The organism is Burkholderia anthinoferrum, assembly GCF_002925705.1.
GTDB lineage: Bacteria > Pseudomonadota > Gammaproteobacteria > Burkholderiales > Burkholderiaceae > Burkholderia > Burkholderia semiarida.
Genome location: NZ_LFZP01000001.1, coordinates 226,173 through 269,106, shown reverse-complemented (window position 1 = coordinate 269,106; position 42,934 = coordinate 226,173). Strand labels below are relative to the sequence as shown.

General features: G+C 67.6%; 40 protein-coding genes and 1 tRNA gene (1 of these 41 running past the window's edge). 29 read left to right on the top strand and 12 right to left on the bottom strand.

Features of this window, described 5'->3' with window-relative positions:
* Positions 1-529 precede the first annotated feature (529 nt).
* Entirely contained in the window at positions 530-1,795 is a 1,266-nt protein-coding gene (locus C5F75_RS01270) for an SGNH/GDSL hydrolase family protein (protein WP_060008757.1), read from the bottom strand.
* A 200-nt stretch (positions 1,796-1,995) separates the two neighbouring features.
* On the opposite strand from C5F75_RS01270, the gene paaA reads away from it, so the two are divergent.
* From paaA to C5F75_RS36635, 11 genes are all read left to right on the top strand, one after another.
* Positions 1,996-2,994 carry a 1,2-phenylacetyl-CoA epoxidase subunit PaaA gene (gene paaA, locus C5F75_RS01265; RefSeq protein ID WP_059578252.1) on the top strand — a complete coding sequence of 333 codons (999 nt, stop codon included), beginning with the start codon at positions 1,996-1,998 and terminating at the stop codon, positions 2,992-2,994.
* 36 nt (positions 2,995-3,030) lie between these two features.
* Entirely contained in the window at positions 3,031-3,315 is a 285-nt protein-coding gene (gene paaB / locus C5F75_RS01260; protein WP_006482881.1) for a 1,2-phenylacetyl-CoA epoxidase subunit PaaB, read from the top strand.
* A 10-nt stretch (positions 3,316-3,325) separates the two neighbouring features.
* Positions 3,326-4,129 carry a 1,2-phenylacetyl-CoA epoxidase subunit PaaC gene (gene paaC / locus C5F75_RS01255; RefSeq protein WP_059578249.1) on the top strand — a complete coding sequence of 268 codons (804 nt, stop codon included), beginning with the start codon at positions 3,326-3,328 and terminating at the stop codon, positions 4,127-4,129.
* 25 nt (positions 4,130-4,154) lie between these two features.
* Positions 4,155-4,718 carry a 1,2-phenylacetyl-CoA epoxidase subunit PaaD gene (gene paaD, locus C5F75_RS01250; protein WP_059578246.1) on the top strand — a complete coding sequence of 188 codons (564 nt, stop codon included), beginning with the start codon at positions 4,155-4,157 and terminating at the stop codon, positions 4,716-4,718.
* Positions 4,719-4,720: 2 nt separating this feature from the next.
* A complete protein-coding gene (paaE, locus tag C5F75_RS01245) occupies positions 4,721-5,809 on the top strand; it encodes a 1,2-phenylacetyl-CoA epoxidase subunit PaaE (protein WP_059578243.1) in 1,089 nt (362 codons plus the stop codon).
* A gap of 413 nt (positions 5,810-6,222) precedes the next feature.
* A complete protein-coding gene (locus tag C5F75_RS01240) occupies positions 6,223-7,044 on the top strand; it encodes a DUF1835 domain-containing protein (RefSeq protein ID WP_060008760.1) in 822 nt (273 codons plus the stop codon).
* A 16-nt stretch (positions 7,045-7,060) separates the two neighbouring features.
* Entirely contained in the window at positions 7,061-7,666 is a 606-nt protein-coding gene (locus tag C5F75_RS01235) for a TetR/AcrR family transcriptional regulator (RefSeq protein WP_059578238.1), read from the top strand.
* Between the two features lie 233 nt (positions 7,667-7,899).
* The gene (locus C5F75_RS01230; RefSeq protein ID WP_059578237.1) at positions 7,900-8,535 is read left to right on the top strand and encodes a GNAT family N-acetyltransferase; all 636 of its coding nucleotides are present in this window, start codon (positions 7,900-7,902) and stop codon (positions 8,533-8,535) included.
* A gap of 431 nt (positions 8,536-8,966) precedes the next feature.
* Entirely contained in the window at positions 8,967-9,554 is a 588-nt protein-coding gene (locus tag C5F75_RS01225) for a hypothetical protein (RefSeq protein ID WP_099315978.1), read from the top strand.
* Between the two features lie 18 nt (positions 9,555-9,572).
* Positions 9,573-10,061, top strand: coding sequence for a hypothetical protein (locus C5F75_RS36640; RefSeq protein ID WP_181035345.1), 489 nt, complete (start codon positions 9,573-9,575; stop codon positions 10,059-10,061).
* 2 nt (positions 10,062-10,063) lie between these two features.
* Entirely contained in the window at positions 10,064-10,450 is a 387-nt protein-coding gene (locus C5F75_RS36635) for a DUF805 domain-containing protein (protein WP_059578232.1), read from the top strand.
* 56 nt (positions 10,451-10,506) lie between these two features.
* Here the strand turns inward: C5F75_RS36635 and C5F75_RS01215 are convergent, their stop codons facing one another.
* Positions 10,507-11,022 (bottom strand): Lrp/AsnC family transcriptional regulator, encoded by a 516-nt coding sequence (locus C5F75_RS01215; RefSeq protein ID WP_059578229.1) that lies wholly within the window; start codon positions 11,020-11,022, stop codon positions 10,507-10,509.
* Between the two features lie 214 nt (positions 11,023-11,236).
* Here C5F75_RS01215 and hppD point away from each other — a divergent pair, with 214 nt between their 5' ends.
* The gene (gene hppD / locus C5F75_RS01210; RefSeq protein ID WP_059578227.1) at positions 11,237-12,334 is read left to right on the top strand and encodes a 4-hydroxyphenylpyruvate dioxygenase; all 1,098 of its coding nucleotides are present in this window, start codon (positions 11,237-11,239) and stop codon (positions 12,332-12,334) included.
* Positions 12,335-12,470: 136 nt separating this feature from the next.
* Here hppD and C5F75_RS01205 read toward each other — a convergent pair whose 3' ends face one another.
* Positions 12,471-12,665 (bottom strand): hypothetical protein, encoded by a 195-nt coding sequence (locus C5F75_RS01205; protein ID WP_059578224.1) that lies wholly within the window; start codon positions 12,663-12,665, stop codon positions 12,471-12,473.
* Positions 12,666-12,995: 330 nt separating this feature from the next.
* Here C5F75_RS01205 and C5F75_RS01200 point away from each other — a divergent pair, with 330 nt between their 5' ends.
* Positions 12,996-16,586, top strand: coding sequence for an indolepyruvate ferredoxin oxidoreductase family protein (locus C5F75_RS01200; protein ID WP_059578221.1), 3,591 nt, complete (start codon positions 12,996-12,998; stop codon positions 16,584-16,586).
* Between the two features lie 144 nt (positions 16,587-16,730).
* Here the strand turns inward: C5F75_RS01200 and C5F75_RS01190 are convergent, their stop codons facing one another.
* On the bottom strand, positions 16,731-19,001 hold the full coding sequence (locus C5F75_RS01190; protein WP_059578218.1) for an NADP-dependent malic enzyme: 2,271 nt from the start codon (positions 18,999-19,001) through the stop codon (positions 16,731-16,733).
* 459 nt (positions 19,002-19,460) lie between these two features.
* On the opposite strand from C5F75_RS01190, the gene C5F75_RS01185 reads away from it, so the two are divergent.
* The 7 genes from C5F75_RS01185 (at position 19,461) to C5F75_RS01155 (ending at position 26,988) form a co-directional block, all read left to right on the top strand.
* Complete coding sequence (locus C5F75_RS01185) at positions 19,461-20,147, top strand: orotate phosphoribosyltransferase (RefSeq protein ID WP_059578215.1); 687 nt, start codon at positions 19,461-19,463, stop codon at positions 20,145-20,147.
* A 240-nt stretch (positions 20,148-20,387) separates the two neighbouring features.
* Entirely contained in the window at positions 20,388-20,984 is a 597-nt protein-coding gene (locus C5F75_RS01180; protein ID WP_104011779.1) for a YbhB/YbcL family Raf kinase inhibitor-like protein, read from the top strand.
* 218 nt (positions 20,985-21,202) lie between these two features.
* The gene (locus tag C5F75_RS01175; protein WP_011546661.1) at positions 21,203-21,775 is read left to right on the top strand and encodes a flavodoxin family protein; all 573 of its coding nucleotides are present in this window, start codon (positions 21,203-21,205) and stop codon (positions 21,773-21,775) included.
* A gap of 165 nt (positions 21,776-21,940) precedes the next feature.
* Positions 21,941-22,891 (top strand): N-acetyl-gamma-glutamyl-phosphate reductase, encoded by a 951-nt coding sequence (gene argC / locus C5F75_RS01170; RefSeq protein WP_059578210.1) that lies wholly within the window; start codon positions 21,941-21,943, stop codon positions 22,889-22,891.
* A 434-nt stretch (positions 22,892-23,325) separates the two neighbouring features.
* Positions 23,326-24,747 carry a DUF2957 domain-containing protein gene (locus C5F75_RS01165; protein ID WP_059578207.1) on the top strand — a complete coding sequence of 474 codons (1,422 nt, stop codon included), beginning with the start codon at positions 23,326-23,328 and terminating at the stop codon, positions 24,745-24,747.
* Between the two features lie 147 nt (positions 24,748-24,894).
* Positions 24,895-26,136 carry a DUF2957 domain-containing protein gene (locus C5F75_RS01160; RefSeq protein ID WP_059578205.1) on the top strand — a complete coding sequence of 414 codons (1,242 nt, stop codon included), beginning with the start codon at positions 24,895-24,897 and terminating at the stop codon, positions 26,134-26,136.
* An 18-nt stretch (positions 26,137-26,154) separates the two neighbouring features.
* The gene (locus C5F75_RS01155; protein WP_059578203.1) at positions 26,155-26,988 is read left to right on the top strand and encodes an OmpW/AlkL family protein; all 834 of its coding nucleotides are present in this window, start codon (positions 26,155-26,157) and stop codon (positions 26,986-26,988) included.
* A gap of 186 nt (positions 26,989-27,174) precedes the next feature.
* Here C5F75_RS01155 and C5F75_RS01150 read toward each other — a convergent pair whose 3' ends face one another.
* A complete protein-coding gene (locus C5F75_RS01150) occupies positions 27,175-28,104 on the bottom strand; it encodes a LysR family transcriptional regulator (RefSeq protein WP_104011778.1) in 930 nt (309 codons plus the stop codon).
* A 97-nt stretch (positions 28,105-28,201) separates the two neighbouring features.
* Here C5F75_RS01150 and C5F75_RS01145 point away from each other — a divergent pair, with 97 nt between their 5' ends.
* Positions 28,202-29,485 carry an MFS transporter gene (locus C5F75_RS01145; RefSeq protein ID WP_104011777.1) on the top strand — a complete coding sequence of 428 codons (1,284 nt, stop codon included), beginning with the start codon at positions 28,202-28,204 and terminating at the stop codon, positions 29,483-29,485.
* A gap of 89 nt (positions 29,486-29,574) precedes the next feature.
* On the opposite strand, the gene C5F75_RS01140 is transcribed toward C5F75_RS01145, so the two are convergent.
* Together C5F75_RS01140 and C5F75_RS01135 are read right to left on the bottom strand one after the other, a co-directional pair.
* Entirely contained in the window at positions 29,575-30,210 is a 636-nt protein-coding gene (locus tag C5F75_RS01140) for a LysE family translocator (RefSeq protein WP_059643694.1), read from the bottom strand.
* A 72-nt stretch (positions 30,211-30,282) separates the two neighbouring features.
* Positions 30,283-31,191, bottom strand: a complete 909-nt coding sequence (locus C5F75_RS01135) for an NAD(P)-dependent oxidoreductase (RefSeq protein ID WP_226094309.1) — start codon at positions 31,189-31,191, stop codon at positions 30,283-30,285.
* Positions 31,192-31,258: 67 nt separating this feature from the next.
* Here C5F75_RS01135 and C5F75_RS01130 point away from each other — a divergent pair, with 67 nt between their 5' ends.
* On the top strand, positions 31,259-32,047 hold the full coding sequence (locus C5F75_RS01130; protein WP_104011776.1) for a Mut7-C RNAse domain-containing protein: 789 nt from the start codon (positions 31,259-31,261) through the stop codon (positions 32,045-32,047).
* A gap of 78 nt (positions 32,048-32,125) precedes the next feature.
* Here the strand turns inward: C5F75_RS01130 and C5F75_RS01125 are convergent, their stop codons facing one another.
* Positions 32,126-32,359 carry a hypothetical protein gene (locus C5F75_RS01125; protein WP_023477920.1) on the bottom strand — a complete coding sequence of 78 codons (234 nt, stop codon included), beginning with the start codon at positions 32,357-32,359 and terminating at the stop codon, positions 32,126-32,128.
* A gap of 359 nt (positions 32,360-32,718) precedes the next feature.
* Between C5F75_RS01125 and C5F75_RS01120 the strand changes: the two genes are divergently transcribed.
* Genes C5F75_RS01120 through C5F75_RS01105 form a run of 4 tightly spaced genes read left to right on the top strand, consistent with a single transcriptional unit; the run spans position 32,719 to position 36,979 of the window.
* Positions 32,719-33,924, top strand: a complete 1,206-nt coding sequence (locus tag C5F75_RS01120) for an efflux RND transporter periplasmic adaptor subunit (protein WP_104011775.1) — start codon at positions 32,719-32,721, stop codon at positions 33,922-33,924.
* A 5-nt stretch (positions 33,925-33,929) separates the two neighbouring features.
* Positions 33,930-34,628, top strand: a complete 699-nt coding sequence (locus C5F75_RS01115) for an ABC transporter ATP-binding protein (RefSeq protein ID WP_059578184.1) — start codon at positions 33,930-33,932, stop codon at positions 34,626-34,628.
* A 21-nt stretch (positions 34,629-34,649) separates the two neighbouring features.
* On the top strand, positions 34,650-35,804 hold the full coding sequence (locus C5F75_RS01110; RefSeq protein ID WP_060008773.1) for an ABC transporter permease: 1,155 nt from the start codon (positions 34,650-34,652) through the stop codon (positions 35,802-35,804).
* Positions 35,805-35,812: 8 nt separating this feature from the next.
* A complete protein-coding gene (locus C5F75_RS01105; RefSeq protein ID WP_059643682.1) occupies positions 35,813-36,979 on the top strand; it encodes an ABC transporter permease in 1,167 nt (388 codons plus the stop codon).
* A 19-nt stretch (positions 36,980-36,998) separates the two neighbouring features.
* On the opposite strand, the gene C5F75_RS01100 is transcribed toward C5F75_RS01105, so the two are convergent.
* Both C5F75_RS01100 and C5F75_RS01095 read right to left on the bottom strand, forming a co-directional pair.
* On the bottom strand, positions 36,999-38,330 hold the full coding sequence (locus C5F75_RS01100) for a carotenoid oxygenase family protein (protein ID WP_104011774.1): 1,332 nt from the start codon (positions 38,328-38,330) through the stop codon (positions 36,999-37,001).
* 15 nt (positions 38,331-38,345) lie between these two features.
* The gene (locus C5F75_RS01095) at positions 38,346-38,987 is read right to left on the bottom strand and encodes a DUF2239 family protein (protein ID WP_104011773.1); all 642 of its coding nucleotides are present in this window, start codon (positions 38,985-38,987) and stop codon (positions 38,346-38,348) included.
* 331 nt (positions 38,988-39,318) lie between these two features.
* Between C5F75_RS01095 and C5F75_RS01085 the strand changes: the two genes are divergently transcribed.
* From C5F75_RS01085 to C5F75_RS01075, 3 genes are all read left to right on the top strand, one after another.
* Complete coding sequence (locus C5F75_RS01085; RefSeq protein WP_059578171.1) at positions 39,319-40,659, top strand: MFS transporter; 1,341 nt, start codon at positions 39,319-39,321, stop codon at positions 40,657-40,659.
* Positions 40,660-40,721: 62 nt separating this feature from the next.
* A complete protein-coding gene (locus C5F75_RS01080) occupies positions 40,722-42,119 on the top strand; it encodes an enolase C-terminal domain-like protein (protein WP_060008895.1) in 1,398 nt (465 codons plus the stop codon).
* Between the two features lie 125 nt (positions 42,120-42,244).
* A complete protein-coding gene (locus tag C5F75_RS01075; protein ID WP_060008786.1) occupies positions 42,245-42,556 on the top strand; it encodes a hypothetical protein in 312 nt (103 codons plus the stop codon).
* Between the two features lie 68 nt (positions 42,557-42,624).
* Here the strand turns inward: C5F75_RS01075 and C5F75_RS01070 are convergent.
* Positions 42,625-42,700: transfer RNA gene (locus tag C5F75_RS01070), tRNA-Ala, on the bottom strand.
* Between the two features lie 66 nt (positions 42,701-42,766).
* Positions 42,767-42,934, bottom strand: partial view of a c-type cytochrome gene (locus C5F75_RS01065; RefSeq protein WP_059578167.1) — the 3' portion only. Its footprint extends 195 nt past the window's final position; the window shows 168 of its 363 coding nt (coding positions 196-363); its start codon lies beyond the right edge, outside the window; the stop codon is at positions 42,767-42,769.

The following is a 42,934-nucleotide window of genomic DNA, read 5'->3' as shown; positions in this document are numbered from 1 at the left end:
TCGCTCACTCAAAGCTGACAGGAATATGAATCACTTCATAAACCTGACTTACTTTAGTGTGAGACTCTTGATACTTTCGCTATCTGATCCGAGGATCAGCTCGCTTTCATCAAGCGCCCACACTTATCGGCTGTTAATTTTTAAAGAGCATGTCTGCGAGAAACTCCGCGTTTCCCAGCAGCGCTGCGTTTTCAGCAGCAGAGAAGCGAGATTATGAACCGTGTTTCGCAGCTCGTCAACAACTTTCTGAACGACTTCGTTGCGACTGCGGGGCCCATCTTCCTGCGCCGCCGAGGCTCGTTACCACCGAACCCCAACAGCACCGCTTCCCCTCCCCCCGCGCCGCGTTTCCGGTAGCGCGAAAGAGGCGTGATTCTAAGCACCCGCCCCCATCCACGCAAGCTCTTTGTGAAGAAAGCTTGAAAAAGCCTCCGTGCGCTGTCGCGCACGGAGGCTGGGGGCTCGACGAACGATGTAGCGCTGTCCGCCGACAGGCCGTCTGCAATATTCCTCTCTATATAGAGGGGCGTCACTTGCCGCCCACGGCAGCCTGCAATTGCTCGAGCGGCACCGCATCGGCCATCGCCGTGTAACCGGCATCGCTCGGATGGATTCCATCGCCGCTATCGTATCGGCGCTGCAACACGCTCGCACGCGCCGGATCGCGCAGCACCGCGTCAAAGTCCACCACGCCGTCGAACCCGCCGCCGCTCCGGATCCACCGGTTCACCTCGAGCCGGATCGCCTCGCGCCCGGCCGGCAACGCCGCCGGCGTGAGCGTCGCGCCGAAGACCTTCACGCCCTGGCGATGCGCCGCGTCGATCAGCCGGCGATAGCCGTCGATCAGCGATGCGGCCGTTACCTGCGTATGCGGGTGATCGCAATCGAGCCCGGCGCGCGGCGGCATCGCCGCGAAGTTGATGTCGTTGATCCCGATCAGCACGATCGCCGCCTTCACGCCGGAGCGCGACAGCGCATCATGCTCGAATCGCGACGCCAGCGAGGTGCCGTAGCACGCGGAGTCGCTGAGCAGCCGGTTCCCGCTAATGCCGAGATTCACGACACCGACCGAATCGGCGCCCGACGCGGCCAGCCTGCGCGCGAGTGCGTCCGGCCAACGGCGGTTCCGGTTGACGGTGGAGCGCAGCCCGTCGGTGATCGAATCGCCGATCGCGGCGACGCTGGCGCGCGCGGCGCCGGACTCGACAGCCAACTCGGTCACCCACGCATATTGGGTAAAACGGGTGCGGAACGCGTCGGCGCCCGGGTCGCCCACGTGATCGCCCGGCGCGGACACATAATTGAACTGGTTCGACACGCGGTGCCAGACCGTCATCCGCTCGTTCGGCCCCATCTGGAGACTGATCGCATACGGGCGCGCGGCCGTCACGTCGATCGTCACCGGATCGCTTTCGATCTCGTGACCAGGCGCGAGCGTCACCGACGCCTTGCCGCCAAACCGGACCGGCACCGCCGCGCCGCCGGCGAGCGCGGCACCTTCGCCGGCACGCGCGAGGCTCGCGGCCTCGACGACCAGCGGCGCGCGACCGTATGCGTTGCTCACGCGAATCCGCGCGGCCCGCCCCGACACGGTCGGATAGACGACCTGGCGCACGGTTCGGCCGGCCACGTCGGGCGCGCGGTAAAGCGGCGGCGGCGCGGCGAGGTCGGGAATCGGCTGCAGTGCGGTCGCCCACGCGGCGACCCATCCGGCCGGCGCGGCCGACGCCTCGAGCGGCGACACGAAAACGGCCGCCCCCAGCACGGCCGCGGCGAAACTGCTTCGAAATGACATCGGCAAGATCCTCATCGGAAAGCGGGCATTGTGCCGCAGAAGACGCCGGACCCTCGCGCGAAGCCGCACTTGCGCCATTCGATCGCGCCCCGATGTCCCTCGTTTACCCCAGTCCCGCCGCAAATCCGCAAGAAATTTATTAACCGACCGGTCGGTTGGTTTATACTTCGCACACATTCAACCGGACGAGAGCCTCCGCCATGTACACGCAATCCCTCGACATCCCCGGCAACGTCGCGCCGCTCGACGCCGCAGCCGAGTCGCCCGAGCAGGCGCGGTTCGATGCGGTGATGGCCGCGGACGGCAAGATCGAACCGCAGGACTGGATGCCCGACGCCTATCGCAAGACGCTGATCCGCCAGATCTCGCAGCATGCGCACTCGGAAGTCGTCGGCATGCTGCCGGAAGGCAACTGGATCTCGCGCGCGCCGAGCCTGAAGCGCAAGGCGATCCTGCTCGCGAAGGTGCAGGACGAAGCCGGCCATGGCCTCTATCTTTACAGCGCGGCCGAAACGCTCGGCGTATCGCGCGATTCGCTGGTCGACGCGCTGCACGCGGGCAAGGCCAAATACTCGAGCATCTTCAACTACCCGACGCCGACCTGGGCCGACGTCGGCGTGATCGGCTGGCTCGTCGACGGCGCCGCGATCATGAACCAGATCCCGCTGTGCCGCTGCACGTACGGCCCCTACGCGCGCGCGATGATCCGCGTGTGCAAGGAAGAGTCGTTCCATCAGCGCCAGGGTTTCGACGCGCTGCTGTCGATGATGAAGGGCACCGACGCGCAGCGTGCGATGGTCCAGCAGGCCGTCGACCGCTGGTGGTGGCCGGTGCTGATGATGTTCGGCCCGAGCGATGCGGATTCGGTCCACAGCAATCAGTCCGCGAAATGGGGCATCAAGCGGATCTCGAACGACGATCTGCGCCAAAAATTCGTCGACGCGACCGTCGATCAGGCGAAGGTGCTCGGCGTGACGCTGCCCGACCCCGACCTGAAATGGAACGAGGCGCGCGGTCACTACGACTACGGCGCGATCGACTGGGACGAATTCTGGCGCGTGGTCAACGGCGACGGCCCGTGCAACAAGGAACGCCTCGCCACTCGCGTGAAGGCGCACGAGGACGGCGCCTGGGTGCGCGAAGCCGCGCTCGCGCACGAAGCGAAGCGCCGCGCCCGCGCCGAACAGCACGCCGCCTGAGCGGCACCCCTCGAATTCATGAATCAGGAGAAGGTAATGAACAAGGAATGGCCGATCTGGGAAGTATTCGTGCGCAGCAAGCAGGGCCTCGACCACAAGCACTGCGGCAGCCTGCACGCCGCCGATGCGACGATGGCGCTGCGCATGGCGCGCGACGTCTACACGCGTCGCCAGGAAGGCGTGAGCATCTGGGTGGTGCCGTCGTCGGCGATCACGGCGTCGGATCCGAGCGAGAAGGCCGAACTGTTCGAGCCGGCGGGCGACAAGATCTACCGTCACCCGACGTTCTACACGCTGCCCGACGAAGTCAACCACATGTAACGCCCGCGCCATGACGATCACGCCCGAACACCTCTCCTACGTGCTGCGCCTCGCGGACAATGCGCTGATCCTCGGTCAGCGCAACGCCGAATGGTGCGGCCACGGCCCGATCCTCGAGGAAGACATCGCGCTCACCAACATGAGCCTCGACCTGATCGGCCAGGCGCGCATGCTGTACACGCACGCGGCCGAGCTCGAGCGCCAGCTCACCGGCGCGACGAAGACCGAGGACGATTACGCGTACTTCCGCACCGAGCGCGAATTCGCGAACTTCACGCTCGCCGAGCTGCCGCACTATGGCCCGCTCTCCGGTACCGCGCACGCCGACAAGGACTACGCGGTGACGATCGTGCGCAACTTCCTGTACGCGGCGCTGATGCTGCACGTGTGGAGCGCGCTGGAAACGTCGACCGACACGCAACTCGCCGCGATCGCCGCGAAATCGGTGAAGGAAACCCGCTATCACGTCCAGCATGCGCGCGAATGGCTCGTGCGCCTCGGCGACGGCACCGACGAATCGCACCGCCGCGCGCAGGCCGCGCTCGATTACCTGATGCCGTACACGCGCGAATTCTTCACCGCCGATGCGATCGACGACGCGATCGTCGCACCGGGCATCGGCCCGGCGCCGGCCGCGATCGAGGCCGCGTGGCGCGCGGACGTGGACGACGCGCTCGCCGAGGCCACGCTCACGCCGCCGACTCCGGTGAAGCATGTAACGACCGGCAAGCAGGGCGAGCACTCGGAGCACATGGGCTACCTGCTCGCCGAAATGCAGAGCCTCGCGCGTCAGCATCCCGGCGCGAGCTGGTAACCGCCCCACGCCACGGAGCCCGACGATGTCCGCCCAGACCGCCGCCCCTACCCACGGCGCTCCCGCCGCGCACCGCGACGATCCGCTGCTCGCCCGCGCATGGGACGTGCTGGAAGCCGTGCCCGATCCGGAGATTCCGGTCGTGTCGATCCGCGAGCTCGGCATCCTGCGCGACGTCCGCCGCGCGGACGACGGCCGGCTCGAAGTCGTGATCACGCCGACCTACTCGGGCTGCCCGGCGATGTCGCAGATCGCCGAGGACATCGCCGCCGCGCTGCAGGCCGCCGATCTGCCGCCGCACCGGATCGAGACGGTGCTCGCCCCCGCGTGGACGACCGACTGGATCACGCAGGAAGCGCGCGACAAGCTGCGGGCCTACGGCATCGCGCCGCCGGTCGGCCAGTGCGGCAGCACCGCGCCGCGGGAGAACGTCGTGCGCTTCGTGCCGCGGCCGGTCGCGGCGCCCACCTGCCCGCGCTGCGGCTCCGCGCGCACCGAACGTCTCGCGCAATTCGCGTCCACGGCCTGCAAGGCGCTGTATCGCTGCGTCGACTGCCGCGAACCCTTCGACTACTTCAAACCCTACTGAATATGGCGACCCCGCAATTTCACCCGCTGCGCATCCGCGACGTGCGGCCCGAGACCGCCGATGCCGTCACCGTCTCGTTCGACGTGCCGCCCGAACTGCGCGACGCGTACCGCTTCACGCAGGGCCAGTTCGTCACGCTGAAGACCCACATCGACGGCGAGGAGACGCGCCGCTCGTATTCGATCTGCGTCGGCACGACGGACTACGATCGCGACGGCGAATTGCGCATCGGCATCAAGCGCGTGCGCGGCGGCCGCTTCTCGAACTTCGCGTTCGACACGCTGAAGCCCGGCCACACGATCGACGTGATGACGCCGGACGGCCGCTTCTTCACGCACCTGAACGCCGACCACGGCAAGCAGTACGTCGCGTTTTCCGGCGGCTCGGGGATCACGCCGGTGCTCGCGATCGTGAAGACGACGCTCGAGCTCGAGCCGCGCAGCACGTTCACGCTGATCTATGGGAACCGCAGCGTCGACGCGATCATGTTCGCGGAGGAGCTGGAGGACCTGAAGAACCGCTACATGAACCGCTTCGTCCTCTATCACGTGCTGTCGGACGACCTGCAGGACGTCGAGCTGTTCAACGGCGTGCTCGATCAGGCGAAATGCGCGGAATTCCTCGCGACGCTGACGCCGGCCGACGCGATCGACGAGGCGTTCATCTGCGGCCCGGCGCCGATGATGGACGCCGCCGAAGCGGCGCTGAAGGCGGCCGGCGTGCCGCAGGCGAAGGTGCACGTCGAGCGCTTCGGCACACCGCTGCCGCAGGCCGGCGCACCGGTCGTCGAGATCACCGCGCAGACGCCTGCCGCCGACCTCGAAATCGTGCTCGACGGCAAGAAGCGCAAGCTGCGCTTGCCGTACGAAGGCGTGAGCCTGCTCGACGTGGGCCTGCGCGCGGGCCTCGCGCTGCCGTACGCATGCAAGGGCGGCGTGTGCTGCACGTGCCGCGCGAAGGTGATCGAAGGCGAAGTGCGGATGGAGAAGAACTACACGCTCGAGGAGCACGAAGTGAAGGACGGTTTCGTGCTCACGTGCCAGTGCCACCCGATCAGCGACAAGGTCGTAGTGAGCTTCGACGAACGTTGAGCGGCGTCGCGTCGCGGCGCCGGGCGGTTTCTCGCCGTCACACATCTCGCTTACACTAGGGTCTGTTTACATATGGAACGCGCATGCGTTGCCACGAGAACGGCCGCTCGCGAGGCGTGCGACGCCGCGAATACTGACGTATTCGCAAGGAGCACAACGCGGCGAGCGGCCGTTCTCGTGGCAACCCCAAATTAAAAAAATCATGTCAGGGGAATGCCCGAAATCGCCCGTATGGCGGCGTCGCTCGTCGCTTGTTTGGCGCGGCCAAACGGCGCTTCTCACTCCTTGCCCTACGAGCGATTTCGGGCATTCGCATGTGCGTTCCATATGTAAACAGACCCTAGGGGCCGCCGGCCGGCTGGACATCGCAACGTCCGCCCGGCCGGCGGTTTTCTTTTGTTGACGACAGGCCGATGAGTACCATTCATGTGATTCAGGGCGGCACCGCCGCCGCGTCGCTGCGCGAGGCCCTTGCGCTAGCCGGACGCGACGAGCGCGTCGTCGGGTTGCTCGACGATCTCGGCGTCGGGCCGCTGAAGGGCGTCGACGAGACGCCCGACACACGCGCCGCGTTCTGGCAGCACGTGCTCGGCGACCAGATTCCCGACTGGAACGCGGAAATCGAGGCCGAATTCGCGCGCCTCGACCAGCTTGCGATGGATGCCGGCCAGGTCGTCGTGTGGCACGCGCCGAGCGTCGGCGACAAGCTGCTGCTGCGCCGGGTCGCCTATCACCTGCGCAACGTGCCGCAGCGCCTGAACGAGGTGCGGCTGTCGGCCGCCGACCTCGACGCCGCGCAGCGCGCAGCGCTGTCGCGCACCGACCAGGCGTGCGCGACCGGAATGTTCTCGCCCGCGGAACTGGCGCGCAAGCGGCCGGCGGCCGCGCCGGTCTCGGTCCTGCGCATCGGCCGCCTCGCGCTCGAATGGCAGGAGGCGAAGCACCTGAACGCCGAACTGCGTTATTGGGTCAGCAACACGATCAAGAGCGGCCACTACGCCGATCTCGACGCGCTGATCGTCGCGCGCGCGGAAGCCGACTGGCAGCCCGCGCAGCGCCTCGTCGGCAGCATCATGGCCGCGGCCGACCGCGGCGGGCTGTTCGTCAGCGACTCGATCGCCTGGTGGCGCTGCCGCGACCTCGCGGCAGCCGGCCGGCTCGAACTGCAGGACGATGCGCCCGCAGCCCTCTCTTCCACGCACGTGCGCGCAGCCGCCGCGGCGGCGCACCGCTAATCTTCCGTATTCGACCATGGCCCGAACCCGAGCGCCCGACCACGAATCCCAGCGCGAGCAGATCCTCGACCTGGCCGCCGAGAAATTCGCGCAGACGAGCTACCCGAGCACGTCGATGTCCGATCTCGCGACCGCGAGCGGTACGTCGAAGGCGCGGCTCTATCACTATTACGAGAGCAAGGAAGCGATCCTGTTCGACCTGCTCGACCGCTACACGAAGCGGCTGATGCTGATCATCGCCGAGGTCGAGGGCGCGAGCCAGCGGCGCGGCCTCAGCGAGCGCGACGCGTTCGCCGAACTCGTGCGCGCGTTCCTCGCCGAATACGAGACGTCGCACAGCCGCCATGTCGCGCTGCTCAACGACGTGAAGTATCTGGAGGACGCGCAGCGCGAAATCGTGCTCGACCGCCAGCGCGACATCGTCGCGGCGTTCACGCGACAGCTCGCGCGCGCCTACCCGGACCGGATCTCAAAGGAAAACCAGACCCCGGTGACGATGATGGTGTTCGGGATGATCAACTGGACCTTCACGTGGCTGAAGCCCGGCGGCCGCCTCGGCTACCGCGACTTCGCCGAACAGGTGATCGACCTGATCGAGCGCGGGCTATCGACGGCGGCCTGATTGTCGCGCAGCAGCATGCGTTGCGCGACGGGCACAGTGGCACCACCCGTCGCGTATTTCATATGATGAATTTTAAATCCCTTCAAAATCAGCAAGTTACGGAATGAACTAAGCGGATTTAGAATTCCCCCTCAGGACAAAGAACGTCAAATACGGGTTTTCCCCAACCTCGCTCGGGTAAAATGCTGTTGCATTGCACAACCCGCTTGTGCACCCACACTGAGGAACCCACGATGAACACGCAATTCAACGGCCGTGCCGATGCTGTCGGCAAGGTCGGTACTGCGCCGGTTCTCGTCAGGGAACTGGCTTCCAAAGACCGTGAGCAAATGCTCACCCACTTTCTCTCGCTCGACGAAGAGGACCGCCTGCTGCGCTTCGGCCAGATGGTGCCCGACCACGTGATCGAGAACTATGTCCGCACGATCGATTTCGGTCGCGATACCGTGTTCGGCGTGTTCGACCACGACCTCGAACTGATCGGCGTCGGCCACCTGGCCTACTTGCCGGCCGAGGGCGACACGCGCACGGCCGAATTCGGCGTGTCGGTGCTCGAAAGCGCGCGCGGCCGCGGCGTCGGCTCGAAGCTGTTCGAGCGCGCGGCGATCCGCAGCCGCAACACGCACGTGACGATGCTGTACATGCATTGCCTGTCGCGTAACGCGACGATGATGCACATCGCGAAGAAATCCGGGATGCGGATCGAGTACGCGTACGGCGAAGCCGATGCGTACCTGTCGCTGCCGCCGGCCGACCACTCGACGATCATCGCCGAGATGCTGCAGGAACAGGCCGCGGTGTTCGACTACGCGATGAAGCGCCAGGCGCGCCGCACGACGAAGTTCATCGAATCGCTGATGCCGGCCTGACGCCGGGCCCGACTCGCCAACCTCAAGCCCCAACGCGCTGCCGTTGCAGCCCGCGAAAAATGGCTCGCCCCTTTCGCGCTTCGCGTGTCCGGCGGCTGCCGACGTCATTGTCACCCCATCGCCTCACCGATACGGCCGCCCTTGCAGCCGACATCACGGCATGTTTCCCGCGCTCCGGCGCAGCGCGTCCGCTGGCAGTGCGGTTCAAGCCCCTCTGTCGCCGGACAGTGCTCGCGCAGAAGAACATCTACTTTCGTATCCGTCCCATTGATCTTTGAGCGCCCGCCGATAGATGATCGGTCGCTTATTTCATTCGGCGAAAGGTCGAAGTGACAGGCTGTCTACCCGTGGTTTCTCCATACTCGGGCCACGCCTTCATCCATCGAACCTGTTTTCCCGATTCGTCTATTTCATGTTGCGAGGATAAGGGTATGACGGGACAACGCATCAATTACGGGCAGCCTACCGGAATGTATCTGTTGATCGAACAACTGCATGCGAAGTCCGGACTGCCATCGTTGGCTAACACGGTTGGTGCATCCAATCTGCAAATCTATCGGACCGTTGCCCAACTGTATGAAACTGCCGATATCTACATCGACAATCAACGGGTCGTGTCTGGCGAGATGACCATGTGGCAAATGCTAAAGGGAGCATTCGGCATCGATGTCGTCACGCGCCCCAATGGTAAAACCACGCTGGTGCTTGAATATGCGGGCTTCGTCAGCAACATCACACCATTGCCCAAAATCGGCAACCTCTTGCCCGAACTCATTACCAAGGAATATACGCTGAAGCTTCGTTCTCCCTATATCTTCGGTACTGATCCCCTACCAGACATCCAACTCTACAGGCATGCCAAATCCGTATTTATGCAGCGCAATGGTGGCCAGTCTCCAGCCACGGCAATGGCGAAATACAATCGCCGAACCAGGGAGCTGATCCGACTTAATACAATCAGCGAAATCGACACCGTCCTGCGCGGTCTGCGCACGGCACTTCCGTCGTTGAATTTCTGAACTTCCGTCTATCACGACATGCGCCTCACCATCGCCAAACCGATATCGCTGGCCTTCTTTACAGTGCTAGGCGGTCTGCTGGGCTTCACCCTCCACAACAGGTTCATAGAGAGCCTCGCTAGCACGCATGCCGTATGGTTCGTCGCCGGCCCGCCATCACAGATGTTCGTCGATCAACTTCGGACCACTATCGCCTTTGGTACTCTTGGGGCGGCCGTGAGCATCGGAATTTCGTTCTTCCGTACACACATCGCATCGGCCAAGGTTTGCACCGTGGCGACGTTGCTGGTTATCGCTGTCGCGGTAGCAGGTACATGGGGCGCGCAGGCGATTATTCTCGCCCGACTCGCCGCGACGACGGCGGCCACAGCGCAGTTGAACATCCCTTTATTACTCCCCTTACCCCACATTCCCGCTTTCTGGATCGCGGGAACAGCAACCGTCTGTGTTGTCATCGACGTCGGTATCACCATGCTGTTCGTGCGCCGCCGCCATGGTTGGAGATGACAATGAAGACCGCGCTGCATGCATGGCTGAACGGCTATCGGCGCATGCTGTCGTTTCGGGGCCGAGAGCGACGCCGGGATTTCCTCTGCTTCCTGCTCGGCCATTACCCGCTCTTTTATCTTCTGATCACGCTGATCAAATGGTCCCACACTCGGCTTTCCGCCGACGCAACGCTCACGTCGTTCCTGCTGTTCTGCGCCGGGCTCGCGTCGCTATGCGCGACCCTGGCCTACAACGTCAGGCGCCTGCACGACAGCAATCGCTCCGGCCTGCTGTGCATCGGCTACTTCCTGTTCGCAGCCCCCATTGTGATCCTCGTGTCGCTGTGGCTCGCGCCCCGCAACGCCGGTAATCAATACGGCCCCGATCCGCGCCGCACGCGCACGTAGCCCCCGCACCGGCGGTACGGCAAGCCGGCGCGTCGCATCTACATCACACGTCGCCGTCAGCGAATCGGCAACGCCGTCGTTTCCTTGAAGCAGTCGAGCGAGAAGCTCGTTTTCACGTCGATCACCGACGGGTGATGCAGCAGATGCTCCTGCACGAAGCGGGAGAAATGCGCCATGTCCTCGACCTGCACGCGCAACAGGTAATCCATGTCGCCCGTCATCGCGTGGCACGCGACCACTTCCGGCCAGGTCTGCACGGCCGCGCGGAACAGTTCCGCGTGGGTCGCGCCCGCGCGCGCCGACGTCTCGTCGGCCCGGACCGGCGCGAGGCCGCCGCGCTTCTCGAGCCGCACGCTCACGTACGCGAGCAGGTCGAGCCCGAGCTTCTGCGGATTCAGCAGCGCGACATAGCCGGTGATCACGCCGATTTCCTCGAGCCGCCGGATTCGCCGCAGGCAGGGGCTCGGCGACAGATTCACGCGCTCGGCGATCTCCTGGTTCGACAGGCGCCCGTTCTCCTGAAGAATCGCGAGAATCCGCCGGTCGATGGCATCCAATTCAGCCTGCGCCATCTTCTGCCCTCCATCGATAATTTTGAGACTGGAAATTGCGCCATCGTAGGCGCGGGCGATTAAGTTCGCAAGTTTCCGCTCGCGGCCGCCCGCTACACTCTGTCGCATGTATCGACTTGCCGCGCATGCTGGTGACGGGCACGGCCGTCGACATCGAACCAGGCCGGACATGCGCACGCCGCGCCGGCCGATCGCCCCGCACAGGAGACACGACATGCAGATCCCCACCTGGGACAATCCCGTCGGCACCGACGGCTTCGAATTCATCGAATACACGGCGCCGGACCCGAAAGCGCTCGGACAACTGTTCGAGCGGATGGGTTTCACCGCGATCGCGCGCCACCGCCACAAGGACGTGACGGTGTACCGCCAGGGCGACATCAACTTCATCATCAACGCGGAACCCGATTCGTTCGCGCAACGCTTCGCGCGGCTGCACGGCCCGTCGATCTGCGCGATCGCGTTCCGCGTGCAGGACGCCGCCAAGGCATACCAGCGCGCGCTCGAACTCGGCGCGTGGGGCTTCGACAACAAGACGGGCCCGATGGAGCTGAACATCCCGGCGATCAAGGGGATCGGCGATTCGCTGATCTACTTCGTCGACCGCTGGCGCGGCAAGAACGGCGCGCAACCGGGCGCGATCGGCGACATCAGCATCTACGACGTCGACTTCGAGCCGATTCCCGGTGCGAACCCGAACCCGGTCGGCCACGGCCTCACCTACATCGATCACCTGACGCACAACGTGCATCGCGGCCGCATGCAGGAATGGGCCGAGTTCTACGAGCGCCTGTTCAACTTCCGCGAAGTGCGCTACTTCGACATCGAAGGCAAGGTGACGGGCGTGAAGTCGAAGGCGATGACGTCGCCGTGCGGCAAGATCCGCATCCCGATCAACGAGGAAGGCTCGGATACGGCCGGCCAGATCCAGGAATACCTCGACGCGTATCACGGCGAAGGCATCCAGCACATCGCGCTCGGCGCGAGCGACATCTACCAGGCGGTCGACGGGTTGCGCAGCAAGGAAGTGAAGCTGCTCGACACGATCGACACGTATTACGAGCTGGTCGACCGCCGCGTGCCGAACCACGGCGAATCACTGGAAGAACTGAAGAAGCGCAAGATCCTGATCGACGGCGCGCGCGACGACCTGCTGCTGCAGATCTTCACCGAGAACCAGATCGGGCCGATCTTCTTCGAGATCATCCAGCGCAAGGGCAACCAGGGCTTCGGCGAAGGCAACTTCAAGGCGCTGTTCGAATCGATCGAACTCGACCAGATCCGCCGCGGCGTCGTGCAGGACAAGGCCTGACGCATCCGCCGGGTGGCGGGCGGCGCCGCGCCACCGGGCCAGCCGCGCGATCCGGCGACGCAAAGAAAAAGGGCGGGAACCCGAGGATTCCCGCCCTTTTTGCATGCCGGCGCGGCCCGTGGGCCGCGCGATCGCATCAACGCACGCTCGCCTTCGACTCGGCGGCACGCGCGGCCGACGGCTGTGCCACGGCGTCCTGGGCCGGCACGATCTGAAGCATCTGCGCGCCGGCTGCCGCCAGCGCGCTCGCGCCTTGCGCACGCACCGGGCCGGTCATCGCGAAAAACGCGGCGGACACGATCAGGAAACTCTGGATATGACGTGTATTCATTGCACCTCCTGTAAAACTGCCGGCGCCTCCCCGAGCGCGTCGGAACGCACCCACGCGGCCGGGCACCTCCGGCAGGCCGACAAGATTAACGGCATTTGCCCGCAGATCAATGCCGCTTTACATGCTTTTACATGATGTAACGCATGATCTCGCCCTGTTTCGCGACGTGCGGACGCCCGTGCCCCCGCGTCGCGACCGATGGGCGGCGGGTTTGCCCCAGTGCTACCATCCCTTAAAACCGGCGAACATGCCGGCCACTGCCGACGCGTCCAAAAGATGCCGACGCAACCGAAGTTTTGGTGATCCCAGACCGGGTGGAGGAGACAGTTAATGAATGCCCCGCTAGACGCAGACCAACGCGCGTCGCTAGAAGCCGCGCTGAAGTCCGTCACGCTTGACGACAAATACACGCTGGAACGCGGCCGCGCGTACATGAGCGGCATCCAGGCCCTCGTGCGCCTGCCGATGCTCCAGCAGGAACGCGACCGCGCCGCCGGTCTCAATACGGCCGGCTTCATCTCCGGCTACCGCGGCTCGCCGCTCGGCGGCCTCGATCTGTCGCTATGGAAAGCCAAGCAGCACCTGGCCGCCCACCAGATCGTCTTCCAGCCCGGCCTCAACGAAGATCTCGCCGCCACGGCCGTGTGGGGTTCGCAGCAGGTGAATCTGTACCCCGGCGCGAAATACGACGGCGTGTTCGGCATGTGGTACGGCAAGGGCCCGGGCGTCGATCGCACCGGCGACGTCTTCAAGCACGCGAACTCGGCCGGCTCGGCGCAGCACGGCGGCGTGCTCGTGCTGGCCGGCGACGACCACGCGGCGAAATCGTCGACGCTCGCGCACCAGTCCGAGCACATCTTCAAGGCCTGCGGGCTGCCGGTGCTGTTCCCGTCCAACGTTCAGGAATATCTCGATTTCGGCCTGCACGGCTGGGCGATGAGCCGCTACTCGGGCCTGTGGGTCGCGCTCAAGTGCGTGACGGACGTCGTCGAATCGTCCGCGTCGGTCGACATCGACCCGCATCGCACCGAGATCGTGCTGCCGACCGATTTCATCCTGCCGGAAGGCGGGCTGAACATCCGCTGGCCCGATCCGCCGCTCGTGCAGGAAGCGCGGCTGCTCGACTACAAGTGGTACGCGGCGCTCGCCTATGTGCGTGCGAACAAGCTCGACCGCATCGAGATCGATTCGCCGCATGCGCGCTTCGGGATCATGACCGGCGGCAAGGCGTACCTCGACGTGCGCCAGGCGCTGATCGACCTCGGCCTCGACGACGAAACCTGCGCGCGGATCGGCATCCGGCTCTACAAGGTCGGCTGCGTGTGGCCGCTCGAAGCGCAGGGCGCGCAGGCGTTCGCGCGCGGCCTCGACGAAATCCTGGTGGTCGAGGAAAAGCGCCAGATCCTCGAATACGCGATCAAGGAAGAGTTGTACAACTGGCCCGATGCGCAACGCCCGCGCGTGTTCGGCAAGTTCGACGAGAAGGACGGCGCCGGCGGCGAATGGTCGGTGCCGATGGGCAACTGGCTGCTGCCCGCGCACTACGAGCTGTCGCCCGCGATCATCGCGAAGGCGATCGCGACGCGGCTCGATAAATTCGAATTGCCGTCCGACGTGCGCGCGCGCATCGCGGCGCGGCTCGCGGTGATCAACGCGAAGGAAATGGCGCTCGCGAAGCCGCACGTGCAGACCGAGCGCAAGCCGTGGTTCTGCTCGGGCTGCCCGCACAATACGTCGACCAACGTGCCGGAAGGCTCGCGCGCGATCGCCGGGATCGGCTGCCACTACATGACCGTGTGGATGGACCGCAGCACGAGCACCTTCAGCCAGATGGGCGGCGAAGGCGTGCCGTGGATCGGCCAGGCGCCGTTCACCGACGAAAAGCACGTGTTCGCGAACCTCGGCGACGGCACCTATTTCCATTCGGGGCTGCTCGCGGTGCGCGCGGCGATCTCGTCGAAGGCGAACATCACCTACAAGATCCTCTACAACGACGCGGTGGCGATGACGGGCGGCCAGCCGGTCGACGGCGTGCTGACGGTGCCGCAGATCACGCACCAGCTCGCGTCCGAAGGCGCGAAGAAAATCGTGATCGTCACCGACGAGCCGGAGAAATACGACAGCCAGAAGGCGCTGCTCGCGCCGGGCGTGACGATCCATCACCGCGACCAGCTCGACGACGTGCAGCGCGAGCTGCGCGAGATCGAAGGCACGACGATCCTGATCTACGACCAGACCTGCGCGACCGAGAAGCGCCGCCGCCGCAAACGCGGCACGTATCCGGACCCGGCGAAACGCGTCGTGATCAACGAAGCGGTGTGCGAAGGCTGCGGCGACTGCTCGGTGCAGTCGAACTGCCTGTCGGTCGAGCCGCTGGAGACCGAATTTGGTACGAAGCGCCAGATCAACCAGTCGAGCTGCAACAAGGACTTCTCGTGCGTGAAGGGCTTCTGCCCGAGCTTCGTCACGGTCGAGGGCGGCCAGTTGAAGAAGCCGAAGGCCGTGTCGGTCGACGGCAGCGCATTGCCGCCGATTCCGGAACCGACGCTGCCGGAAATCGATCGCGCGTACGGCGTGCTCGTCACGGGCGTGGGCGGCACGGGCGTCGTCACGATCGGCGCGCTGCTCGGGATGGCCGCGCACCTGGAGAACAAGGGCGTGACCGTGCTCGACGTCACGGGTCTCGCGCAGAAAGGCGGCGCCGTGATGAGCCACGTGCAGATCTCGCACGCGCCGACCGACATCCATGCGACGCGGATCGCGATGGGCGAAGCCGATCTCGTGATCGGCTGCGACGCGATCGTCACGGCCGGCGACGAATGCACGTCGCGGATGCGGCACGACGCGACGCGCGTGGTCGTCAACAGCGCGCAGACGCCGACCGCCGAGTTCATCAAGAACCCGAACTGGGCGTTCCCCGGCCTGTCCGCCGAGAACGACATCCGCGCGGCCGCCGGTGAAGCGGTCGATTTCATCGACGCGAACCGCTTCGCGGTCGCGCTGCTCGGCGACGCGATCTACACGAACCCGTTCGTGCTCGGCTACGCATGGCAGAAGGGCTGGCTGCCGCTGACGCTCGCGTCGCTCGAACGCGCGATCGAGCTGAACGCGGTGTCGGTCGACAAGAACCGCGCGGCCTTCGACTGGGGCCGCCGCGCCGCGTACGACCTGGCCAGCGTGAAGCAGGCCGCGGCCGGCGACGCCCGGCCCGCGCAAGGCGCCACGGTGATCTCGCTGCACACGAGGAAGGCGGTCGACGCGCTGATCGCGAAGCGCGTGGAATTCCTCTCCGCGTACCAGAACGCCGCGTACGCGTCGCGTTATGCGGCGTTCGTCGACAAGGTGCGCGCCGCCGAGCGGGCACTGGCGGACGGCGACACGGTGCAGGAGCCGCTGACCGAAGCGGTCGCGCGCAACCTGTTCAAGCTGATGGCGTACAAGGACGAATACGAGGTCGCACGGCTGCAGTCCGATCCCGCGTTCCTCGCGCGCCTGACCGCACAGTTCGAAGGCGACTGGAAGCTGAAATTCCACCTCGCGCCGCCGCTGTTCGCGAAGACGGACGCCCACGGCCATCTCGTGAAGAAGGCGTACGGCCCGTGGATGATGTCGGCCTTCCGGCTGCTCGCGAAGGCGAAGTTCCTGCGCGGCACGGCGCTCGACCCGTTCGGCCGCACCGCGGAGCGCCGCACCGAGCGCGCGCTGATCGGCGAGTACGAAGCGCTGATCGACGAGGTGCTGGCCAAGCTGAACGCGGCCAACCGGCCGCTCGCGCTCGAGCTCGCGGCGCTGCCGGACGGCATTCGCGGCTACGGCCACGTGAAGGAGAACAACCTGCGCGCGGTACGCCAGAAGTGGGACACGCTGCTCGCGAAGTGGCGGTCGCCGGCAGGCGGCCAGTCGCACCAGCAGGTCGCGTAAGCGCGCGCGGCGGGCGTTCGCGGACTGGACGCCCTTCCCGCGCCGCCGTCGCCCCTTACGGTTCATGCAAAAAAAGCCACGGAACGCAGGTTCCGTGGCTTTTTCATTGCGCCGCGCGTGACGCGCGGCACCGCGGGCGTGGACTTACTTCGTGTTCACGTTCGCGGCGGCAACGGCCGTCATGTTGATGATCCGGCGCACGGTCGCGGCCGGCGTCAGGATGTGGACGGGCTTGGCCGCGCCGAGCAGGAACGGGCCGACCGTCACGCCTTCGCCGCCGACCATCTTCAGCAGGTTGTACGCGATGTTCGCCGCTTCGACGTTCGGCATGATCAGCAGGTTCGCCTCGCCCGACAGCGTCGTGCCCGGGAACGCCTGCTTGCGGATCAGTTCCGACAATGCCGCGTCGCCGTGCATTTCGCCGTCGACCTCGAGGTTCGGCGCACGTTCGACGATCAGCTTGCGGGCCTCGGCCATCCGGCGCGACGACGCCGACGGCGCGCTGCCGAAGTTCGAGTTCGACAGCAGCGCGGCCTTCGGCGTGATGCCGAAGCGCTCGATCTCGGCCGCGGCCTGGATCGTCATGTCGGCGAGCTGGTCGGCGCTCGGCAGCTCGTTCACGTACGTGTCGCACACGAACAGGTTGCGGCCCGGCAGCATCAGCAGGTTCATCGCGGCGAAGTGCTCGGCGCCCTTCGCGCGGCCCAGCACCTGCTCGATGAACTTCAGGTGGCTGTGGAACGTGTCGATCATCCCGCAGATCATCCCGTCCGCGTCGCCCAGATGCACGAGCATCGCGCCGATCAGCGTGTTGAACTTGCGCATCGCGGCCTTCGCGACTTCCGGCGTCACGCCGTCGCGCGCGCCGATCTCCTGATACGCCTGCCAGTAGCGGTGGTAGCGCGCATCGTCTTCCGGATCGACGATTTCGAAATCGGTGCCGGCCTTCAGCTTCGAGCCGATCTTCGCGAGGCGCATGTCGACGACCGACGGGCGGCCGATGATGATCGGCTTCGCGATCTTTTCCAGCAGCACGAACTGCGCGGCGCGCAGCACGCGCTCGTCCTCGCCCTCGGCGAACACGATGCGGGCCTCCTTCTGCTTCGCGGTCGCGAACACCGGACGCATCACCATGCCGGTGCGGTAGACGGTCGCGCCGAGCTGCTCGCGATAGGCGTCCATGTCCTGGATCGGGCGCGTGGCGACGCCCGAATCCATCGCGGCTTGAGCGACGGCCGGCGCGATCTTGATGATCAGGCGCGGGTCGAACGGCTTCGGAATCAGGTAGTCCGGCCCGAATTCGAGCGAATGGCCTTCGTACGCCTTCGCGACTTCCTCGCTCTGGTCGGTTTCCTGGGCCAGCTCGGCGATCGCGCGCACGCACGCGAGCTTCATTTCTTCCGTGATCGTCGTCGCGCCGACGTCGAGCGCGCCGCGGAAGATGAACGGGAAGCACAGCACGTTGTTGACCTGGTTCGGGTAGTCCGAACGGCCGGTCGCGACGATCGCGTCCGGGCGCACGGCTTTCGCGTCTTCCGGGCGGATTTCCGGTTCCGGGTTCGCGAGCGCCAGGATCAGCGGCTTGTCGCCCATCGTCTTGACCATGTCCTGCTTCAGCACGCCCGCGCTCGAGCAGCCGAGGAACACGTCCGCGCCGACGATCGCGTCGGCGAGCGAGCGCGCGTCGGTGTTCGCCGCATAGCGCTGCTTCGACGGATCGAGGTTGCCGCGCCCTTCGTAGATCACGCCCTTCGAATCGGCGACGAGGATGTTCGACTTCGTGAGGCCGAGGTTCACCAGCAGGTCGAGGCACGCGATCGCGGCCGCGCCGGCGCCCGAACACACGAGCTTCACGTCGGCGAGTTTCTTGCCGACGACCTTCAGGCCGTTCAGGATCGCGGCCGACGCGATGATCGCGGTGCCGTGCTGATCGTCGTGGAAGACGGGAATCTTCATGCGCTCGCGCAGCTTCTGCTCGATGTAGAAGCATTCCGGCGCCTTGATGTCCTCGAGGTTGATGCCGCCGAGCGTCGGCTCGAGCATCGCGATCGCCTCGACGAGCTTGTCGGGGTCGGACTCCGACAGTTCGATGTCGAACACGTCGATGCCCGCGAATTTCTTGAAGAGGCAGCCCTTGCCTTCCATCACCGGCTTCGCGGCGAGCGGGCCGATGTTGCCCAGACCGAGCACGGCCGTGCCGTTGGTGATGACGCCGACGAGATTGCCGCGCGACGTGTACTTCTGCGCGTCGAGCGGATCGGCGTGGATCGCCTCGCACGCGGCGGCGACGCCCGGCGAATACGCGAGCGACAGATCGAGCTGGTTCGACAGCGGCTTGGTCGGGGTGACCGAAATCTTGCCGGGTTTCGGGTTCAGGTGATAAGCGAGAGCGGCCTGCTTCAGTTGTTCGTCCATGATTGACCTGCGAGAGACATGCGAAATATTGACGACTCAGTACACAGCACCTTCGGCCGCGTCTGCTTGAATCGAGGGGATGGTCGACTGCGAGACGGCCCGCGACGCGCCGGATCGGCACGCCATCGAACCTTGGCGGATGGCAAGAGGAAAGTACAAAGTACTGAACGATTTCTTAGGGTCGCCTAGTGTACACCCCCTAAATGACCTCCGTTGGTGCACCGCCGCATCCCCGGCATCCGCATCGGACTGGTCGCACCCCATTTGTTTCGCCTGTGGTGAGCCGCGCGCCGAACCGCGCGAATTCCGCCGAAAACCGGCCTGGATCGGGTAAAATAGCCGGCTACGCGCGCAGCGATGCGATTGGCCTGCCGATCGCGCCCCGGCCCTCCGGGCAGGTTCCCCTTGCTGCGCCACCGGGCCCGCGCCCGCTCCTCGCTCATCACCCAAGGAATGCCCATGACAGGCTACGATCGTCAGTCGATCTCGGATACGACCGCCAAAATCCTGCTCGAAGTGCAGGCGGTGCACTTCAATGCCGAAAAACCGTTCATCTTCACGTCCGGCTGGGCAAGCCCCGTCTATATCGACTGCCGCAAGCTGATCTCGTATCCGCGCGTGCGCCGTGCGCTGATGGAAATGGCGGAAACGACGATCACGCGCGACATCGGCTTCGAGCAGATCGACGCGGTGGCGGGCGGCGAGACGGCCGGCATCCCGTTCGCGGCATGGATCGCCGACCGGATGATGGTGCCGATGCAGTACGTGCGCAAAAAGCCGAAGGGTTTCGGCCGCAATGCGCAGATCGAAGGCCATCTCGAGGAAGGCTCGCGCGTGCTGCTGGTGGAAGACCTGACGACCGACAGCCGCAGCAAGATCAACTTCGTCAACGCGCTGCGCACCGCGGGCGCGACGGTGAACCACTGCTTCGTGCTGTTCCACTACGACATCTTCAAGGAAAGCGTGTCGGTCCTGAAGGACATCGACGTCGACCTGCACGCGCTCGCCACGTGGTGGGACGTGCTGCGTGTCGCGAAGGCCTCGGGCTACTTCGAGACGAAGACGCTCGACGAAGTCGAGAAATTCCTGCACGCACCGGCCGAATGGTCGGCCGCGCACGGCGGCGCGACGGCCGCGAAGGAATGACGCCACGCCGGCATGCATGCCGGCGCACTGGCTGAACAAGCCGCCTGCTTCACCGCAGGCGGCTTTTTTTCGTCCGTTGCCATGCACCCTGACCGAGCGCAATCGCGGGCGGCAGTGGGCATCGCTCATCGAACCCTAATGCTAGACTTGATCCATCGCCGCCCTCAGCTGCGCGGGCAACACACAACGCCAACAATGCCGGGCATCTCGGTCCGGCCCACGTGACGGGAGAAGCGCCATATGCGTGTGGATCGCCGGATCACTCCGCCTGCGCCATCGGGTCGCCCGTCTCCGTTGCTCCTCCCCGCCCTCCTCTGCGCCGCCGTTTTCGCGGCGCTGCCCGCGCATGCGGAAGGCCCGTTCACCGTGACGAGCGACGACCTGACGCCCGGCGCCCGCGTGCGGGCCGCGAACGTGTTCGACCGCGGCGACTGCAAGGGCGCGAACCGCTCGCCGCAACTCGCGTGGCACAACCCGCCGCCCGGCACGCGCGGCTACGCGGTCACGATCTTCGATCCCGACGCGCCCGGGCACGGCTGGTGGCACTGGGCCGTGGCCGGCATTCCGGCGACCGTCACGAGCCTGCCGGCCGACGCGAGCGCATCCGGCTTCCTGCGCCGCATCGGCGCGAGCGAGGCGCGCAACGACTACGGGATCGACGGTTACGGCGGTCCGTGCCCGCCGCCCGGCAAGCCGCATCGCTACGTGATCACCGTCTACGCGCTGAAAGGCACCGACCTGCGCGTGTCGCAGGGCCGCCCCGCGCCGATGTTCGAGCACGAGATCGGCACGCTCGCGATCGGCACCGCGCGACTCACGGTCACGTACGGGCAGTAGCCGCGCGGTGCCTCGCCCGGCGGCGGCGCCGCGATTGCCGGCCGCCGCGAATTTCAGTGCGCCGCGCGCGCACGTTGTCTCGTCATTTCGGCTTGCTAGACTCGTCGTCACCGGTCGCGGCATGCCCTGCCGCGCGACCGTCGCGCCGCCTGCCGGCGACGCGTGACGCGGCGAGCCGCGGCGGCCCGCCGTTCCCGTCCCTTTCCGGAGAACGCTTCATGTCGAACATCGTCATCGTCTATCACAGCGGCTACGGTCACACGCAGAAACTGGCCGAGGCCGTGCATGCGGGCGCGCAGGATGCCGGCGCCAACGTGCGCCTGATCGCCGTCGGCGACCTCGACGACGCGGGCTGGGCCGCGCTCGACGCGGCCGACGCGATCGTCTTCGGCGCGCCGACCTACATGGGCGGCCCGTCGGCGCAGTTCAAGCAATTCGCCGATGCCACGTCGAAAGCGTGGTTCACGCAGAAGTGGAAGGACAAGATCGCCGCGGGCTTCACGAACTCGGCGACGATGAACGGCGACAAGTTCTCGACGATTCAATATTTCGTCACGCTGGCGATGCAGCATGGGATGGTGTGGGTCGGCACGAGCCTGATGCCGGCGAACTCGAAGGCGGCCACGCGCAACGACATCAACTATCTCGGCGGCTCCACGGGCCTGCTCGCGCAGTCGCCGGCCGATGCGACGCCCGACGAGGGCCCGCTGCCGGGCGACCTCGAGACCGGCAAGGCATTCGGCCGGCGCGTCGCCGAAGCGACCGCCCGCTGGGACGCCGGCGCCCGCTGAGCACGCCCTCCCCCGGCCGCGCGCGTATCGGCGCGGGCGTCAAAGGGACACGAAGACGGCCGCCGGCCGTCTTTTTTCGTCCCGCGCGGCCCAGCGCCGCCGGATGACGTCTTAAAATGGCGGTTTCAGGGCGCCGCGGCTCCCGTTTCATCCAGTGAGAGCGAAATGAGCACCAAAGTTTTTGTCGACGGCCAGGAAGGCACGACCGGCCTCAAGATCTTCGAATACCTGTCGGCACGCAGCGACATCGAGATCCTGCGCATCGAGGAAGCGAAGCGCAAGGACGTCGACGAGCGCCGCCGCCTGATCAACGCGTCGGACGTCACGTTCCTGTGCCTGCCGGACGTCGCGTCGCGCGAATCCGCGTCGCTCGTCGAGAACCCGAACACCACGCTGATCGACGCGAGCACCGCGTTCCGCACGCATGCCGACTGGGCGTACGGCCTGCCGGAACTGACCCGCGCGCAGCGCGAGAAGATTCGCACGTCGAAGCGCATCGCGGTGCCCGGCTGCCATGCATCGGCGTTCGTGCTCGCGATGCGTCCGCTCGTCGACGCGGGCATCGTCGCGCCGACGTTCGCCGCGCACAGCTACTCGATCACCGGCTACAGCGGCGGCGGCAAGTCGATGATCGCCGAATACGAAAACGCCGCGCCGGGCGGCAAGCTCGCGAGCCCGCGCCCGTACGCGCTCGGCCTCGCGCACAAGCACCTGCCGGAAATGGCCGCGCACACGGGCCTCGCGAACGCACCGATCTTCACGCCGATCGTCGGCCCGTTCCTGAAGGGCCTCGCGGTGACGACCTACTTCACGCCCGAGCAGCTCGCGAAGCGCGCGACGCCGCAGGACGTGCAGCGCGTGTTCGCCGAGTACTACGCGGACGAGGCGTTCGTGCGCGTCGCACCGTTCGACGCCGACGCGAACCTCGACGGCGGCTTCTTCGACGTGCAGGCGAACAACGACACGAACCGCGTCGACCTGTTCGTGTTCGGCAACGCGGAGCGCTTCGTCACGGTCGCGCGCCTCGACAACCTCGGCAAGGGCGCGTCGGGCGCCGCGATCCAGTGCATGAATCTCAACATCGGCGCGGCCGAGGACGCAGGCCTCAAACGCTGATTCAGCCTCGCATGCCATGCAAAGCCGGCCACTGGCCGGCTTTTTATTTACCCGTATCAGGCAATATATAAAAACGCCGGATCGCGCATTTACAAATATTTACAAGCTTTCCATTGCGCGATTATCCGCGAATTAATCCAACCCCTCCTTATCCAGTCAATCCCGAATAGGGATAAACCGGATACCCGTCAATTCAAACGCTGCCGTTATACGCGGGAAGGCGTTGCGAGAGCCTGCCGGGCGTCGCGCACGCCCCACTCCGGCAGCTTTCGACAGCCTGTCTCGCGTTTAAATTCTTACCAATCGCCTTATCAGGAAAGGATTCAATTGGCAGATCCCGTTTCAATCGCCTTTTTTAGACGGGTTCATCAATTGACAGCAAAAACACAGGCAGCGACATTAGCTCGCACAATTAAACGATTGGAGACAGCGGCATGTCGCACACCTTATCGAAGGGGGTGGCAACGGCCTTTGCCATTGCCCCTTTCCTGGTTGCATGTGGCGGGGGGGACTCCGGCGGCGCGCTCGCGCCGATCGATGCGCCCCAATGTTCCGGCTCGAGCTGCGGCCCGCAAGGGCAGCCGCCTTCGCAGCCGATCAACGGCGCATTGTGCCCGGCCAACGCGGACATCGTGAAGAGCACGTACCTCGGCGGCGCCGGTAGCGGCGAGATCGTCAGCGTCAACATCGACGCGGTCGCGATGACCTACACGCTCAAGTGGCTCGAATCGCCGATTCCGCTGAAGACGGGCACCGTCACGCCGAGCCGCGTCGGCACGACCATCACCGGCAAGGTCGTTCATCCGCCGACCGGCACGCTGCCGACCGCCGAGCAGACGCGCTGCGCGTTCGTCCTCACGCCGGGCACGGGCCCCGCGCCGGACGGCTCGACGTATTCGACGGCCGCGGACTTCAACCAGGCGAACCCGCCGATGCTGCTGGTCGGCATGGGCGTGGCGGGCGGCGGCATTCCCGGCGCGACGATCCAGTACGACGGGCTGACGATCATCCCCGGCGTCGTGCAGAACGTCGGCCAGGTGCCGAACCGTCACTTCGACTTCTATCCGTTCCTCGGCTTCGCGAACACGACGACCGACCTCTCGAAGCTGCCGGGCACGTACAACGCGCTGCTCTATCACCTCGTGCCGTCGGGCAACTACGCGACCAAGGGCTCGAACTCGAGCGAGACGTTCGATGCGAACGGCGCGTGCACGTCGAGCGGGGCGGGCGGCTGCCAGACGACCGGCGATCCGTGGAAGGCGAGCGCGAACGGCGGCTACTTCGACAGCGCCAAGGCGCCGCAGACACTGCCGCAGACGCAACTGCCGATCGTCGGCGCGACCGGCAAGTCGGCGACCGCGCACATGGTGATCGGCCAGCTCAACGGCGCGACGGTGCCGGTGATCGTGCGCACGGGCAACGTGAACCTCGGCACGCCGCCGCTGCACCTCGATGCGCAGGTCGACGACGAATCGGGCATCGCGGTGCTCGGCGCGGCGACGGCGATCACGTCGGGCGCGATCGACGGCGGCTACGCGGGCGCGGACTCGAACTTCAAGTACACGGCCGCGCTGATCCGCGGCGGCAATGCGTCGTTCATCAACCCGTCCACGCAGGCCGAGGAAGACGGCTTCACGCTCGACTACGGCCAGACGACGCCGGGCCTGCTGAACGCGAAGACCGCCCCGCCGAGCGGCGCGAGCTACCCGTCGGCATCGGGCGTGGTGATCGCGACGGGCGGGCTGTACGCGGCGTTGATCCAGGGCACGGTGAACGGCGGCGTCACGGCGACGTCGGCGAATTCGACGACGTCGTCGACCCCGTACTTCGGCGTGGGCGCGCAGATCAGCAAGTAGCGATCGAGGACGCGGCGGCCGGCCTGCCGCCGCGCGTTGCAGGGAAGGCACGAAGGCGCCCGGCACGGCGCGGGCGGGACGAGCACGACCAACAGAAGCGGCCGACAGGGAGCTGGCCGCCACACAAGACAAATCTGGAGGAGCAACATGAAGCGCAACCTCATTCTGGCGGCCGCTGCCGCCGCCCCCCTTCTTTCCGCTTGCGGCGGCGGCAGCGACAATCCGCCGCCGCTCGTCGAGGAGCGGCTTTGCCCCGCCACGCTCGACTACAACACCGTGTTCACGGGCGGCGCGGGCAGCGGCGAACTCGCGAAAGTCCAGCTCGACACGACCAAGATGACCTGGCAGGTCACCTATGTCGAATCGCCGGTGCCGCAAAAGACCGGCACCGTCGTGCCGACCCGCGCGGGCACGGTCGACAGCGGCACGCTCACGCAGGAAACGCTGCTGCCGACCAACAAGCTGAACCAGTGCGCGTTCCGCCTGAACGGCGGGAGCCTCGACGCGTCGCGTCCGGCGCGCATCTTCGTCGGCTTTGGCGTCGCGGGCGGCACGATTCCCGGCAAGGAGATCCAGTTCGACGGCGTGCTCGGCCAGGCCGCGGTGCCCGACACGAAATTCCCGTACTACCCGTTCATCGGCTTCTCGTCGATCGAAACGGACATCACGAAGGTCGCGGGCACGTACAGCCACATCGGCTTCGGCGAAGTGCCGTCGCAGAAATTCGCGCCGGCGTCGATCGACGCGAAGGTGACGATCAACGCGGACGGCACGTGGACCAAGTGCGACACGACCGGCCAGTTCGCCGGCGGCGCGTGCACGCAGCAGGGCACGAACTTCGTGCAGTCGGCCGACGGCAGCGGCGCGTTCCAGTCGAACAACTACGCGAGCCAGATGAAGCCGACGCTGTCGGCCACGCCGCAGGGCAAGGGCTTCATGATCGTCGGCAAGCTGCGCAACCAGCTCGTGCCGATCCTCGTGCGCACGGGGGTCGCGAACCCGAACCCGACGCCGGACAGCAACGGCGTGCCGGGCCTGACCGCCGACGACGAATCGAGCATCTCGATCCTCGCGCCGCAGACGGCCGTCGCGGCCGGTTCGCAGAACGGCGAGTACATCGGCGTCGACAGCCAGTTCGATTACCGCACCACCGCGCTGATCGACAAGCAGGCCACGCTGCTCGATCCGTTCCAGCCGTCGCAGGCGTCGCTCACGCGAGTGCTCGACCTCGACTACACGCAGAAGGTGCCGGGCACGGTCACGACGATCCACACGGGTTCGGGCAGCACGTCGCCGACCGGCAAGTTCATCTTCTCGGGTGGCGTGTTCGGTTTCCTCGACAACGCGGGATCGACGCCGTATTTCACGATCGGCGCATTCGTCCAGTAAGCGGAGGGGAAAGCCGTGATGAAGAAAACCCTTCTCTGCGCGGCGGCCGGCGCCGCCGCCGTGGCGCCGCTCGCCGCGCACGCGCAGAGCGCCGGCAGCAACGTCGTCACGCTGGGCTGGTTCCACATCATGCCGCAGCAGAGCAGCACGCCGATGACGACCAACGTCGCGCCGACGCCGATCAACACGCCGCTGCGGCTGCCGCCGTCGTTCACGTCGGCGGGCACCGGGCTGCACACGAGCGGCGCCGACACGGTCGGCCTGACGGTCAGCCACTTCCTGACCGACCACATCGCGGTCACGTCGGTGGCCGGCGTGCCGCCGGTGTTCAAGGTGTCGGGCCAGGGCACGATCAAGCCGCCGGGCCCGGCGGGCGCGCTCGGCACGCAGAACATCGGGCTCGGGTCGGTCAACCCGATCGTGAAGAGCGTGCGGCAGTGGAGCCCGGCGGTGATCCTGCAGTACTACTTCGGGCAGGCGACCGCGAAATTCCGGCCGTTCCTCGGCCTCGGCGTGTCGTACAACTGGTTCAGCGACCTGCAGCTCAACACGAACTTCATCAAGCAGACGCAGGACAACCTCGGAGCGATCCTCGCGGCGGGCGCGGGCAAGCCGGGAACGACCTCGGTGGAGGCGAAGGCGTCGTCGTCGTGGCAGCCGGTGTTCAACGCAGGCCTGCAGTACAACGTGACGGAACACTTCGGGCTGGTGGCGTCGGTGACCTACATCCCGCTGAAGACGACGTCGACGGTGACGATCAAGGCGGCCGACGGCTCGGTGCTCGCCGAGTCGAAATCGGACCTGAAGGCGGACCCGATCATCAGCTACGTCGGGATGACGTACAAGTTCTGAGCGCGGCGACTGCCGGCGCGAATGGATGGCCGCGACACAATCGCAGGCAAAAAAAAGCCCGCCTAAGTGGCGGGCTGAATCCATATCAGAGGAGACATGGAGGAGACAGGTGTCACTATAGCGAATCGGTTTCCGCAATGCAACATTTCCGTAGAGAAAATAAGGATTTTCCCTCGAATGCGGCCTCTAGTTCGCCGTGACGGCGCCTGACCCCTTTTCGTTCTCCCGTTCGAGCACCTCGCCCAATGCGTCTCGCAGCAGCGCGACAGGCCGCGTGAGACGGCCCGGCAACGTGCCGTGCACGATCCACACGTTGATCCGCGTTTCCAGCCCCGCCGTTTCCACCACCCTCAGCGCGTCGCGATGCGCGCTGCGCGCCAGCGCGTTCGGCGCGGCGATGCCGATGCCGGCGCCGCGCGCGACGAGCGACAACTGCAGCTCCGAGCCGAACGCTTCCACCGCGACGTCGAACGGCAGCCCGGCCGCGCCGAGCGCGCGGCTCAGCGCCGAGCGCATCCCGCAGCCGTCCTGGCTCAGCACCCACGGAAAACCCGACAGCGTGTCGAGCGACAGCGGGCCGTCCGGCAGCGGGAAATCGCGCGCGGCGACGAGCACCGTCGGCTGCGTGGCGAGCAGCGTCGCCGTCAACGCGTCGGGCAGCGCCGCGCTCGCCGGCACCATCACGGTCGCGACGTCGAGCGCGCCGCGCTCGATGCCCTGCACCAGCGCGGGCGACCACCCGGCCGTCACACGCAGCGTGAGGCGCGGGAACGCCTCGCGCAGCCGGTCGATCGGCCGCTCGAGCGCGAGCTCGGACAGGAACGGCGGCACGCCGATGCGCAACTCGCCCGACGGCTCGCCGTTCGGCGCGCCCGCCGCCATCAGCTCGTCGACCGCGCCGAGCACGTTGCGCGCGAGCGCGTAGACGTCGCGCCCGGCGGCGGTCGGCTTCAGCGGCTTGCTCTGCCGTTCGAGCAACGGCACGCCGAGCAGCGTCTCGAGGTTCTGCACACGCCGCGTCAGGCCCGGCTGCGTCAGATGGAGTTTCGCGGCCGCGGCCACCATCGACCCGCTGTCGACGACCGCGACGAACGCCTGGAGATCACGCGTATTCAAAACAAACTCGCATAATCATGTTAGACATATTTCAATTGTCGCATAAACATCAGGCACCTAGGATGGGAATTCCTTCGACCCACCGCCCGGCCTCCCGATGAACTGCCCTGCCAACCGCTGCCCCGCCGCCGTTTCCCCGTCCGTCGTCGCGCCGCCCGCGCTGAGCACCGGCATGACGCTGTTCTTCGCCGCGACGGTCGGCGTGATCGTGATGGACCTGTTCGCCGCGCAACCGCTGACCGGCCCGATCAGCGCGGACCTGCACCTGCCGCCCGGCCTCGCCGGCCTCGTCGCGATGCTGCCGCAGCTCGGCTACGCGGCCGGGCTCGCGTTGCTCGTGCCGCTGGTCGACCTGCTCGAGAACCGCCGTCTGATCGTCGCGACGCTCGGCGTCTGCGCGGCGGCGCTCGCGCTGCCCGCCTTCACGCGCTCGGGCACCGTGTTCCTGCTCGCGACGCTCGCGGCCGGCGCCGCGTCGAGCGTGATCCAGATGCTGGTGCCGATGGCCGCGTCGATGGCGCCCGAAGCGCAGCGCGGCCGCGCGGTCGGCAACGTGATGAGCGGGCTGATGCTCGGGATCCTGCTGTCGCGGCCGCTCGCGAGCCTGATCGCGGGCTCGGCCGGCTGGCGCGCGTTCTATCTGCTGGCCGCGCTCGCGAACGCGGCGATCGCCGTCGTGCTTGCGCTGCGCCTGCCGGCGCGCACGCCGTCGATCACGGCCAGCTACCGCGCGTTGCTCGCGTCGATGGGACGCCTGCTCGCCGACGAGCCGGTGCTGCGCCGGCATGCGCTGTCCGCCGCGCTCGCGATGGCCGCGTTCAGCGCATTCTGGACCGCCGTCGGGCTGCGGCTCGCGCAGCCGCCGTTCGCGCTCGACCTGCACGGGATCGCACTGTTCGCGTTCGCCGGCGCCAGCGGCGCGATCGTTACGCCGCTCGCCGGCCGCGCGGGCGACCGCGGCCACGGCCCGGCCGCGCAGCGGCTCGCGCACGGCACGATGCTCGCGGCCCTGACCGTGCTCGGGATCGCCGGCGCGGGCTGGTTCGGCTTCGATATGCACGCGCATCGCAGCCTCGCGCTCGCGCTGCTGGCCGTCGGCGCGGCGCTGCTCGACGCAGGCGTGATCGTCGACCAGACGATCGGCCGCCGCGCGATCAACCTGCTGAACCCGGCCGCACGCGGACGCCTGAACGGGCTGTTCGTCGGGCTGTTCTTCATCGGCGGCGCGCTCGGCGCGGCGCTCGCGGGCAGCGCATGGGCATGGGGCGGCTGGAGCGCGGTGTGCGGCGTCGGGTTCGCGTTCGCCGGCGCGGCGGCCGGGTTCGGGCTGGCGGCCGGGCGCGGGGCGGGCGCCGCGGCGTTCGATCGCCCGCGCGCATAAGCGGGCAGCGGTGAAGCGGCGCTCGAAAGCCGAACGCCCCGCCCTCTCGCGAGGGACGGGGCGTTCGGTACGCCGGCGCGGGCCGGGAATCAGTGACGGACTAGCGCCATCATCGCGCCGAAGCCGACGAACAGCCCGCCCGTCAGCCGGTTGAACACCTTCGCGACGCTCTGGCTCTTCAGCGTGGCGCCGATGCGCGTGCCGAACGCCGCGTAGACGAGATACCAGCTCACCTCGATCACCGCGAACGTGACGACGAGGATGCCGAACTGCGGCAGCGTCGGCTCGGCCGCGTTGATGAACTGCGGCAGCAGCGCGGCCGCGAACAGGATCGCCTTCGGGTTGCTGCCCGCGACCAGGAAGCCGTTGCGGAACAGCGCCGCGCGCGATGCCGATGCCTGTTGCGACACCGCATCGACGTCGGCCGCCGGCGCGTCGTCCACGCGTGCGCGCCACGCCTTCACGCCGAGATAGATCAGGTAGGCCGCACCCGCGAAGCGCAACGCATTGAACATCGCCGGCCATGCTTCGAGCACCGCGCCGAGCCCGGCCGCGGAGACCGCGAGCATCAGCACCAGCGCGCTCAGGCAACCGGCCATCGTCGCGGACGAACGCCGCAGCCCGTGCCGCGCGCCGTGCGTCATCACGAGCAGCATGTTCGGGCCCGGAATCGCCGACACGACGAACACCGTCGCCACGAAAAGCCACCACGTATGCAAGTTCATGACTGCCTCTGCCTGAAATGGACGGAAAACGAACTGCCGATTATGCCGTGCGTACGACGCTTGTGTCGCATGTCAGCGGCCGGCGCGGCGCAGCGCGGCTTCGCCGAGCACCGCGAAATCCTGGTCGCCGCCGCCGTGCGCGAGCGCGTCGAGCAGGCTGTCGCGCACGACGCTCGCGACCGGCAGCGGCACCGACGTCGCGTCGCCGGCCTCCAGCGCGAGCCGGACGTCCTTCAGCCCGAGCCGCGCCTTGAAGCGCGCGGGCTCGTAGCGCCGCTCGGCGATCATCGCGCCGTAGCCCTCGTAGACGGGCCCCGGAAACACGCTGCTGGTGATCACGTCGAGGAAATCGCGCATCGCGACGCCGTGCGCGCCCAGCAGCGCGGATGCCTCGCCGAGCGTCTCGATCGCCGACGCGAGCGTGAAGTTCGCGGCGATCTTCGCGACGTTCGCGTGCTGCGGCAGCGAGCCGAACCGCCAGGTCTTCTGGCCGATCGCGTCGAACAGCGGCTGCACGCGGTCGATCGCCTCGGCCGGACCGCCGGCCATGATCGTCAGGCGCGCGGCGGCCGCGACGTCGGGCCGCCCCATCACCGGCGCGGCGACATAGTCGATGCCGCGCGACGCATGCGCGTGCGCGAGCGACTCGGCGAGCGCGACCGATACCGTCGCCATGTTCACGTGGATCAGCCCGCGCGGCGCCTGGGCCAGCAGCGCGTCGTCGAACACCGCGCGCGCGGCCGCATCGTCGCCGAGCATCGAGAACACGGCGTCGCCGCGGAACGCGTCGGCCGGCGTGTCGACGATCCGCGCGCCGAACGCCGCGAGCGGCTCGGCCCGCTCGCGCGAGCGGTTCCAGACCCGCACCGTGTGGCCCGCCTTCAGCAGGTTCGTCGCGATCGCCTGCCCCATTTCGCCCAGCCCGATAAACCCGAGATCCATCACCCGCTCCTTCGCTCCGTGAAGCCGCGAGTTAAACACAGATGCCGACGGTCTGCAGCGCCTGCCGCCTGCCGCCGGCCGGCCGGCGCGGTGCGATACTGCACGAATGGCGACCGCGACCTTCCGCTTTCACGGCGAACTGAACGCCTTTCTCGCGCGCCCGCGGCGCGATCGGGCGTTCGCCCACGCGTGCGCGCGCGATGCGACGGTGAAGCACGCGATCGAGGCGCTCGGCGTCCCGCATACCGAAATCGGCCGGCTGTGCGTGAACGACGCGCCGGCCGCGCTCGACCGCCCGCTCGACGACGGCGACCGCGTCGACGTCTTTCCCGAGCGCGCGCGGCCGGCGGCCAACGGTGCCACCGGACTGCCGCCGGCGTCATGGCGCTTCGTCGCCGACGCGCATCTCGGCGGCCTCGCGCAACTGCTGCGCCTCGCCGGCTTCGACACCTGCTACGACAACCACTACCGCGACGACGAACTCGCGGCGCTGGCCGAGCGCGAGCACCGGATCGTGCTGACCCGCGACCGCGAGCTGCTCAAGCGGCGTGCGGTCGTGCGCGGCTGCTATCTCCATGCGCGGCAGCCGGCCGAGCAGTTGCGCGAACTGTTCGAGCGGCTCGATCTCGCCCCGCACATGCGGCCGTTCCGGCTGTGCCTGCGCTGCAACGCGCCGCTGCATCCGCTCGACGCGGCCGCCGCCGCGCCGCGCGTGCCGGCGGGCGTCCGGCAGCGGCAGCGGCGCTTCGTCGCGTGCGACGTGTGCCGGCGCGTGTTCTGGGAAGGCTCGCACTGGCGGCGCATGCGCACGGTGGTCGACGCGATGCGCGCGCCGCCGCCCGTTCGGCTCGACGAACCGGGCGAATCCGACGAACCCGGCGAATTCGGCGCCTGAAAAACAAAACCCCGCATGCCGGAGCATGCGGGGCTGGCCGATCGATGGCCGGCAACGCCGGCCGTGGCGGCGAACCGCTTAGTTCTGCGTGCCTGCGTCGTTCGTGCCGGCGGCCGATGCGGCTGCGGCCTTCGCCTGGCCCTTCTTCGAACCGTGGTGCTTCAGCTGGTGCTTCGGCTTGCTGTGATCCTTCTTGGCCGGTGCCGATGCGGCAGCCGGCGTGTCGGCTGCCGGCGCGGACGCCTGTGCGAATGCCGAAACCGATGCGAGCGCGAATGCTGCGGCGATGATCGAAGCGAGCGTCTTCTTCATTGTTTTTCCTTTAGCGGAGAAAAAATCAAACGTACCGGTAATTAAAGATGCGAGGCATTCGCACCGGAGCCCCAGGCCGCGAGGCCGGCTTTCGCCGTTCCGTCGCGACGAAACCTGACGCACTGGTTCCATAACGCACCGCGTTCGCGGCAAGTTGACACGTTGCCTGCATCCTCGGGTTTTCCCGGGGGCCGCCGCGTCACCCGGTACCGGCAAGCCGGGGGAGCCGCCGTCGCACCGCGCCGCAAACCGGCTCGCGCGGCGCCGAGGCGACGCTTATACTGGCGTCCATCCGTCCCTTTCCCGGGAAACCGGATCGCGGCCGGTCGCACGACCGCCGCCGTCTCGAGGCGCTCAAATTGCCCGATCACAATCTGGACAAACTGAAAATCGACCGGCGTCCGCTCGCACCGGCGCCGCGCCGGCGCCGGTGGGCGCGCTATGCGTTCGCCGCCGCGCTCGTCGTCGTCGCGATCGGCGCCGGCCTCGCGCTCACCGGCCGGCCAAGCGTCGACACCACGTCCGTCACGTCCGCCTACCCGTACCAGAACGACATGCAGCTCAATGCGACCGGCTACGTCGTGCCGCAGCGCAAGGCCGCGGTCGCGTCGAAGGGCCAGGGGCGCGTCGAGTGGCTCGGCGTGCTCGAAGGCACGCGCGTGAAGCAGAACGAGATCATCGCGCGCCTCGAAAGCAGCGACGTGCAGGCGTCGCTCGGGCAGGCCCGCGCGCAGGTGCAGGTGTCCCGCGCGAACCTCGGCGTCGCGCAGGCCGAGCTCAAGGATGCGGAGATCGCGTTGCGCCGCACGGCCGCACTCGCGCCGCGCGGGGCCGTGCCGGCCGCGCAGCTCGACACCGACACGGCCCGCGTGAACAAGGCGCGCGCGACGCTCGCCAGCGACCAGGCCGCGATCGCGTCGGCCGAAGCGAACGCGCAAGCCGCGCAGGTGGCGGTCGACCAGACGGTGATCCGCGCGCCGTTCGACGGCATCGTGCTCGCCAAGCATGCGAACGTCGGCGACAACATCACACCGTTCTCGTCCGCGTCGGACAGCAAGGGCGCGGTCGTGACGATCGCCGACATGGAAACGCTCGAAGTCGAGGCCGACGTCGCCGAATCGAACATCGCGAAGATCCGCGCGGAGCAGCCGTGCGAGATCCAGCTCGACGCGCTGCCCGACATGCGCTTCGCGGGGCGCGTGTCGCGCATCGTGCCGACCGTCGACCGCTCGAAGGCCACCGTGCTCGTGAAGGTGCGCTTCGTCGACCGCGACGAGCGCGTGCTGCCCGACATGAGCGCGAAGATCGCGTTCCTGTCGAAACCCGCGTCGCCGCAGGACCGGCAGCCGGTGACGGCCGTGCAGGCGAGCGCGGTGGTCGAGCGCGACGGCCGGCCGGTCGTGTTCGTCGTGAAGGACGACGCCGTGCATGCGGTGGCCGTGACGAAGGGCGCGCGGATCGGCGAGCTCGTCGCGGTGCGCGGCGTGAAACCCGGCGACACGGTCGTGCTCGCCCCGGGCGCGAAGCTGAAGGACGGCGCGAACGTGACCGTCGCGAAGAAGTAGCGCGCGTGAACGACGCCCAACCGCCCCTCGTCGAGCTCAGCCACGTCGCGAAGTCGTACCGGCGCGGCAACCAGATCGTGCCCGTGCTGACCGACATCACGCTCGACATCGGCGAAGGCGACTTCGTCGCGCTGATGGGGCCATCGGGCTCCGGCAAGAGCACGCTGCTGAACCTCGTGGCCGGCATCGACCGGCCCGACAGCGGCGAGCTGCGCGTGGGCGGACTCGACATCTCGCAACTCGCCGAGGCGCAACTGGCCGAATGGCGCGCGGCGAACGTCGGCTTCATCTTCCAGTTCTACAACCTGATGCCCGTGCTCACCGCGTTCGAGAACGTCGAGCTGCCGCTGATGCTCACGCACCTGTCGCGCCGCGAGCGGCGCGAACGCGTCGAGCTCGTGCTCGACATGGTGAATCTCGGCGACCGCACGAGCCATTACCCGTCCGAGCTGTCGGGCGGCCAGCAGCAGCGCGTCGCGATCGCGCGCGCATTGATCACCGATCCGGTGCTGATCGTCGCCGACGAGCCGACCGGCGACCTCGACCGCGCGTCGGCCACCGACGTGCTCGCGATGCTGCAGCGGATGAATGCCGAGCTCGGCAAGACGATCATCATGGTGACGCACGACGCGCACGCGGCCGGCGCCGCGCGCTCGCTCGTCCATCTGGAAAAGGGGGAGCTGATCGATGGGCACGCCGGCTGAGCGGCGACAGGAGCGCGCGCCGTGTATGTGCTGAAGCTGATCGCGCGCAATGCGCTGCGGCACCGGCTGCGCACGCTGCTGACCGTGCTCGGGCTCACGATCGCCGTGCTCGCGTTCGGGCTGCTGCACACCGTCGTCGACGCGTGGTACGCGGGCGCGGCGGCCGCGTCCAGCGGACGGCTCGTCACGCGCAACGCGATCTCGCTGGTGTTTCCGCTGCCGGTGAGCTACGAGAACCGGATCCGCGGCGTCGACGGCGTGACGGCCGTGGTCCGCTCGAACTGGTTCGGCGGCATCTATCGCGACCCGAAAAACTTCTTCGCGAGCTTCGCGGTGTCGGAGAACTACCTCGACCTGTATCCCGAATTCATCCTGCCGGCGCAGCAGCGCGCCGACTACGACCGCGACCGCCGCGGCTGCCTGGTGGGCCGGCAGCTCGCGACGCAGTTCGGCTTCAAGGTCGGCGACGTGATCCCGCTGAAGGGCACGATCTATCCGGGCACGTGGGATTTCGTCGTGCGCGGGATTCTCGACGGCCGCGACGATTCGACGATCACGCGCCAACTGGTGTTCCACTGGGATTACCTGAACGAGACGGTGCGCAAGCGCACGCCGAAGCAGGCCGACCAGGTCGGCGTGTTCGTGCTCGGCGTCGCGAACCCCGACGACGGCGCCGCGATCGCGCGCAACGTCGACGCGGTGTTCAAGAACTCGCTCGCCGAGACACTCACCGAGACCGAGCAGGCGTTCCAGCTCGGCTTCGTCGCGATGTCGAACCAGATCATCGCGGCGATTCGCCTGGTGTCGTACGTGGTGATCCTGATCATCATGGCGGTGATGGCCAACGCGATGGCGATGAGCGCGCGCGAGCGCACGGCCGAATACGCGACGCTGAAGGCGCTCGGCTTCGGCCCCGGGTTTCTCGCGCTGATCGTGTTCGGCGAATCGGTCGTGATCGCGGTGGTCGGCGGCGCGCTCGGGATCCTCGCGACGCCGCCCGCCGCGAGCCTGTTCAAGCAGGCGGCAGGCGGCATCTTCCCGGTGTTCAAGGTATCGACCGGGACGGTCGTGCTGCAGGCCGCGTGCTCGGTCGCGGTCGGCCTCGCGGCCGCGCTCGTGCCGGCGTGGCAGGCCGCGCGCGTGCGCGTGGTCGAAGGCCTGCGGGCGATCGGATAGCGACGCACATGGCGATCCCGCTCACCTACATCGCGCGCAACCTGTGGACCCGGCGGCTCACCACCGCGTTGACCGCGGGCGGGATGGCGCTCGTGATCTTCGTGTTCGCGACGGTGCAGATGCTCGATGCGGGCCTCACGAAAACGCTCGTGTCGACCGGCGAACCCGACAACGCGGTGGTGATCCGCAAGGGCGCCGAGACCGAGATCCAGAGTTCGATCGACCATCAGCAGGCCAACGCGCTCGAGATGCACCCGGCCGTCGCGCTCGGCCCCGACGGCCGGCCGCTCGTGTCGAAGGAAGCCGTGGTGCTGATCTCGCTCGTGAAGACGTCGAGCGGCAAGCCGTCGAACGTCGTGATCCGCGGCGTGTCGCCGGCCGGCCTCGCGCTGCGTCCGCACGTGAAGCTCGCGGCCGGCCGGACCTTCGCGCCCGGCTCGTCGGAGATCGTCGTCGGCAGCGCGATCGCGAAAGGCTTCAGCGGCACGCAGCTCGGCGACCGCCTGCATTTCGCGCAGCGCGACTGGACCATCGTCGGCGTGTTCGACGCGGGCGGCAGCGGCTTCGATTCGGAGATCTGGGGCGACGTCGACCAGTTGATGCAGTCGTTCCGGCGCACCAGCTATTCGTCGATGGTGCTGCGCATTCCGAGCGCGGACGGCTTCGCGCGCTTCAAGGCCGACATCGACGTCGACCCGCGCCTGACCGACGAGGCCAAGCGCGAGCAGACCTTCTACGGCGACCAGTCGAAGGCGCTGTCGACGTTCATCAACATCCTCGGCATCACGCTGTCGACGATCTTCTCGATCGCCGCGATGATCGGCGCGATGATCACGATGTATGCGTCGGTCGCGAACCGCGTGGCCGAGATCGGCACGCTGCGCGCGCTCGGCTTCAAGCGCACCAACGTGCTCGCCGCGTTCCTGCTGGAGGCGCTGCTGCTCGGCTTCGTCGGCGGCGTCGCGGGGCTCGCGTGCGCGTCGCTGATGCAGTTCGCGTCATTCTCGACGACCAACTTCCAGACCTTCTCGGACCTGTCGTTCCGCTTCGTGCTGACGCCCGCGATCGTCGTGAAGACGCTCGGGTTCTCGCTCGTGATGGGGCTCGTCGGCGGGTTCCTGCCGGCGATGCGCGCGGCGCGGCTGAAGATCGTCGACGCGCTGCGCGCGCAGTGACGCGCGCCGCCGCTCACGTTCAACGTTCGCGCGGCACCCACGCGCCGTGGAACCCGGCCGGCACGCGCCGCGGCAGATGCACGGTCGCGACCGGCCCCGCGTCGATCGCGCGCGCATCGAGGATCACGACGTCGCTCGTATCCGTCGCCGCGCGGTAGACCATCACCAGCAGCCAGCCGTCGTCCTCGTCGGCGCCGCCCGGGCGCGGCACGAACACCGGCTCGCCGTTCTGGTCGCCGGCCGGCACCGCATAGTGCATCGTCGTGCCGCGCGCGTGGTCGAAGCGCATCACGCCGCGCATTTCCGCGTTGTTCGGCTGCTCGGCCGCATAGAGATAGCGGTAGCGGCGCCCGGTGCGGGTTTCGTTGATGCGCGGCAGCTCGATGCCGCCGTCGGCGAGCGGCCCTTCGTCGATCAGCCCGTTCGCGGTATCGATCACATAGCGCCACAGCTCGCCGACCGGGTCGTCGGCGAAGCGGCCCGTGCGCGCGTCGAGCCGCAGGAACGACGGATAGCGCACCGCGTCGAGCACGATGCACGATGCGTCGCAGTCGTACGCGTTGACGACGTGCTGGATGAAACACGGCTCGACGTCGAACCAGCGCACGTCGCCGCCGTGTCGCGGCAGCACGCCGATGCGCGCGGGCCGGTCGTCGTGCCAGCGCAGCGGCATCCGGTGGCCCTGCTTCAGCAGCGAGAAGTCGTAGCCGACGTTCAGGTCGAGCAGCAGGCTGCGGGTTTCGGTGATCGCGAGGTCGTGCATCATCGACGGCGCGCCCAGCTCGATCTCGAGATCGACGCGCTTCACGCCCGTCGCGTCGATCACGCCGTAGCGCAGCCAGGGCGCACGCCAGTCCGCGCGGAACAGGATCAGCTCGTCCGTTGCCGGGTCGACCTTCGGATGCGCGGTCATCCCGCCGTCGAAGCCCGCGTGCCGCGCCGGCACGCCGAGCGAATCGAGCGCGGCGGTAATCGCGAGCGGCGCGCCGCCCTCGGCCAGCGCGAGCAGTTCGCCCGCATGCTGCAGCACGTTCACGTTCGGATTGGTGTCGGGCAGATGCGGCGCCTGCGCGGGCGCGTGCACGGCGGCCCAGCGCCGCGTGCGCGCCCAGCGGTTCCGGTAGCCGGCCGCGCGGCCGTCGTCGAACGCGATCGCGTGCAGCATCGCGGTCTCCGGCCACCACGACAGCAGGTCGTTGCCTTCGAAGCGGCCGCCCGGCGGGTTCGGGCCGTTGCGCAGCAACGTGCCGTCGAGTTCGCGCGGAAGGGTGCCCGTCACGCGCAGGTCGAAGAAGTCGACTTCGTCGGCAACCGGCGCGATCGCGCCGCGGTTCAGGTCGAATACGGTCATCGCATCGGCGCTCCGTCAGCAGTCTTCGGCGGCCGGCGGCAGATCGCCGCGCGCCAGCGCGAGCGCATGGTCGCGCACGTCGTCCGGCCAGCCGGCGATCAGCTCGGCCAGCCGCGCCGGGTCGTTCGCATACAGCGCCCGCGCGGCCTCCTCGAAACCGGGCAGGTCGCCCGCCATCGCCGACATGAAGTGGTACGCGCGCGCCTGCGCGTCGCGGCGCCGGTCGGCCGCCGCATGCGTGCGCCGCGCGTCCTCGACCAGCTTGCGCAGCGCCACCGACGCGCCGCCCGGCTGCGCGCCGAGCCATTCCCAGTGACGCGGCAGCAGCGTGACCTCGCGCGACACCACGCCGAGCTTCGGCCGGCCGCGGCCGCGCTGTTCGCCGGCGCCCGCGCCCGCCGGCTCGCCGGCGCCGCCGGACGCTCCAGATGCGCCGCCCGACGGCACCGCATAGCGCGCGCGGACGTCGTCCGCGGTGCCGCGCAGGTCGAGGTCGATCGAGCGGCCCGTCGCGTCGTCGAAGATCAGGATCGTGCCGGACGTCGCGTCGCCGGCCACCTGCCGGACCGCGAGCGCGACCGTCGCGAGCGGGCCCGACGCGAGCCGCCGGTGGCCGTCGAAGGCCGTGTACGAAGGAAGGAGCGTGGAAGCGGTCATCGTGGTCGCCCGCAGGCTGAAATCGGAATGACGCTATTTTTATCCGGGTATTAATTGGATGTCAATATTATCCGGGTAAAAACATTGCCCCCATCGAATTTCCATCCTGCGGGGTCGACCGCGGGGAACCTCGCCCGATCGATTCAAATGCTGAATCGATCAAGTCAGCAATTGGCATGAAAACGCAAGTTTCGACATGACAGAATGGCCCGGACGCCCTCGCATCGGCGTCCGGTGCCCGGCCTCCCGCCGGCGGCATCCACCCACATCACGCGCGCACCGACGCGCCTGCCGCACGACGGCACCTTCCGCCCTTCGGAGGAGACAAGTCATGAATCCGCTTCACGCGCTGCCGGCGTCCGCGTCGGCAACGGCCCGGCGCACCCGCGTGCGCTGGCTGGTGCTCGCCGTCCTGTTCGCGGTCACGACGATCAACTACGCGGATCGTGCGGCCATCGCGATCGCGGGCCCGAGCCTCGCCCGCGCGCTGCACCTGAGCCACGTGCAGATGGGCTTCATCTTTTCCGCGTTCGGCTGGTCGTACGTGGTCGCGCAACTGCCGGGCGGCTGGCTGCTCGACCGCTACGGATCGCGCATCGTCTACGCATTCAGCATCTTCTTCTGGTCGCTGTTCACGCTGCTGCAGGGCGGCATCGGCTTCTTCGGCGGTGCGGCCGCGTTCGCGCTGCTGTTCGGGCTGCGGTTCCTGGTCGGCGCGGCCGAGGCGCCGTCGTTCCCCGCCAACAGCCGGATCGTGTCCGCGTGGTTCCCGGCCGCCGAACGCGGCACCGCGTCGGCGATCTTCAACGCCGCGCAGTACGCGGCGACCGTCGTGTTCGCGCCGCTGATGGGCTGGCTCGTGCACGCGTTCGGCTGGCAGGCGGTGTTCGCGGTGATGGGCGTGCTCGGCTTCGCGTTCGTGCTGGTGTGGAACCGCACGATGTACGACCCGAAGGACCACCCGAGCATCAACCGCGCAGAACTCGACTACCTCGCCGAAGGCGGTGCGCTCGTCAACATCGACCAGGCGACGGGCGGGCGCGACGGCGGCCCGTCTATGCGCCACGTGAAGGCGCTGCTGCGCAACCGGATGCTGGTCGGCGTATACGTCGCGCAGTACTGCATCAACGCGCTCACCTACTTCTTCATCACGTGGTTTCCCGTCTATCTCGTGCAGGCGCGCGGGATGTCGATCCTCAACGCGGGGCTCGTCGCGTCGATTCCCGCCGTGTGCGGGTTCCTCGGCGGGATTCTCGGCGGCGTCGTGTCCGATGCGCTGCTCAGGCAGGGCCGCTCGCTGTCGGTCGCGCGCAAGGTGCCGATCGTGATCGGCATGCTGCTGTCGATGTCGATGATCGTCTGCAACTACACCGATTCGCACGTGCTCGTCGTGCTGTTCATGGCGCTGTCGTTCTTCGGCAAGGGGCTCGGCGCGCTCGGCTGGGCCGTCAACGCCGACACCGCGCCGCGCCAGATCGCCGGGCTGAGCGGCGCGCTGCTCAACACCTGCGGCAACCTTTCCAGCATCACGACGCCGATCGCGATCGGCTATATCGTCGACCGCAGCGGCTCGTTCAACGGCGCGCTCGTCTATGTCGTCGCGCACGCGCTCGTCGCCGTGATCTGCTACCTGTTCGTCGTCGGCGAGATCCGCCGCGTCGAGCTTCAATGAACCGCGCGGGCCGCGCCGGCGCGTCCGTCGGCCCACGCGCCACCGGAACCAGGAGCGAACCGATGTCCGAACCCAGCCGTGCCGGCACCCCGCGCGTCACGCGCATGCAGGTGATTCCCGTCGCCGGCCGCGACAGCATGCTGCTCAACCTGTGCGGCGCGCACGCGCCGTACTTCACGCGCAACCTCGTGATCCTCGACGACAGCAGCGGGCATACGGGCGTCGGCGAAGTGCCGGGCGGCGAAGGCATCCGCCACGCGCTCGAGCGCATGACGGATCGCGTGGTCGGACAGCCGATCGGGCGCTACCAGGCGACGCTCAACGCGGTGCGCGCGGCGCTGTCCGGCGCCGGTCCCGGCGCTGGCCGCACGATCCGCCACGAAGTGACGTCGGCCGGCGAGGCGGCCGTGCTGCGCCAGCCGCACGAGATCAACCTGCGGCTCGACAACGTGATCACCGCGATCGAGGCCGCGCTGCTCGACCTGCTCGGCCAGCATCTCGACGTGCCGGTCGCGGCGCTGCTCGGCGAAGGCCAGCAGCGCGACGCGGTGCCGATGCTCGCGTACCTGTTCTACATCGGCGACCGGCGCCGCACCGATCTGCCGTATCGCGACGAGGCGCACGCTTCGGATGGCTGGTTCCGGCTGCGCAACGAAGCGGCGCTCACGCCGGCCGCGATCGCGCGGCAGGCCGAAGCGGCGGTCGAGCGCTACGGTTTCGCCGATTTCAAGCTGAAGGGCGGCGTGATGGCCGGCGCGGACGAGATGGAAGCGATCGCGGCGATCAAGGCGCGCTTTCCCGACGCGCGCACGACGCTCGATCCGAACGGCGCGTGGTCGCTCGACGAGGCCGTCGCGCTGTGCCGCGGGCAAGGCCACCTGCTCGCGTACGCGGAAGATCCGTGCGGGCCGGAAGGCGGCTATTCGGGCCGCGAGGTGATGGCCGAATTCCGCCGCGCGACGGGGATCCCGACCGCGACCAACATGATCGCGACCGACTGGCGGCAGATGGATCACGCGGTGCGGCTGCAGGCGGTCGACATCCCGCTCGCCGATCCGCATTTCTGGACGATGCAGGGCTCGGTGCGGCTCGCGCAGCTGTGCCGCGACTGGGGGCTCACGTGGGGCTCGCACTCGAACAACCACTTCGACGTGTCGCTCGCGATGTTCACGCATGCGGCGGCGGCCGCGCCCGGCACGATCACCGCGATCGACACGCACTGGATCTGGCAGGAAGGCGACGCGCGGCTCACGCGCGAGCCGCTCGCGATCGTCGGCGGCAAGGTGGCCGTGCCGGAACGGCCGGGGCTCGGCATCGAACTGGACATGGCGCAGGTCGAGGCCGCGCATGCGCTGTACCGGCAGGTGGGCGGCACCGCGCGCGACGATGCGGTGGCGATGCGCTATCTGGTGCCGGGGTGGACGTACGATCCGAAGCGGCCGAGTTTCGGGCGCGGGTGACGGGGCGGTGTGCTGACGGGGGCGGTTGCCAAATACGGGAAACGGCCGCATCCTGCCGGCTGCCTGGATCGACCCGTGCGGCGGACGGTCGGGCGCTCCTCGTCCATTCGCAAAAAACGCTTTTCATGACGTCATCCGGTCCGACACCGCGGCAGATCATCGTCTTCGTGCTGTATTCGGCGCTATGCCTGCCCGCGAGCGTGACGGTCGCCGGCTATGTCGCGACCCGGATCACGCGGAACGTGTCGAATTTCGAAGGCGGTGCGGGCTACGCGGCGCTCGTGTGGGTCATCATTTTGACCTGCGCCCTCTACGGGCTGTCGATCGCCCTGTGCGTGCTGCTGCGGAGAAGAACCGCGGTGCTCGCGGCCATGACGATGGGGTTCGCCGTGCTGTCGGTGCCTGCGTTCAGGTTGGCCTGCCAGTTGGCGACCTAGCGCGTCGCGCCCATGGCTTGCGGAAAACAAAAAGGCCCGATCTTGCGATCGGGCCTTTCAAATTCCGTTGGTGGAGCGGAGGAGGATCGAACTCCCGACCTTCGCATTGCGAACGCGACGCTCTCCCAGCTGAGCTACCGCCCCAACAGTCGACCATCATACACACGCATTTCCACGCTTGGCAATAGGGGTTACGTCACGCGCGACGCGTTACTTTGACGGCGCGCCGGCCAGCACCCATTCGACCACCGACCGGACGTCGGCGTCGCTCATGCGCGGATGCGCGGGCATCGGAATCGCGCCCCACACGCCCGAACCGCCGTCCTTCACCTTCTTCGACAGCTTCGCGACGGCCTGCGGATCGGACTTGTAGCGAGC

Excerpts from the sequence above, each read along its gene's own strand:
- C5F75_RS01270 (WP_060008757.1), bottom strand. The coding sequence starts at position 1,795 with ATGTCATTTCGAAGCAGTTTCGCCGCGGCCGTGCTGGGGGCGGCCGTT.
- paaA (WP_059578252.1), top strand. The coding sequence starts at position 1,996 with ATGTACACGCAATCCCTCGACATCCCCGGCAACGTCGCGCCGCTCGAC.
- paaB (WP_006482881.1), top strand. The coding sequence starts at position 3,031 with ATGAACAAGGAATGGCCGATCTGGGAAGTATTCGTGCGCAGCAAGCAG.
- paaC (WP_059578249.1), top strand. The coding sequence starts at position 3,326 with ATGACGATCACGCCCGAACACCTCTCCTACGTGCTGCGCCTCGCGGAC.
- paaD (WP_059578246.1), top strand. The coding sequence starts at position 4,155 with ATGTCCGCCCAGACCGCCGCCCCTACCCACGGCGCTCCCGCCGCGCAC.
- paaE (WP_059578243.1), top strand. The coding sequence starts at position 4,721 with ATGGCGACCCCGCAATTTCACCCGCTGCGCATCCGCGACGTGCGGCCC.
- C5F75_RS01240 (WP_060008760.1), top strand. The coding sequence starts at position 6,223 with ATGAGTACCATTCATGTGATTCAGGGCGGCACCGCCGCCGCGTCGCTG.
- C5F75_RS01235 (WP_059578238.1), top strand. The coding sequence starts at position 7,061 with ATGGCCCGAACCCGAGCGCCCGACCACGAATCCCAGCGCGAGCAGATC.
- C5F75_RS01230 (WP_059578237.1), top strand. The coding sequence starts at position 7,900 with ATGAACACGCAATTCAACGGCCGTGCCGATGCTGTCGGCAAGGTCGGT.
- C5F75_RS01225 (WP_099315978.1), top strand. The coding sequence starts at position 8,967 with ATGACGGGACAACGCATCAATTACGGGCAGCCTACCGGAATGTATCTG.
- C5F75_RS36640 (WP_181035345.1), top strand. The coding sequence starts at position 9,573 with ATGCGCCTCACCATCGCCAAACCGATATCGCTGGCCTTCTTTACAGTG.
- C5F75_RS36635 (WP_059578232.1), top strand. The coding sequence starts at position 10,064 with ATGAAGACCGCGCTGCATGCATGGCTGAACGGCTATCGGCGCATGCTG.
- C5F75_RS01215 (WP_059578229.1), bottom strand. The coding sequence starts at position 11,022 with ATGGCGCAGGCTGAATTGGATGCCATCGACCGGCGGATTCTCGCGATT.
- hppD (WP_059578227.1), top strand. The coding sequence starts at position 11,237 with ATGCAGATCCCCACCTGGGACAATCCCGTCGGCACCGACGGCTTCGAA.
- C5F75_RS01205 (WP_059578224.1), bottom strand. The coding sequence starts at position 12,665 with ATGAATACACGTCATATCCAGAGTTTCCTGATCGTGTCCGCCGCGTTT.
- C5F75_RS01200 (WP_059578221.1), top strand. The coding sequence starts at position 12,996 with ATGAATGCCCCGCTAGACGCAGACCAACGCGCGTCGCTAGAAGCCGCG.
- C5F75_RS01190 (WP_059578218.1), bottom strand. The coding sequence starts at position 19,001 with ATGGACGAACAACTGAAGCAGGCCGCTCTCGCTTATCACCTGAACCCG.
- C5F75_RS01185 (WP_059578215.1), top strand. The coding sequence starts at position 19,461 with ATGACAGGCTACGATCGTCAGTCGATCTCGGATACGACCGCCAAAATC.
- C5F75_RS01180 (WP_104011779.1), top strand. The coding sequence starts at position 20,388 with ATGCGTGTGGATCGCCGGATCACTCCGCCTGCGCCATCGGGTCGCCCG.
- C5F75_RS01175 (WP_011546661.1), top strand. The coding sequence starts at position 21,203 with ATGTCGAACATCGTCATCGTCTATCACAGCGGCTACGGTCACACGCAG.
- argC (WP_059578210.1), top strand. The coding sequence starts at position 21,941 with ATGAGCACCAAAGTTTTTGTCGACGGCCAGGAAGGCACGACCGGCCTC.
- C5F75_RS01165 (WP_059578207.1), top strand. The coding sequence starts at position 23,326 with ATGTCGCACACCTTATCGAAGGGGGTGGCAACGGCCTTTGCCATTGCC.
- C5F75_RS01160 (WP_059578205.1), top strand. The coding sequence starts at position 24,895 with ATGAAGCGCAACCTCATTCTGGCGGCCGCTGCCGCCGCCCCCCTTCTT.
- C5F75_RS01155 (WP_059578203.1), top strand. The coding sequence starts at position 26,155 with ATGAAGAAAACCCTTCTCTGCGCGGCGGCCGGCGCCGCCGCCGTGGCG.
- C5F75_RS01145 (WP_104011777.1), top strand. The coding sequence starts at position 28,202 with ATGAACTGCCCTGCCAACCGCTGCCCCGCCGCCGTTTCCCCGTCCGTC.
- C5F75_RS01140 (WP_059643694.1), bottom strand. The coding sequence starts at position 30,210 with ATGAACTTGCATACGTGGTGGCTTTTCGTGGCGACGGTGTTCGTCGTG.
- C5F75_RS01130 (WP_104011776.1), top strand. The coding sequence starts at position 31,259 with ATGGCGACCGCGACCTTCCGCTTTCACGGCGAACTGAACGCCTTTCTC.
- C5F75_RS01125 (WP_023477920.1), bottom strand. The coding sequence starts at position 32,359 with ATGAAGAAGACGCTCGCTTCGATCATCGCCGCAGCATTCGCGCTCGCA.
- C5F75_RS01105 (WP_059643682.1), top strand. The coding sequence starts at position 35,813 with ATGGCGATCCCGCTCACCTACATCGCGCGCAACCTGTGGACCCGGCGG.
- C5F75_RS01100 (WP_104011774.1), bottom strand. The coding sequence starts at position 38,330 with ATGACCGTATTCGACCTGAACCGCGGCGCGATCGCGCCGGTTGCCGAC.
- C5F75_RS01095 (WP_104011773.1), bottom strand. The coding sequence starts at position 38,987 with ATGACCGCTTCCACGCTCCTTCCTTCGTACACGGCCTTCGACGGCCAC.
- C5F75_RS01085 (WP_059578171.1), top strand. The coding sequence starts at position 39,319 with ATGAATCCGCTTCACGCGCTGCCGGCGTCCGCGTCGGCAACGGCCCGG.
- C5F75_RS01080 (WP_060008895.1), top strand. The coding sequence starts at position 40,722 with ATGTCCGAACCCAGCCGTGCCGGCACCCCGCGCGTCACGCGCATGCAG.
- C5F75_RS01075 (WP_060008786.1), top strand. The coding sequence starts at position 42,245 with ATGACGTCATCCGGTCCGACACCGCGGCAGATCATCGTCTTCGTGCTG.